This is a genomic window from Ruegeria sp. BG7 (genome assembly GCF_056535685.1).
The window spans coordinates 564,952-621,685 of the sequence record NZ_JBQFIU010000001.1; the positions used below are offsets into that span (position 1 = coordinate 564,952).

The window sequence follows — 56,734 nt, forward strand, 5'->3', positions numbered from 1 at the left end:
TCCTGGATCACGTGATCGAAGGCTTCGCGCAAGGCGCACCAGCCCATCACAGGTTGGTCATCAAAGAACACCCGCTGGAAAACCACCGAGAGCCCTTGCGCCGTCACGCGATGGAAAGCGCCAGAAGAAATGGCATCCGGGACAGAATTCACTATGTGCCCGGCGGTAAGCTTGCCAAGCTTCTGGACGATGCGAACTCGGCTGTCACCGTAAACTCGACGGCAGGTCAGCAGGTCTTGTGGCGCGGCATTCCGCTGCGAACATTCGGGCGGTCGGTTTATGAGAAGCCGGAATTTGTGTCGCAGCAACCTATCGCTGCCTTTTTCGCGGCCCCCAAGCACCCGGACAGCGATGCCTACAGGTGTTACCGGCAGTTCCTTCTGGAGACCAGTCAAGTGCCCGGCGGGTTCTATTCCCGACGTGGTCGACGGCAGGCTTTGCGACGTGCCGCAGATATGATGTTGACGGCCACCGACCCCTATCAATCGATCCTCAACAAGAACGCGGCCCGGACGCCACAGTTGAAAATCGTTGAAGGACACGGCCACTCTGTGACTGGAAGTTAAGCGCCTGACCCGCTAATCTGCGCCCAAGTAAAAAAAGACTGAGGATATTCGGCAGTGAACATCTCTCCTATGCGTTGGATGCGGGGGGCTTCCCTTGTGGCCGCAATCGGCCTTCTGGCGGCGTGCCAGCTTCCGAAATCCGGACCGAACAAATCCGAAATTCTGGCGGGAGCCGTTCAAAACGGCGGCAACGCATTTGTTGTCGAAGTCGATGACCGGGTGACGCGTGCCACGTCCTCGACCCCGCAATACGGCTTTTCCTCGTCGTTTAGCAGCGCCCAGACGTTGACTGCTGATACCGTGCGCCCCGGCGACGTCCTTAGCCTGACCATCTGGGAAAACGTTGACGATGGCCTTCTGTCCAGCGAAACGGGTGCAGCAACGGCGTTGGACGAGGTGCAGGTCGACAGCGAGGGTTTCATCTTTGTCCCCTATGCAGGTCGTTTGCGGGCTGCCGGAAACACACCGGAACAACTGCGTGTTCTGATCACAAACAAGTTGCAGGAACAGACGCCAGACCCTCAGGTCGAAGTACGACGCGCTGCTGGCGACGGGTCTACTGTCTCGCTGACCGGCACAGTCGCAGCACCCGGCATCTACCCAATCGAGCGGCCGACCCGGTCCTTGCTGGGTATGCTGTCTCAGGCGGGTGGCGTCTCGGTGGCGTCTGACATTGCACTGGTGACCCTGATCCGTGGAGGCCAAAAGGGCACCGTCTGGTACGAAGATTTGTACCGGAACCCCAAGCTGGACGTAGCCTTGCGCGGTGGTGACAGGATCCTCGTGGAAGAAGACAGCAGGTCTTACATCGCCCTCGGCGCCACTGGCGGCCAATCCCGCGTGGCATTTGAAAGCCAGGACTTGTCCGCGCTCGAAGCCCTTGCCCAGGTGGGCGGCCTCCTAACTCTGTCGTCGGATCCAACAGGCATCTTCATCCTGCGCAAGGAACGCGAGAGCGTGGCCCGGAGCATCACAGGCCGTGCTGATCTGAAGGGTGATCAGCGCATGATTTACCTGCTGAACCTGACCTCACCCAACGGTCTGTTCATCGCGCGCGACTTCGTAATCCGCGACGATGACACGATCTACGTGACTGAAGCGCCCTACGCACAGTGGAGCAAATCGATCTCGCTTATTGCAGGTGGCCTGACGCCAATTGCGAATGTTGCCACGCTGACTGGCAACTGATGCATGATACCTGACACCGACAAAGCAACCGGGGCCAGTCGCACCCGGTTGTTTGTCTATAACGGCGGGTTTTTGACGCAAAAGCGTCTCAAGAGAATACTGTCTCTGACTGGCTTTGATATTCGTTTGGGCATCCCCCAGAGCGAAGATTGCGTGGGCGTCTGGGGCAACAGTCCCACGGCTCATCGAGGCTTGAGGGTCGCCGAAAAGCACGAAGTTCCAGTTCTGCGCATCGAAGATGCGCTTCTCAGGTCACTGCATCCCGGACGCGAAGGCGAACCGCCGCTGGGTCTGCTTCTGGATCGCTCGGGCTTGCATTTCGATGCGTCACGACCGTCCGATCTTGAGAAGATTCTGATCAACGATCCGTTGGACAACACCGCTCTGCTCAATCGCGCGCGCGCAGCAATCGAACGGATCAAGGAATTGCACCTCAGCAAATATTCCGCATTTGATCTGGACGAGGCTCCTCCAGATCCCGGCTACGTACTGGTCGTCGATCAAACGGTGGGAGACGCTGCAGTCACAGCCAGCGGAGCGGACCGGGCTCGTTTCCTTGAAATGCTGTTTGTCGCGCAAGAAGAAAACCCTGGCGCACAGATACTAATCAAGACACATCCGGAAACGCAGGCGGGTCATCGCCAAGGGCATTTCACCGATCAGGATCTTTCAGATCGGATCTCGCTGTTCGACGCCCCGATCAGCCCTTGGCCACTGTTGGAAGGTGCTGTCGCCGTTTATACAGTGTCCTCTCAACTGGGGTTCGAAGCCATCCTGGCCGGGCACAAACCGCGTGTGTTTGGTCAACCCTTCTATGCTGGTTGGGGCCTGACGCAGGACGAAAACCCGATTGCGCGTCGCCAACGCAACCTGACCCGCGCGCAACTTTTCGCTGCAGCTATGCTGCTGTACCCCACATGGTACGATCCATACCGGGACGAGATCTGCGATCTGGAGATGGCGCTGGACACGCTTGAAGCTCAAACCCGCGCCTGGCGTCAGGACCATAAAGGCTGGACTGCCTCGGGCATGCGTCTGTGGAAACGCAAACACATGCAGCAGATTTTTGGGCGGCACGGAAAACTAAGATTCACATCCGCGCAGCCAGAACACTCAGATCGCCCGCATATGGTCTGGGCCAGTCAGGCAAGAAACACCGAAGGAGCGGTGCGGGTTGAAGACGGGTTCCTCAGGTCGCGCGGATTGGGGGCGGAACTGGTGCCTCCACTGTCATTGGTCACGGACGAAATCGGCATCTATTACGACCCCACAAAACCCAGCCGGTTGGAGGACCTGATCAGCCTGCGCGAAACACTGCGCCCAGATCAGGAGATGCGTGCCGAACGCCTGCTAGAGCGGCTATTGGCTGAGGGATTGAGCAAGTACAACACGGGCCAACCCGCCCCTACCTTGCCTGAAGGGCACCGCATCCTGGTTCCCGGACAGGTCGAGGATGATGCTTCGATCCTGTTGGGCACAGGCGCAGTGCGCAGCAATATGGATTTGCTGCAAGCTGCTCGCGACGCCAACCCAAACGCGATCCTGATCTACAAGCCACATCCCGACGTCGAGGCCGGATTGCGTGAAGGCAAGATTGACGCAACGGTCTTGGCAGACGTTGTCGTACCCCACACGGATCCCGCTGCGTTGCTGACCCAAGTTCAGGAAGTTTGGACAATGACCTCGCTTTTGGGGTTCGAAGCTTTGTTGCGCAGGGTAAAGGTGACAACCCTTGGCGCACCTTTCTATGCCGGGTGGGGCTTGACCACAGACCTTGGGGTCGTTCCAGCCCGTCGGGGCGCAAGACCGTCATTGTTGGGTTTGGTCCACGCCACGCTGATCGACTATCCCCGCTATTTCGATCCTGTTACCGGTCAAGCCTGCCCTGTCGAAGTAGCAGTCGAGCGTCTGTCACAGGGAAACGCCGCTGCGACAGGTCCGATCAATCGATTGCTTTCAAAACTCCAGGGTGCGTTCGCAACGCATGCTCATTTTTGGCGCTAGACTAACGCAGGGGGTTTGCGCCAACGGTGCAGGATATCGTCCCCCACAACCTGCGTTTCGATAAGCTCGAACCGCGGCGCGGCTTCAAGTGTTTCAAACCCCAAGGTTCCAACGGATGAAAGCCCGTCGGCCCCGATTGTCAGACCGGCCGTAAAGCCAACCAGTTCATCCACCAAATCCTCGGCCAGAAGCGAAGCCGCAAGTGCTGCTCCGCCTTCACAGAACACGCTTGTCAGACCGGCCTGCCCCAATTGCTGAAGCAGATCCAGCGCGTCGATATGGTGGTCTTTCAAGGCGCACGGGATGAGCTTTGCCCCAAGCCCTTCCCAAGCGCGTGCACGCTCGGCATCGGGGTGATGCGCATGACAGAGCCAGACTGGCGTTTTCGAGGCTGTGCGCGCCAACTGCCCCATCAGGGATATGTCCATGTGGCGCGATACCACTACGCGCACAGGCTGATGCGCAATACCTAGGTCCCGCACCGTCAGCGACGGGTCATCTGCGCGCGCTGTTCCTGCCCCGACCATGACCGCATCGTGACGTGCCCGCATTGCGTGAACAACGCGGCGCGCTTGTGGCCCGGTGATCCACTGACTGTGCCCTGTCGAGGTTGCAATCCGTCCATCAAAACTGCAGGCCAGTTTGAGGGTGACAAATGGCCTGCCCTGTTCGGTCTTTAAGAAAAAACCTTCCAAATCCCGTTCTGCTTGTTCTGCCAGAATACCGGTTTGAACCTCAATTCCGGCCTCACGCAGCATTGCAAAGCCCTGTCCGGCCACGCGTGGATCGCTGTCCTCAACGGCAGCAACAACACGAGATACACCTGCTGCGATCAAAGCCTCGGCACAGGGCGGGGTTTTTCCATGATGGGAACAGGGCTCTAGTGTCACGTAGGCGGTGGCGCCACGCGCAGCCTGTCCGGCTTGGGCCAAAGCCTCGGTCTCGGCATGAGGACGCCCCCCGGGCTGTGTCCAGCCACGCCCAATTATTCGGCCTTCGCGCACGACGACACACCCGACAGCCGGGTTTGGCCAGCACGTCCCTTGACCGCGCCGCCCTAAAGACAGGGCCAGCGCCATAAATCGCTTATCTGTTTCGTTCACTCGTCCGTCGGAGGCTGCGGCGGTCGCAGTTCGTGGACAAACTCCTCGAAATCATCGGCCGCCTGGAAATTCTTATACACACTCGCAAAGCGAACATAGGCGACGGTATCGATCCGCGCCAGAGCTTCCATGACAATCTCACCGATCTTGTTGGACGGAATATCCGTGTCGCCCATACTTTCCAGCCGGCGCACGATGCCCGAGATCATCTGATCGATCCGTTCCGGATCAACAGGCCGTTTCTGCATCGAGATGCGGATCGAACGCTCCAGCTTGTCGCGGTCGAAATCCTCGCGCTTACCGTTGGTTTTGATCACCACCAGATCGCGCAGTTGCACACGCTCATACGTCGTGAACCGCCCCCCACAGGCTGGACAGAACCGGCGTCGGCGAATTGCCACATGGTCCTCTGCCGGACGTGAGTCTTTTACCTGAGTGTCGATATTTCCGCAAAACGGGCAGCGCATCCGCCGTCTCCTCGTCCCATGTTCGGCCTCTTTTTGTAAGCGCTGCGGCTTACTTATCCACAACTATAGGGCAGCCGCTAGGGTTTGGGTAGTCGGAATTTTCAACCGCAAGATAAAGGGTCAGGCCAAATGTGCAGCGACATGTCTTTGATGAGGCGCAGTGCGGTGTTCAAACAGGTAAATCCCCTGCCAGGTTCCAAGAACCATTCGGCCCTTCGACACTGGGATCGACAATGACACAGGCATGAGTGCTGCCTTGATATGTGCTGGCATGTCATCCGGCCCTTCATAAGTATGGCGCAGATAGGACATAGCCGGATGGTCAGACGGAGGCACAAGGCGTTCGAAAAAGGCCTGAAGATCGGTTTGAACCTCGGGGTCGGCGTTTTCCTGGATCAGCAGTGAGCACGAGGTATGGCGGACAAACAGCGTCAGAACGCCATCACCAGCCCCCTGATCAACCCAGTGACGGACGTCAGACGTGAATTCGTATAGCCCCGGTCCTTGGGTGTGCACTACGAATTCAGTCTGCATCGTGACGATCCTGTTGGTTTATCAGTCGTTGAAGAACGGCCGATAATTACACTGGGCGTTTGCACCTTGTACAGATTCACTGTTGCCGGGCTGAAAGCCGAACGAGATAAAGCTGCTGGGTTGCACATCGACGGACTGGGGTTGCTTGATCGAAAACTGAATCGCCGTTCTGCGTCCGGTGGTGACACTGGGCCCATAACCGCGCAAGACATAGATCCGGTCCATCCAGCCAAGTCCCAGGGTTCGACGTGCATAATCCGCAGCCGCACACCAGTACCCTTCCGTACGCTGATCGCCTCGCGGGATAACCTCGAAGTCTGTGGCGTTGATCGGTTCAGTTCGATACCCGTTTCGCGCAGCATCCGCAGTCAAGGGAACACTGAAGGCAACTATGGCCAATGCGGCAAGTGTAGAAAACATTTTCATCGTTAAATCTTCCCTGATTGTGTGTCCCAGTTAGGTTAGTCCAGCTTCGCAAATTGCACAGTGCCCCTCACGATCAATTCAGCCAGCTCCGCGCATTGTGTGATCAGGTGTGAGCCAACCTTGGTACCGGATCAGCAATCCCAACCCGGGCGCATTGGCCGAAACGTCGAACCTGAACCGGCCTTGCGCGTCCTGCCATTCACGCGTGTTCGAACGCGGCAATGCAAAAGCGGGCAAAGGAACGCCAAATACGCTCAGTCGGAGAATTTCAATGCGCAACACGCCGTTTTGCAGGCTCGCCCGCAACCAGATAGAAATCGCCCCGAATTTTTCTCGGACACAGTTCCGATTTGCGTCGTAGACCAGATGCGAAGTGGTGCAATGGCCACCAAAGTCGCGGGTCCAAGTTAAGGTTTCGCCCATCCTGTTTATCGTAACAGATACAGGAACGTCTTTGCCGCCGGGAGGAAACCCGGCCAAATTTGTCGCGATCTTGGTGAGAAAACCGGTGCCCCGCTCGATGTCGCATTGGCCTGAATACTGACCTTCCGTGCTGTGCAGCCACTGAACCGCATTGGGCAAGCTGTGATTGGGGGCCAAAGCTTGCAAAAACGGGTCACTTGACATCAAAAGCCGTCGCTTGCAAATCGCGCTTTCACGTCGGCACCCGGTATCAGACATGTGCCGGATCTGCCGAACAGATTGTACCTGTTCCGTGCTATCAGGCGGTATACGGGAACTTTCAGCGCTTTGGGCAGGAAGCGGCATATCGACAACAGCTTCCACATTCCCGGCAATTGACGCATGGCTGCGGCAAACGCATCCAGATGCTGATAGACCACACCATCGACGATTACCAAGTTGGTTTCAAAGTTCCGTGTCGGCAAACCCAGCTGTTGGTAGAGCTTTTGCCCAAGCGGAGATTGCGCAGTTGCAAACTGAAAACACCGCAACTTGTCATGTCTGAGCATGAACTTGAAGAACCACGAACACAGGACGCATTCGCCGTCGAACACAATCAGGTTCGGGCCGTAGCCTTCTGAATTTAAGCCACTTTCTCGCACGTCTTTGGTATCCGAGACCTCGCTTTTCCAGAAAGGTCGCAAATCTTTGGCCTCGGAACAATGCGACATCTGCGAAAGGAAGCGTGCCGGGGAGCGCTGAGCAGAGAGTGGTGATTTCTCCGAAGGCTCTGACCTCATCCCCATGAAGGTGCTAACCCGGCAACACGCCTTATCTGGGTATTCAGACCGTGATGTTCATGTGAGGCCTGGTCAATTCCTTGCGGGATTCTGCCATCGACGATCGCGGGTCTGCGAAAATCACAATCGCCTTACGGAATTCTATGATATGCTGCCTATGGTTTTGTAATCGTAAGGTATTGTTATTGCGATGGACGTGGATGTTGGCCGTCTTCATTTCTTTGTTCAGGCGTTGGATCGCTACAGCGGCAATGCGAACATGTCTCGGGCTGTTCTGGGCCAAACCGGACTGAAGCCGCAAGACATCGCCCCCCCGGTTGAGACATGCAGCATTCAGAAAGAAGCCCTCTTCATCCGGTATGCCTGTGACGCCACCAAAGATATAACATTTGCGGCCCGCACCGGGCTTGAGGTCACCTCGGCCTCAACCGTGACGGCATATATCAGCAAATATTCCAGAGACCTGAAACAGGTGATGGAGAACCTTTCACGGTTTCACGGGATTATTGACCCGGCTATCGCGCTCAGTTTGCGCGTCGCAGGCAACTTTGCAGCTTTGGAAGCGGATTGGAAAGATGCTGGATTTGCACGCTACCATCGACGCACCGAATTTCTGATCTTCGCCGCACTGGCAAGAATGCGCAATCTGACCCAGATCAACCTGCAACCGATTGAAATTCGGTTTCATCACAAGGTCGGGGATCAAGCCAAAAGCTTTGAAAAGATTGCTGGTTTTCCGGTGATCTTTGGCTCGGAGAAAATGGAGATCGTGCTGCCACTTTCAGCGCTGGAGCTACCGGTTCCCACATATGATCCCAAACTGCGTGAACATCTTCTGGAATACGGTGAACGCCTGCTGGCCGAATGCGAAAAACCAAACCGCTCGATCCGCGCGCGGACCGAAGGCATGATCACTAAGTCCCTGCCCGGCACCATACCGCAGGCCGAAGCCATTGCGTCTGAGCTTGGGATGAGCTTGCGAACCTTTAGCCGCCGCCTGAAAGAAGAAGGTACAAGCTATCGCGACATCGTGGACGACCTAAGGTGTGATTTGGCACAGACCTTTCTGAACAACCGGATGTCCTTGTCAGAGATTTCGTTTTCGCTGGGGTATGCGGATCAGGCCGCCTTCTCAACCGCCTTCAAACGCTGGACAGGGCAGCCACCAAGCGCCTTCAAAACCCGTGTCGAACATCCCATTCGAACGTAAGACCGGGGGTCATCGGCCCTTAGGCCTCGCCCCGGCCCTGTCCCATGAGTGGACAAGACCGATATAGAAATCGACAGCGCCCGTGCCGTGTGAATTCCCGCCAATGTGATGAGAGAACAGGCCAATGTGATGGCCAAACGAAAAAGGCGCCTCGTGTGAGGCGCCTCTGTATCTACTGATCCAGGAAAGACCGTAGCTTTCGAGATCGGCTGGGGTGCTTCAACTTGCGCAGTGCCTTCGCCTCGATCTGGCGGATCCGTTCGCGGGTCACGCTGAACTGCTGGCCAACCTCTTCCAGAGTGTGGTCGGTGTTCATACCGATGCCGAAACGCATCCGCAGAACCCGTTCCTCACGCGGCGTGAGCGAGGCCAGAACCCGAGTGGTCGTTTCCTTGAGGTTCTCTTGAATGGCGCTGTCCAGAGGCAGCACGGCATTCTTGTCCTCGATGAAATCGCCCAGCTGGCTGTCTTCTTCGTCACCGATTGGCGTTTCCAGCGAGATTGGTTCTTTGGCGATTTTCATCACCTTGCGAACCTTCTCAAGCGGCATTTGCAGCTTTTCTGCCAGTTCTTCCGGCGTCGGCTCGCGTCCGATTTCGTGCAGCATCTGACGACCGGTCCGAACCAGCTTGTTTATCGTTTCGATCATGTGAACCGGAATACGGATCGTGCGGGCCTGATCCGCGATAGACCGCGTGATCGCCTGACGAATCCACCAAGTCGCATAGGTCGAGAACTTATAGCCGCGGCGGTATTCGAACTTGTCCACCGCCTTCATCAAGCCGATGTTACCTTCCTGAATAAGATCAAGGAATTGCAGGCCGCGGTTCGTGTATTTTTTGGCAATCGAGATCACCAGACGTAGGTTGGCCTCGACCATTTCCTTCTTGGCCTGACGTGCCTCTTTCTCGCCCTTCTGAACCTGTTGCACGATGCGGCGGAATTCAGAGATATCCAGACCGACATATTGACCGACCTGAGCCATATCGTTGCGCAGTTCTTCGACCTTAGCCGTCGAGCGTTCGATGAACATCTGCCACCCCCGGCCCGGCTTTTCAGCCATCTCGGACAACCAGTTCGGATCCAGTTCGCGACCCCGGTAGGCTTCGATGAACTCACGACGGTTGATACGGGCCTGATCGGCAAGCTTCACCATCGCGCTGTCCAGAGACATGACACGGCGGTTAATACCATAAAGCTGGTCGATCAGCGCTTCGATCCGGTTGTTGTGCAGATGAAGGCCATTCACCAGCTCAACGATTTCGGCGCGCAGCTTCTGATAGGTTTCTTCGTCTTTTTCACTGAACGAGCCATCTTCATTCAGAGTGGCCGAAATCCGGCTATCCTGCATTTCCGACAACATCGAGAAATCGGTCGAGATGCGTTCAAGCGTGGTCAGGACCTGATCCTTCAGCGCCGCTTCCATCGCGGCCAGCGACATGTTGGCCTGATCGTCATCATCGTCGTCATCGTCATTGTTCAGCGGATTGCCGTCAGCATCCAGCTCGGGGCCGGTGTCCTTTGCGGGCTTGGCTGCCTGCACTGTGGATGTGTCGACCACAGGCTCTTCCACATCACCGTCTTCGTCCATCTGATTGCCAAATGTGGCCTCCAGATCGATGACGTCGCGCAGAAGAATGTCTTCGGACAACAATTCGTCATGCCAGATGGTGATCGCCTGGAAGGTCAGAGGGCTTTCGCACAGCCCCTGGATCATGGTGTTCCGACCCGCTTCAATCCGCTTGGCGATAGCAATTTCGCCCTCGCGGCTCAGCAGTTCAACCGAACCCATCTCGCGCAGATACATGCGGACGGGGTCATCTGTTCGGTCCAGTTTTTCTGTGGCGGCCCCAGCCAATGCAACTTCACGGTTGCTATCGGTGGTGGTCAGTTCGGTCGAGCCTTTGTTCTCTTCCTCTTCTGCCTCTTCATCTTCGATGATGTTGATGCCCATCTCGGACAGCATCGACATAACGTCTTCGATTTGCTCCGAGCTGACCTGATCTGGTGGCAGAACCTGATTGAGCTGGTCGTAGGTGATGTAACCTTTCTCGCGGGCCTCGGCGATCATCTTCTTGACCTGGGCCTGGCTCATGTCCAGCGAGATTTCCTGTTCCTGCTCTTCGGATTTGCGATCTTCGGTCGTGTCTTTGGCGGCCATTCAATGCTCCTGCAGGGATGGGTGATTCGTTTGAACCGAATCATTAGCGCGTAGAAGTGATTCGGCCACCCGTTTACCCGTTTTTCTTTTCCAGTGCCTTATGAAAACACCACTTTACCGGCGTTTCCGCTCGAATTTGATACCGGACATGATTGCCTTAAACGCGTCTTTCTCGTCGCGATTGATTCGCGCACCGTTGTCGGCAATGTCGAATACGGCCCTGTCTTCGTTCTGGCTGCGGCTTGTACGGTTGCGCTCTTCGGCGGCTTGCGCCAGCCGATATGTCAGCGCCTCATCGGCCAGATCAGACAATTCCTCCGCCGCTTCGGCTATCTCAGCATCCAACCCCTGGAGAGCTTTGATCTTTGCGAGTTCCTCGGCCAGCGTCATCTCGGCCTTTTCAACGTCGCCTGGTTTATACACACAGGGGATCACTGCGACATGGCGAAGGACCAGCAGGTTTTCAAGGGGCTGAGCCCCCAAAGAATCTACAATGTGGTCTTTCAGATGATCCGGATCATCAATCGCGTGACGCAGAATGGCGTCTCGCAGGGCAGCGTATTCGGGGTTGAGGCATTCCATGTCTTCAAGCTGGTGCTCGAACTGGACAACGACCTGTGGGTTTAGGATGGCGATGGCGAGAATGGCCGCCTCGCGCAGTTGGATATCAGCGGTCTCGGACGACGCCAGGAAAGACGCCCGCGCACCCGGCGAGGCGCTCTGCGGAGGCTGCCACTTGCCACGCGGCTGCCACTGTCGGTTCTGTGGTTGGCGCTGGGGACGGAATAGCTGCCAGCGCAAATCCTTGATCTCTTGCCCATAATGCGAGCGGATCGAGGGGTCGCGGATCAGTTTGATCTTGTCGCGCAACGATTTGTCCAGCGCCGCCTTGCGCTCGGGGCTGTCAAAGACTTTCCCTTCGGTCTCACGCTGCCACAGCAGTTTGACCATCGGAATGGCGCTTTCCAGCACCGATTGCACAGCCCCAGACCCTTCTGCCCGCAACAAATCGTCGGGATCCTTGCCTTCGGGCATCAGTGCAAAGCGCAGTGATTTACCCGCTTCGAGCAACGGCAAAGCCAGATCGACCGCTCGCATCGCAGCACGCAGTCCCGCCGTATCACCATCCAGCGCAATGATCGGTTCGTTGGAAACGCGCCAGAGCAATTGCAACTGATGCTCGGTGATTGCCGTGCCCAAAGGGGCGACCGACGCGCCAAAGCCCGCCTCGGCCAGCGCAATCACGTCCATATACCCTTCGGCCACGATCAAAGGCTGCCCTTTGCCCGCCGCCTGCCGCGCAGGGCCATGGTTGAACAGGCTGCGCCCTTTATCGAACAACTCGGTCTCGGGCGAGTTCAGGTATTTAGCGTTATCATTGGGGTCCATCGCCCGCCCACCAAACGCGATACACCGTCCACGCGGATCGCGGATAGGGAACATGATCCGGTTACGGAACGTGTCATAAGGTTTCTTACCCTTGTTGGACGGCTTGGCCAGCCCTGCCCCAAGGATCAGATCCTCAGCCACATTCTTGCCGCGCAGATGATCCCACAGCGCCTGCCACCCATCCGGGGCAAATCCGATCTCCCACCGATCCAGCGCTTGCGCGTCCAACCCTCGACCCGTCAAGTAATCGCGTGCAGGCGCACCCGCCCCTGTTTTGAGTTGCAGTCGGAAGAACTGCACTGCCTGCTCCATCACATCAGCCAATTGCGACCGGCGGTCCTGCTTTTCCTGCGCTTTGGGATCACGGGCGGGCATGGGCATCCCGGCCTCACGCGCCAAAATCTCAACCGCTTCGATGAATGAGACATTCTCGGTTTCCTTCACAAAACTGATTGCGTCGCCTTTGGCGTGACAGCCGAAGCAGTAATAAAACCCCTTCTGGTCATCGACGTGGAACGAGGCCGTCTTTTCATGGTGAAACGGGCATGGGGCCCACATATCCCCCTTGCCTTGGTTGGACTTGCGCTGATCCCACATAACTTTGCGCCCGACGACCTGAGACAGGCTTAGCCGGGTACGCAACTCATCCAGAAATCCGGGGGGCAAAGACATGGGTCAAACCTGCCAGAAATGAAAACCCGCGCCAAGGGGACGGCGCGGGCTTATCCACAAGGAATTGGCGTAACTGTGGATTATTGCTGCAGACACAGCTCCAACCACGCGGCACCCAGATCCTTCTTGCGCACATCGCGCATCTTTTGCTCATAAACCCAGGGCGTAATCAGCGGAATCGCCGCATTATAGTTCTCGGGCCAGGTCGGTGAACTGTCCGCAATCGCCTGTGCGACGTCGCGCTCTTTTACCCTGTCCAACCGTGCCTTCTGGATCGCGGCCACCACATCGGCCTGATATTTACAGCTTTGCTCGGCGCTGTCCTGAGCCAGTGAAGGGCTGGCAAGCAAGGCCGCGACGATGGCGATACGCAACATGGGGTTCTCCCGGATTCGTTTCTTTCGGCGCAGCTTACCTGTCTGGGTCTCGGGCTGCCATAATCCTTTTTGCCACCTGGCACTGCTGAACAACTTGAGAGTGGGGCAGCCAGCCTGCCCCACCCGTTTTGACGTCAGAGCCCTTTGGCGCGGTAGCTTTTCGCCACGCGGTCAATGGCCACGATATAGGCCGCTGTACGCAGGTCCTCTACATCGTCTCGGCTGTGCCAGACCTCGCGCATCGACTGGTAAGCAATGCGCATGGTGTCATCCAGACCGGACCGAACCAGTTCCAACTCGTCAGCCCCTTTCAGATACTGCGTCTTAAAGTCAGGCGACATCGTCCAGGCATCGCCAAGATAGCGGTCCAGCCTTTCCAATTCGCTCACGATCAACTCATGCCGCGCTTCTTCCTGTCGCCGCTGCATCCGGCCAAAGCGGATATGGCTGAGGTTTTTGACCCATTCGAAGTAAGAAACGGTCACACCACCAGCGTTGGCATACATATCCGGGATGATCACTGTGCCCTTCTTGCGCAGAATTTCATCCGCACCTGCCGTCACCGGCCCGTTTGCGGCTTCGATGATCAAGGGCGCTTTGATCCGTTCGGCATTGGACAAGTTGATAACACCTTCCAGTGCAGCCGGGATCAGGATGTCACATTCCGCTTCCAGCACGCTTCCACCTTCGGCCGAGTGGGTCGCATCGGGGTAATCCTTGACCCCGCCATGTTTGACGATCCACTGGCGGACCGCTTCAACGTCGATGCCGTCGGGATTGTACAGCGCACCGTCCCATTCGATGATGCCAACGATGATTGAGCCGTCCTGTTCGCTGAGGAACTTGGCCGCGTGGTACCCCACATTACCCAATCCCTGCACCACTACGCGCTTACCGTCCAGCTTGCCGGACAGGCCAGCTTTCTGCACGTCTTCCGGATGACGGAAGAACTCGCGCAGCGCGTATTGGATGCCGCGTCCCGTTGCCTCAACCCGTCCGGCAATGCCACCCGCGTTCAGAGGCTTACCCGTTACACAAGCGCGCGCGTTGATGTCCGTGGTGTTCATCCGCGCGTATTGGTCGGCCATCCATGCCATTTCTCGTTCACCCGTTCCCATATCGGGGGCCGGGACGTTCTGAGACGGGTTGATCAGGTCACGCTTGGCCAGTTCATAGGCAAAGCGTCGGGTGATCTGCTCCATCTCATGTTCTTCGTACTTTCTGGGATCAATGCACAAACCGCCTTTCGATCCGCCAAACGGCGTCTCAACCAGCGCGCACTTATAGGTCATCAGCGCAGCCAGCGCTTCAACTTCGTCCTGGTTCACGGCCAAAGCATAGCGGATACCGCCTTTGACAGGCTCCATATGTTCGGAATGCACAGAACGGTATCCGGTGAAGGTATGGATTTCCCCCCTGAGCCGCACACCAAATCGTACGGTGTAGGTCGCGTTGCAAACCCGGATCTTTTGCTCCAGCCCCGGCGGTAGGTCCATCAGGGACGCCGCCCTATTGAACATCAAGTCAACACTCTCACGAAAGCTGGGTTCTTTGATGCCGGTCATACAATCCTCCGTATCGATACCAGACGCAACGTCATGACTTTTTGTCGCACCAGTTGCGTCAGGCTGCAATCAAACATTGCACTTTTTTTCATCATTTCATTAACAAATACGTCACCGCCTGTGGATGAGTCGGTCTACCGACTGAATCCTTAACGAATTGTTTTCATTTCATTGACAGATCGGTCTGGGCGACAGGTTTTATAGCCGATTTGCGCGTAAAAAGGCCAAAACCAAGCCTTTTTCGCCCAATTCACGCCATGTTTGAAAACTAAATTTATACCAAATCTCTTTTTATGTCGCACGAATTCTACGTGCGGTGCGGAGTCATCAAATGATTAAACACTCGCTTCAGAACGACGGCTCGATGCCGAAACGCAAAGCTTCCCAATTGCGCGCGTTCGTTGACAGGGAAGACGGCACTTTTACAATCTTCACTCTACTCATCCTGATCCTGATGCTTGCGATCACCGGCATGTCCATGGACATCATGACTCATGAACGTGATCGCGCCAACGTGCAATCCACCTTGGACCGTGCCGTTCTGGCTGCCGCAGACCTGGACCAAAAACTTCCTCCGCAACAGGTTGTCGAAGACTATATGGAAAAGGCCGGTCTGGGCCATCTTGAAAAGACGATTACAGTTGTCGAAGGGTTCGGCTCGAGAACAGTGTCAGCGACGGCAGAGGCGGTCGTGCCAACGCGTTTCCTGCGGTTCGGTACTGTGACAGAGCTGGGGATTGTAGCGGCAAGTACTGCCGAAGAGTCGATCGGTTCGGTCGAGATTTCTCTGGTTCTGGACATGTCTGGGTCTATGACAAGATCGTCTGCCACCGCGGGGAAGTCGAAAATCGAAGTTCTGCGAAGCGCAGCCAAGGAATTTGTCACGCTGATGCTTGAAGAATCCGGCGAGACTAAAATTTCAATGTCGATTGTGCCCTATGCAACGCAGGTCAATGCGGGGCAGGACATTTTGGGCAAGTTCGACAATGTAACGTCGGAACATGCTTATTCGCACTGCGTGAATTTCACATCGGGTCAATTTAGCTCTGCGACGCTTGACCCGTCAGTCTTTTACCAACGCACCGCTCATTTCGACCCATGGCGCTACAGCAGCGCATATGTAAACGGTGGGTATACTGATGGTGAACAGAGCCCCGCTTATTATGTGTGTCCAGTGCGTAATGGCAGTGAGATCACACCTGTTACGGACAACGTTGAGTATCTGCACAATCGCATCGACGCCCTGACGGCAAGCGGCAACACCTCTATTGATGTGGGTATGAAGTGGGGTGTTGGAATGTTGGATCCGACATTCCAGCCGGTGATCAACGATCTGGCGGCCGAAGGCAAAGTGCCTGCGAAATTCTCGGTTCGCCCTGAATCCTTCGACTCGGATGTTCTGAAGGTCGTGATCGTCATGACCGACGGTCAAAACACCACGCAATACATGCTGGACTCGTCTGTCCGCAGTGGACAGACCGATATCTGGTTCAACCCCGAATTTGAGCGGGCAGATGGCAAGAAAGGCGAATACAGCGTTCGTTATGCGCGCAACCCTGATCGGTGGGTTTGGATGCAACATACCGAAGAAAACGGCGGTAGTTACGTCACTGCGGAGCATCCGTTCGGGAACCCCCCCAATGAGAACGACTCGAACGAAGAGATCGGAACTGCAACGCGCCTGACCTATCCCGAACTGTTCGATCTGGCCTCGCTGTGGTGGAATGCCAAGAATAACTACTACTGGCAGTCCAACCATGAAAGCAACTGGTATTGGAACCTTCGGAAATCTGTCGGCTCATCCACAAAAAATACGCGTACGGCCAGCATTTGTGGCGCAGCGAAAGACGAGGGTGTCATCATTTACGGCATTGCGTTCGAGGCACCGACCAACGGCCTGAACACCATCAAGTCCTGCGCCAGCTCGGATAGTCATGTTTACAACGTAAGCGGGCTGAACCTGGAAAAGGCGTTTGCATCGATCGCGTCCTCTATCCGCAAACTGAGGCTGACCCAATGATCCGTAAGACCAAGTCAAAACTTAGCTTCTTCAAGCGATCAGAGACCGGAAACGCGACGATCGAATTTGTTATGATCGTTCCCTTCTTCCTGGCGTTTTTGGGGATTGGGGCGGAAATGAACGTTATCACCACGCAACACGGCGCTCTGGAACAAGGCGTAGATAGGGTGGTTCGGGACATTCGACTGAACACTGGTACAAAATGGGATCATGACGTCATTAAAATCCGGATCTGTGAAATTTCTGGCATCCAGAACTGCGAGGCGAACCTGCGTTTGGAAATGATCAGGCAGAACGCGTTCGTAGGAATAAATCTTCCTGAAAAACCAGACTGCACCGATAGCACGGAAGAGGTTAACCCGCTGCATGAGTTTAAGTTCGACAGCGGTGAATCAAACGAGTTGATGATCCTTCGCGCCTGCCTCCGTGTTGACCCCGTATTCAAGACGTCTGTCATCGCGCGTGAAGTCCCCGACGAATCCGGTCATTACTCTTTGACTGCGACGACGGCATTCGTACAGGAGCCACGGTAAAGCCATGTCTGTCATGCGAAACGTGAAAAAACGCGTCCAAGCCTTCAAGGAAGATGAAAGCGGCATTCTGACAGTAGAAGCCCTGATGATCTTCCCTCTGTTGCTTTGGACTGTCACATTCTCTTTCACAGCATTTGAAGGGTTTCGGCAGAGCGCGTCGAATCAAAAGGCGGCTTATACAGTCAGCGACCTGATCTCGCGTGAATCACAGGAAGTGACCGACATATATATCGACTCGCTACAAGAGTTGATGGGACGGATGATCAACAACCGTTCCGATGTGGATGTTCGGATCTCATTGTTGCGGTACGAAGAAGATGAAGACCGACACGATGTGCGCTGGTCAACCGCACGCGGATACGATTGGGTTTGGGACGACACCAATGTCGAAGAACTCAAAGATCGTCTGCCGCCGATGCCCGACCAAGACACGATTATTTTGGTGGAAACATCGAACGAATATATTCCGATGTTCAAACCGGGTTGGGACTTTGCAACCGGAATTACCTTTGAAAACTTCATCTTCACAAGCCCCCGCTTTGCCGGCAAGGTTGCATGTGACCTAGAGAGACCCCCGGTCATCTGTAAGAAGGAAGACTAGGGCCTCTGACATGAACTTGGCTTCGGCGGCAGCTGTCATGCCGCCCACGCCCACCCTGCGCCCTAGTCGCCACCACAGGCCCGGCGCCCATTTGTTTGATGCTTTGTGACGCATCCGAACCAGAAAACCGTTTGACGGTTTGAACGCGAACACGCCGCGATCAACAGTTTCGATGTCTTCGACTTTCGCAATGATCTGACCTGACCCCGTGCGCAGTTCCGAACGGGTCAACTCGATACGGTCCTGTGTCGCGTACCAGACACGATATGCCAGCCACAGCGACGCTCCACCCACGGCGAACAGGAACGCCTGCCATATCGGCTCGGGCGGGGACGCCAGAGCGACATATGTGACCAGTGCCCCAACCGTCGTCAGCATCCCTACCCCGGCCCAGCGTCTGGGCGAAGATGCCTCAATCGTTGCCAGCACTTCTTCCTGCATGGAAATCTCCTGTTTCGATCCTCTGGATTTAGCCGCTTTGCGCAGGAAACAACAGGGGTTTGGTTTATCTGCAAATTCGCACAGGTTCGGTTTTTCCGCGCGAATTGACTGCGCAAGCGCAGAGTTTACATGCTGCTCAAACAAATCGGAGGTTGCCATGTCTCTCAGACCTACATTGGAAACGCGCAGGGCCATTCCAACGATGGAAGGGGCCGGCGTGAAACTGCATCGCGCATTCGGGTTTCAGGACCCGTCCGAGCTGGACCCTTTCCTGTTGTTCGACGATTTTCGAAACGAACGGCCGCAGGACTATCAGGCCGGGTTTCCCTGGCATCCTCATCGCGGGATCGAGACAATAACCTATGTTCTGGCCGGATCGGTCGAGCATTCCGATTCACTGGGCAACACCGGCACCCTGGGTGCTGGCGATGTGCAATGGATGACGGCAGGGTCAGGTATCTTGCATCAGGAAATGCCGCACGGAAACACCTCGGGGCAGATGCATGGATTCCAATTGTGGGGCAACCTGCCCTCGGATCAGAAGATGACCGCCCCTCGCTATCAGGATGTTCAAAGCAAGGACATTCCCGAAGTCACCGATGACGACGGCACAACTGTTCGGGTAATTGTCGGAGAGTTCTGGGGTAAAACCGGGCCGGTGGATGGTATCGCGGCAGACCCACAATACCTGGACATCTCGATCCCAGCAGGTGTGAAAAAGACGTTTCGGATCGACACCTACCGCCGGGCCTTCGCTTATGTATTTCAGGGGCAGGCCGCCTTTGCCGACGCCTCGCAGCCAACAGGTGTGCTGTTAGAGAAAGAGGTCGCAGGGCAAGAGGTCAACATCCGCGACATGTCAGGCGACAGAACCCTTGTCCGTTTTGGAACCGGAGATGAAATCACGGTTCAGGCAGGCGAGGAAGGCGTTCGGTTCTTGTTGATCTCAGGCGCCCCGATTGATGAGCCGGTCGCGTGGCACGGTCCTATCGTGATGAACACACGCGCCGAGCTGGAACAAGCCTTTCGGGAACTCAGAAACGGGACATTCATTCGCCCCGCGCACTGACACATCGGCGGCCTGATCCTGTCAGGCCGTCACAGCCTTGTGCACCATGTTCCAATAGGTCTGTTCGACCTCATCCAGCGACAATCGGCCACCGGATCGATACCAGGTCATCACACCGTTCAACATCGCAATCACGGCAAGCGTCGCAATCTTGGTGTCTGGTATAGCAAACTGACCAGCTTGCTGCCCGGCGTGAAGGATGTTTTCCAACGCGTTTTCGTATTGTCGGCGAAGGTCCTCAATTTCTGCGAAGTTGTCGGGCGAAAGGTTTCGCAGCTCCATGTAGGCAATGAAAACCTCATCAGGGCGTTGTAAATGGAACCGGATGTGAAACCCGACGAACTGGCGCAGCGCTTCCTCCGCGTCATCGCCACCTTGCAAATCGTGAAACGCTGACAGCAGCTCTTGCATATGTTCCCGCATCAAACGGTACAGCAGGCTCTGCTTGTCTGGTGTGTAATTGTACAGGGCCCCCGCCTGTACACCGACTTCTTTCGCAATCTGCCGCATCGAAACAGCGGCATAACCGTGACGTGCAAACAGGTGCAGCGCAGCCTTACGAATGCGGGGGCCGGTAATGTCAGAATGAGAGCCTTGGGTTCGTGCCATGTCTTCACAGTATCTGAACAATTGTTCAGATAGAACCCTGCTTGATCGAAGACATCAAAACGTGCATCACAAGAGGGCTCGAGAAACCAAAAGCGTGCCCTATGAAACTGCTGCCTTTACTTCCTCTTGTTTTTCTTTGTGCCGGGTGCGCGGATTTTCCTGAGTTGGAAGGAAGCGAACCTGCTTCAGTTAAAAAAGCCCCCTACCCGCGTCTTGTACCGCTACAGGAAACACTTGGCGCCCCCATTGATCCAGTAAGCGAAGCTGTGGCGGTTGAAGAAGACCTGACTCAACGCAGCGAGGCTTTGGCACAAAAGGCGGAAGCGCTGCAAAACGCGCAAACCAACTAAAGCACGGCATTCCCCCCACAATCACCCGCTGATGGATTGCACCCTTGGCCCGAACCCGCTAAGGCAGCGCTGATCGGAAAAGCATCCGAATTCAGTTAGATTCCGGCGGAAAGGGACACGCGACATGACACAGGCACTGCGGCTGGGAATTGCGGGCTTGGGAACAGTCGGCGTCGGTGTCGTCAAGATTGTGCGCCGCCATGCCGACCTGCTTAAAGCCCGCACAGGCCGTTCGATTGAGATCGTGGCCGTATCCGCACGAGATCCAAACAAAGACCGCGGAGTGAACCTGTCGGATTACGCCTGGGAAACCGATCCGGTCGCTTTGGCGAAGCGCGACGATATCGATGTTTATGTCGAGTTGATGGGTGGCGAAAACGGCCCTGCAAAAGCTTCGGTTGAAGCGGCTTTGGCGTCAGGCAAGGATGTTGTCACGGCCAACAAAGCACTGCTGGCCATCCACGGTCAGGAACTGGCGGAACAGGCCGAGGCCACAGGTCGTGTCATCCGGTTCGAGGCGGCAGTTGCCGGTGGCATCCCGGTGATCAAATCCCTCACCGAGGGTCTGGCAGGAAACGAGATTACGCGTGTGATGGGCGTGATGAACGGCACCTGCAACTACATCCTGACCCGGATGCAATCGCAGCGTCAGGGGTATAATGCACTGTTCGATGAGTGCGCCGAACTGGGCTATCTTGAGGCTGACCCCAATCTGGACGTGGGGGGCATCGACGCGGCGCATAAACTGGCGCTGCTGGCCTCGATCGCTTTTGGCACCAAGCCGAATTTCGACGGAATCGAGATTGAAGGTATTCAGCAGATCAGCCTGGACGATATCGATCAGGCCGAGGATATGGGCTTTCGCATCAAACTGCTGGGCGTGGCGCAGCGCACCGCACGCGGGCTTGAGCAACGTATGCAACCCTGCCTCGTGCCCAGCGACTCGCCCCTGGGTCAGTTGGAGGGTGGCACCAATATGGTGGTGATCGAAGGAGACTCGGTCGAACAGGTCGTGTTGCGCGGTCCCGGAGCGGGTGAAGGCCCGACGGCCAGTGCCGTTATGGGGGATGTGTGCGATCTGGCACGCGGTCTTCAGATCTCGACCTTTGGCCGCCCTGCCACATCTCTTGAGGCCGCCAAACCGGCGGTGACAGGTCTGCCTGCGCCATATTATTTGCGGCTGGGCCTAATGGACAAACCGGGTGCTCTGGCCAAGGTGGCCGCCATTTTGGGCGACGCTGGCGTTTCGATCGATCGGATGCGCCAGTATGCCCATGCCGAAAGCACCGCACCCGTGCTGATCGTCACCCACAAAACCACTCGCGCCGCTCTGGACGTCGCGCTGGATGGTTTCCGCAACACGGATGTAGTGGCCGGTGAGCCTGTTGCGTTGCGGATTGAAGAGGTTTGATCTTGCGGCCTGCATGAAACGCACGTTATGCCGGAAGAAACGGCTTTACTGACCAAGGGATACTGAACAATGAGTGCTGCCAAAACCGATTTCAACGACCGCCTGCTGTCTCTGGGGCTGGCAAGGGTGGCGGAGCAGGCTGCACTGGCCTCGGCCTCGCTGGTGGGGCGCGGCGATGAGAAAGCCGCCGATCAGGCAGCTGTAAACGCCATGCGCGAGCAGTTGAACCTGCTGGACATTGCCGGTGTCGTGGTGATCGGTGAAGGTGAACGCGACGAGGCGCCGATGCTGTATATCGGTGAAGAAGTCGGCACCGGAAACGGCCCCGGTGTAGACATCGCGCTGGACCCGCTGGAAGGCACTACGCTGACCGCAAAGGACATGCCTAACGCGCTGACCGTGATCGCCATGGGGCCGCGTGGGTCTATGCTGCACGCGCCGGATGTGTACATGGACAAGCTGGCCGTTGGTCCGGGCCTGCCTGAAGGCGTGGTTAATCTGGACATGTCCCCGCGTGAACGGGTCGAAGCTTTGGCAAAGGCCAAAGGTTGTAAACCGGCCGACATCACCGTCTGCATTCTGGAGCGTCCGCGCCATGAAGCCATGATCGCCGAAGTACGCGAAACCGGTGCCTCGATCCGCCTCATCACCGATGGTGACGTGGCTGGCGTCATGCATTGTGCCGAAAGCGAAGTGACCGGCATTGACATGTACATGGGCCAGGGTGGTGCGCCCGAAGGCGTTCTGGCTGCCGCCGCGCTGAAATGCATGGGCGGTCAGATCTTTGGTCGCCTGTTGTTCCGCAACGACGACGAGCGTGGCCGCGCCGCCAAGGCTGGTATCACTGATCTGGATCGCGTTTATGCACGTGATGAGATGGTGACCGCAGATGTGATTTTTGCAGCAACCGGTGTCACAGGCGGTTCGCTGCTGCCACGCATCAAGCGAGAGCCGGGCTGGGTTGAAACCACAACGTTGCTTATGCGGTCAAAAACCGGGTCCGTGCGCCGCATGTCTTACCGCACGCCCACCTGGCCGCACGACAAGGCGTAACGGCTTGCGCCGTTGCCTTCGGCGAGAGTATTTTTGAAAAGATGAAAAGGCCGGGTCCGCAAGGGTCCGGCCTTGGCGCATAAGAGGCGAGAGATGAGTTTTCTTGGGGTAGAGCAATCATTGACAGGGCGGCGTTGGGTTGGTCCCAGCGCCGAGGTAGAGCGCGCTGCCGAGATGATGGCGCAACAGACCGATCTGCCACGCGCGGTGTGCCAGGTTCTGGCCCGACGCGGCGTGCCCGCGATGGAGGCACGCGGCTTTCTGGATCCCAAGCTCAAGGAATTGTTGCCCGACCCGCGCGCGATGAAAGACATGGAGATTGCAGCGGCACGCTTTCTGGACGCCGTTCGGCATCGCCAGAAGATCGCAGTGTTTGCAGATTATGATGTCGACGGCGGCAGTTCCGCCGCGTTGCTGCTGGTCTGGTTGCGCCAGATGGGATTGCAGGCAACGCTATATGTGCCCGACCGGATCGATGAAGGATACGGCCCCAACGTGCATGCCATGCGGGAACTGGCAGCGGCGCATGACTTGCTCATATGCGTCGATTGCGGGACGCTTAGCCATGATCCGATCGCAGCGGCCAAGGGTGCAGACGTGATCGTTCTGGATCATCACCTTGGAGGTGAGACGCTGCCAGATTGCGTCGCTGTCGTGAACCCCAACCGTCAGGACGAAAGCGGCGATCTTGGCTATCTGTGTGCTGCGGGCGTTGTGTTTCTGATGCTGGTCGAAGCCGGGCGCCAATTGCGTCAAACAGGCGTAAAGGGGCCGGATCTGATGTCGATGCTGGATCTGGTGGCGCTGGCCACTGTGGCTGACGTTGCACCTTTGATCGACGCCAATCGCGCTCTGGTTCGGCAGGGGTTGAAAGTGATGGCGCAGCGACAGCGCCCCGGCCTTGTGGCCCTGTCCGATGTTTCGCGCATGGACACCGCGCCGAACAGTTATCATCTTGGATTTCTGCTGGGTCCCCGTGTGAACGCAGGCGGGCGGATCGGTCAGGCCGATCTGGGCGCGCGGTTGCTAAGCACGGAGTCCCTGCACGAAGCGCAAGCTTTGTCCGAACGTCTGGACGCCTTGAATACCGAACGTAGGGACATTGAAAACGCGGTGCGGGCCGCTGCTGTGGAACAGGCCGAACACCGCGGCCTAGACGCGCCATTGGTGTGGGCGGCTGGCGAAGGCTGGCACCCCGGTGTGGTCGGGATCGTAGCCTCGCGCCTGAAAGAAACTGCCAACCGCCCTGCTATCGTGATTGGCTTTGATGGAGATGAAGGCAAAGGCTCGGGCCGGTCGGTTTCGGGCGCTGATCTGGGGGCCTCAATCCAGCGCCTTGCCGCCGAAGGACTGCTGGTCAAAGGGGGCGGTCACAAGATGGCCGCTGGTCTTACCGTGATGCGCGACAAGCTTGAACCCGCAATGGAGCGCTTGAGCGAGTTGCTGGCCAAGCAGGGTGCCGGTCAGGGCGGCCCAGCCGATCTGAAGCTGGACGGCGCGCTTATGCCCGGTGCGGCAACCGTTGATCTGATAGAACAGGTTGAACAGGCGGGGCCATTTGGGGCCAGCGCCCCTGCCCCACGCTATGCTTTGCCAGACCTGCAGGTGCGCTTTGCCAAACGAGTGGGGGAAACCCATCTGAAGCTTTCACTGGCCGATGGAATGGGTGGTGGCCTGGACGCAATTGCCTTTGGTGCCTTTGACGGCCCGATGGGCGAGAAATTGTCAAATCACGGCGGTGCACGCTTTCATTTTGCGGGTCGGCTTGAGGTGAACACATGGGGTGGGCGACAATCCGTACAACTTCGGCTGGAGGATGCGGCAGAGGCCAATTGACGCTCTGCGTCAGAGGCCCAAAAAACTTTCACATCCCTGCATTTTTCCGCTTGCGGGGGTCACGGTGAAACCGTAAAAGGCCCTCCACAAGCCAGCGTGGCCCGTTCGTCTATCGGTTAGGACGCCAGGTTTTCAACCTGGAAAGAGGGGTTCGATTCCCCTACGGGCTGCCACTTGTGCTTGTGCCACTACCAAATGGCCCGTTCGTCTATCGGTTAGGACGCCAGGTTTTCAACCTGGAAAGAGGGGTTCGATTCCCCTACGGGCTGCCATTTCCTTCGCTAACTTCCGAACTTTTCGCGACACAGGTCTTCGATCTGAGTCCAGATCGATTTGTATTCCGGTGTGTTTTCCGCTGCATAATGGAAGTTCTTAATCAGCCCGGTAAGCTGCGTGAACACCTGCCGTACTTCGGCTTTGTCCGAGAAGGCCGCCGTAGACTGTGTGACATCATAGACAAGCTTGAACGTCATTTTCTGCCGCTCCAGCGGTACGGTCGCATCAACCTTGTCGAAGGCGTCCTGCTGCAGATAGACCATGTCAACAAACAGCGCTTTTTGCTGGGTGACAAAGTCTTCGATCGTGACACCCTCTTCCCCCGTGACCTGCATCATCTGGTCAACTTGTTCGCCCTTTTCGATCAGGGCGATCAGGTCGCGCACTTTATCCGTCCAGCCCGGTTCGGCGTTCCTGTCGTACCAATCCGACAACTGGTCGGTGTACCGAGACCAACTGAGCATCGGGTCAACCGCCGGATAAAAGCGTTTGTAGGCACGCTCGGACGACAGGCCGAGGAAGCACTTGACCGTCGACAGGGTGGATTGGGTCACCGGCTCGTCAAAGTTGCCGCCCGCAGGTGAAACCGTTCCGATCAGCGTCAGGCTGCCCAGATCACCGTCATTGGTTTTCAGGGCCCCTGCGCGTTCGTACAACCCTTTGATTGAGCTTTCCAGGTAGGCGGGGAACCCCTCCTCGCCGGGAATTTCCTCAAGCTTGCCTGATGTTTCCCGCATGGCTTGCGCCCAGCGGCTGGTACTGTCGGCGATCAGCAATACGTCATAGCCCATCTGGCGGTAGTATTCGCCCAAGGTAATGCCGGTGAAGATAGATGCCTCGCGCGCTGCAACCGGCATGGATGAGGTGTTACAGATGATGATCGTTCTGTCCATCAGGCTGCCGCCCGTGGTTGGATCGGTCATCTTCGGGAACTCTTCGATGGTTTCCACCACCTCCCCTGCCCGTTCACCGCAGGCCACTACGATCACGATATCGACCTTTGCGTTCCGCGCGATCAGGTTTTGTAGCACGGTCTTGCCCGCCCCGAACGGTCCGGGAATACAGGCGGTTCCGCCGCGGGCAATCGGGAAGAAGGTGTCGATCAGACGTTGCGAAGTCAGGACAGGCTCGGTCGGATACAGGCGCTCGGACAAGGTGCGTTTCAGGATGTTTTCCGGCAATGGCCGTCGAACCGGCCATTTCTGCGACAGGGTCAGAGTATGCTCACCACCGTTCTCGTCTTCCAGACGGGCCACAATGTCATGGATCGTGGCCGCGCCCTTTTGTACCCAGACCACCTTGTACGTGCCGGACCAATTGAACGGCAGCATGATCTTGTGGCTGAAGTGGCCTTCGGGCGCTGTCCCGATACTATCCCCGGCGGTTACTGTGTCGCCAACTTTGACCGAAGGCGTGAAGGACCATTTCGCCAGCTCATCCAAGGGTGCCACATCTGCACCACGCGGCAGGAAGGTGCCAAATTCGGCGGCCAATTTGGGCAGAGGCGATTGCAACCCGTCAAACACCTGCCCCAATAGTCCCGGCCCCAGCTCAACCGACAGCAACTGACCCGATTGCTCAACCGGATCGCCAACGGCCACACCGTCGGTACTTTCATAGACCTGTACGTCTGCGGTATCTCCACGTACACGCAACACCTCGGCTTTCAGACGTTCCTGACGCCCACCGGGACCGGGGCGCGATGGCAGGATGAACACCACTTCGTTTTTGACCAATTGGCCGGGCTGACCGGTCGCGTCAGGGTTGGCTTGTATTTGCACAAGCCCTTCCTGAACCGAGACGACCCGTGCGGTCGAGGTTTGCTTAGCTGAGGTTGGGGCTGTCATGCGCTTGCTCCCTCAAAATCAATATCGGCGACATCGGCCATGGCCTGCTGCGCCAGTTTCTCAAATCGCTTGGCCGCTTCGGTGGCGCTGCTTTGCGCCCAGCGGTCAAAAATATTCCAGATTAGGACGTAGATTGCGACCGCCTCAAAATCGAACATGTGGCGGGCTGCGTGTCGTTTGAGTTGCTTTTGGCTGATCGATAAAAGCAGACGTTCCAGCCCAAGCGGATCTTCGTCTTCGAGCAATTGGTGCGCCTCTTTCAGCCACGGCATGGGCGTATCCAACCCAAATGTAGGATCGGTCCAATGGGTTGGAATGTGGCGGCTCCATCGCCCGACACCGAATGAACCTGTAGGCGCGGGTTCTCCGCGTTTTCTCAGGCGCAGTGCTGCAACAACCGAGCGGAGTTCCATGCGTTCCATGAAGAGTTTGCGCAAGGTGGGCTGTGGTATGTCCTTCAACGCCTGTTTACAGCGCTGGATCGCCTGAACGTCTGTGACATCCATGTCATAGGCGCTCCAACTCAGCGTGTGCTCAAGAACATTCAAAACCTTGGCATCATCCGCTGTCAGAGCCGTCAACCGACGCTCGAGCCTGATACGCGAAAGCGGAGGCTGTTTGGCAACAAACAAGCGCTCCGACCCCGGAAGACTGCACATCAACGCAATATAGGCGTCCTGTTTTGACATCTCAGCGGATGACCCCTTCCAACACGGCACGAAACCGGGGTTGCAGATGTTCCATCAACAACGAAGCCACCGCCTTGTCGGTCAGGTCCAGAACCACGCCCTGATCTTCCGCCCGCACGCGGATACCTTCCTGATTGTCATCGGTTGTGTGTAGTTCAACATTCTCGCGCAGCATCTTCGCCGTCAGTCCAAGAACATACTTCGTCAACTTACCAGACTGAATGTCATCCGCGTTTTGCTTGATGTCTTCCTGCGTGGCGACTTTGGCAGGCAAAATGACCTGAACCTTACCGTGAAGATTGACCCCCTCACTGGCCCGACCCACAACCTCAAGGATCATTTGCCTAAGAAGCTCAGGATCGGACATCTCTTTGGTCACAAGGCGTTCAACGTCTTCTTTGAAGCGATCTGTCAAACCGGCCTTCATGGTCAACACGGCATCCCGCATCGCGGTGTTCAACGCCTCCTCACCCGCTGCACGGTAATTGTCGGATTCTGTGCGGGCTTTCTTTTTGAACTCATCGGCTTCGCGTTTGGCATCTGACAGAATGCGCGCGGCCTCGGCCTTGGCGTCTTCGCGCAGCTTTTCGGCTTCGGCCTGACCTGCGGCAACCCCATCGTTGCGCAGCTTGTCGATCAGGGCATCAACGCCATGTGAAATTGCTCCGGTCTGTGCCATCAGCTGATCCCCGCGCTAATGACCAAGGCGAATACAAAGGCAAAAACACCAAAGCCTTCGATGATCGCAGCCGGTGCGAGCGCGAGGCCAAAAATTTCGGGCTTTTCCTTGGTGGCGTTGATTGCCGCTGCACAGGCCCGACCTTGCCAGATACCGCAATACATCAGTGCAATGCCGGACAGGATGCCAATGCCGAACAGCCCCCCTGCGTTTTCCGGCGTCACAGCGCGGTTCAGGGTGAACATGATGACAATCCCATAGATCACCATCGTGGACGGAAAGGCCGAAACGCCGACGAAACGACCATAGCCGCCTTCGGTTTCTGTCATGGCTCCGATACTGGCCATCCCCGCAATCGAACAGCCAATGGCGCTTGCCGCAGCCCCCAACGCCATAGGCGCGTAGATGCCCAACCAACCCAGTGTAAGAACAAGCTCATTCATTCCTGAACCTCCTTGCGGGCAAACGGACGAAAGACGATGCCTTCATCCGGCAGACCCCATTTAAAGAATTCGATGTAATTCAGACGTAAGCCGTGAACGACGCCGCTCATCATAGCGAGGGCGAAATTCAAAACGTGACCAATGATCAGGATCAGCAACCCAAACAGAATGCCCGGCCCCTTCAGCGCCTGCATGACGGAAACGGCCAGATCGTTGAACGTGATGGCCAGCGATGCCGAAGCAAGTCCCAGCGCGAACAGGCGCATATAGCTGAGCACGTCGCCAAAAGCGCCCATTGCTCCGGCAAGGCTTTGCACGCCCTCAATCAGACGCCAGATCCAGTCTGTCGGCTTTTGGATGATCCGCTCGCTGGAAAACAAGACAATGGCCACAACGCCAAGGATCAGGATCGCCGACCCCGGCACAGGTGATTTGCCGCTCATATAACTGAGCCACAATACAAACCCGCCGATCAAGGCAGCAATCCAACCCAGATTGGCAATCGCCTTGCGTTGCCCCCATGCCGCGCGGGCCGCAAGTGCGTTGGCAAGAACCAGATGCAAGACGCCAACCACAATCGACACCATCATCATGGCCCCGAAATTGTTCAAATCCAGTACCTTGAGCTTGGCAATGACCGACCCCTCGGGCGGAGCCACGCCAAAATAGCTGCCAACCAAAATACCATACAGGATCGTCGCCCCCGAAATGATCAGCCCGTAAAGCCGCCAAGACCGTTGACCCGCAGTCCCGCCCATTCGCTTCCAGAACAGCAAAAGGCCCAGCAGGATTACGGCGCCGTATCCCGCATCTGCCACGATCATTGCGAAGAAGAACGCGAACGAGGCTGCGACGATCACGCTGGGGTCCCAATCCTTATAGCCAGGCACTTGATAAAACAGCGCCAAGTCCACAGCAGAACCACGTTTTTCAGGCTGTTCCAACAATGTGGGCGGGTTATCTTCCGGCCCCGGTTCTTCGATCAGAACTGCCGCATCTTTTGCTTTCGCCAATTCCAATACAGCATCCACCCGATCTTCGGGGACCCACCCCTGCACAGCAAACATCGCCTCATCGTCGCGCACCTTTTGCGTAGCATGGGCCAGTTCGGCGGCGCTTTCAGCTACGGACAGGTTTTGGCGCATCAAGGTCAGATAGCGGGTTTGCGCCACGCGCTCAGCCTCGAGCGCCTCAAGCGCGATTTCGGCTTCCTCCAGTTGCGCCTCAAGCTCGTGAATGGGCAACGAGCCCACATGTGTGCGCGGGATCGGAAGAATGTCATCGTCGGGTTCGTCGGGTGAGATTAGAACCGCGTAAAGAAACCGGTGATCTTCTTCCAAAATCGCCCAGGGCAATTTGACCTCTGACAGAGCTTCACGGTGTTTGAGTGGCAACTGATAGAACCACAGCCGATTGCCTGCCAACACATCCGTTGGCGGGAAGTCCAGATCACCCCACGGACGCACTTGGGCGATACGATGCGCCAGAAAGTCCCGCCGGTCCATCGTACCCCGTGTACGCTGCATGAGGTCAGTCACCTCATGCACAAAGCGGTCCATGTCAAAATCGGGGTCTCGCTGAATCTGGCGCCGTGGCTCGGGAACTTCTGCAAGGAAACGCAACGCCTTATACGCTTCTCTTGCACCACGCTCGCTGATCTTTTCTGGTTCATTTGGTGGCGGAACAAGTGGCAGAACATGCATACAGCCAAGGTCTTGCAGCGCCTCAAGCGTATCTGCCTTGTGCTCTGCAGGCCCGACCAGAGACATCTTCTTCAATCGCGCGACACTCATGTCAAAACCTCTCGCGCGTGTTTGCGTTTGGAGATTTTTGACCGCACGACCGCCTGCATCTGTTCGTCACTCAGATAGATGCGAATCTTCTTGATATTGGCCTTGGCGCGGGGGATCAGAACCTTTTCGAACAGGTTGACCCGCTGCGTAATCGTGGCCACGGCCTTGTCGAAAATACGCACGCGTTCTTCGGCGATTTTAACCCGCAGGCGCGCTTCGATCATGTCGTGCAACAACTGTGCGGCGGCATCAACCCAATGAGGTTTGGCCAGTACCGAATAAGGACGCACAACAACTTCGATCCGGTCAAGGTCAGGCATCTTGACGCCAACCACGTTGACCTCTTTGACCTTGTAATCCTTAAGCTCAACCAACCCGTCCAGATCGATACCCTGCTGGGCCAACATAGGAAGCTTTTCGCCCACCTGCTGCGCTAGGGCCTTAACCTCATGCTCAAGGCGTTTGACGTCCTCGCGCGCTTTCACCCGTTCGGCCATCAACTGCTGGCGCTTCAGGTCCAGCGACGGCAGGAACCGCTCATAGCTTTTCAGCTGCGTCTGCTGGCGGGCCAGCGACGATTTATTCAGCTGCAACCGCGCCATTGGCATCCTTCGGGAAATACTTGTCGATCAAGGCCTGCTTCATCAGCAACTGTTCCGGCGCAAAGCACTCGGCCAGCGTTTTCCAGCCAAGATCCAACGCGTCTTCAAGTGGGATCGAGACGTTAATGTCCATGAACCGCGACCGGAACAGGGCGCCAAACTTCAGCAACTGATGGTCGTAGTCAGACAAATCAAACGCCATCGCCTGTTTTTGCGCGGCATCGCGACTTTCGGAATAGAATCGGATCATCGTATTCATGATCTGCCCGTGATCTTCGCGCGTGGTCTTGCCGATTACATTCTGCTTTAGGCGCGACAGGCTGCCGAACGGATCAATCACCCCAGAGTGGAGATAGAACTGGCCTTCGGTAATGTAGCCGGTGTTGTCCGGCACTGGATGGGTCACGTCGTTGCCGGGCATGGTGGTCACGGTTAGCACCGTGACAGATCCACCCTTGGCATAATCGCAGGCTTTCTCGTACCTGCGTGCCAGCTGCGAATAGAGATCACCCATATAACCACGCTGCGAGGGCACGCGTTCCTGACTTATCCCCACTTCTTTCATTGCATCGGCATAAGCTGTCATGTCGGTCAGCAGAACAAGCACGCGCTTGCCCTCCTCTACCGCGAATTTCTCGGCCACCGCCAAGGCCATGTCAGGGACCAACAACCGCTCGACCAGAGGATCCATCGCCTGATTGACGAACATCACAGTGCGCGAGAACACGCCCGCATCCTCGAACGACGTGCGGAAGGTGTGGTAATCATCAAAGATCAAACCCAGACCTCCGAAGACGACAATATCCGCATCCGCCTGGATACCGATTCGGCTGAGGAAGGCGTTGAAGGGTTCGCCCGAGACCGAAAAGATCGGGATTTTCTGGCTTTCGACCAGCGTGTTGAACACATCGATCATCGGTACATCAGTGCGGATCATCTTGTTTGGCACAGCCCGTTCCGCCGGGTTCACGGTAGGTCCGCCAATGTCGATTCGGGGTTCAGAAGACAAGTCTGGTCCACCGTCAATCGGCACACCTGCGCCATCAAAAACCCGCCCCAGAATGTTGGCCGAATACGGCGTTTGCATCGGATGGCCCAGAAAGGTCGCCGTCGCCTCGGTCGAGATTCCTTTGGTCCCGGAAAACACCTGAAGCGTCACAACATCCCGGTCGATGAAGATCGCCTGTGCCAATGTTTTACGGCCGTCTACGGTCTCGATCACTGCAAGGTCGTTGAACCGAACCACAGGGTTTCCATCGCCCTCAACCGGCACCCGAACCTTGATCGTGTCCCCCACAATTTCCAGAACTCGCGTGTACTTCAACAGGCTTCGGGACATTACACATCCTCGCTGGTTCAAGTTGTTTTTTGCAAACCGCGCCGCGTCGTTCACCGGCATTTTCTATAATAACAACCCTAGCTTACAACGAATTCACAATTTGGCAAATGAGTTCGATTTCACCCGCCCTCGGATGCCCGAGCGTCAATTACTAAAAATTTAGTTTGACACATGCGCGACAAATCGCTGATGCTGTCTGGCATCCGGTTACCGCCGGAAACCATAATCTTTGGGAGGAGACAGATGCGGAGACATCTACTTTCCGCAGTGGCGGCGGCTGCCGTCATTGCGGGGCACGGTTCTGCTTGGGCCGACGAAGCCGCAGCACAACGTTGGATCGACGACGAATTCCAGCCATCAACCCTGTCGAAAGACGAACAGATGGCCGAGATGCAGTGGTTCATCGAAGCTGCACAACCTTATGCTGGCATGGAAATCAACGTCCTGTCCGAGGGCATCCCGACCCATTCCTATGAGTCCGAGGTTCTGACCAAGGCGTTCGAGGAAATCACCGGCATCAAGGTAAACCACCAAATCCTCGGTGAAGGTGAAGTGGTTCAGGCTGTTCAGACCCAGATGCAAACGGGCCGGAACCTGTATGACGGCTATGTCAACGACAGTGACCTGATCGGTACCCACTCACGCCTGCAACTCGCCTATCCGCTGACCGACATGATGGGTGGTGACTGGGCGGCGACAACATCGCCGACTTTGGATCTGGATGACTTCATGGGCATTCAGTTCACGACCGGCCCTGACGGCAAGCTGTATCAGCTGCCCGACCAGCAGTTTGCGAACCTGTACTGGTTCCGTAAGGACTGGTTCGATGATGAGGCCAACAAGGCTGCGTTCAAGGAAAAGTATGGCTATGACCTGGGTGTTCCGGTCAACTGGTCGGCCTATGAGGACATTGCTGAATTCTTCACCAATGACGTGAAAGAAGTCGACGGCGTGACGATCTATGGCCACATGGACTATGGCAAACGTGCGCCTGACCTTGGCTGGCGTATGACCGACGCCTGGCTGTCGATGGCCGGTGCCGGCGACGTAGGCGAACCGAACGGTGTTCCCGTCGACGAATGGGGCATCCGCATGGAAGCGGGAACCTGTAACCCTGTTGGTGCGTCCGTGTCACGCGGTGGAGCGGCGAACGGTCCGGCTGCGGTCTACGCGATCCGCAAATGGGATGAGTGGCTGCGGGCCTATGCGCCTCCGGGTGCGGCGTCTTATGACTTCTATCAGTCGCTACCGGCACTCAGCCAAGGCAACGTGGCTCAGCAGATATTCTGGTACACCGCCTTTACGGCCGACATGGTGAAGCCGAAGTCCGAAGGCAACAACACCGTGGATGACGAAGGCACGCCGCTGTGGCGGATGGCACCCAGCCCGCACGGCCCCTATTGGGAAGAAGGCCAGAAGGTTGGTTACCAAGACGTGGGTTCGTGGACCTTCCTGAAATCGACCCCTGAGGATCGAGCTCAGGCCGCGTGGCTCTATGCTCAGTTCGTGACGTCCAAGACTGTTGACGTGAAGAAGTCCCATGTGGGTCTGACCTTCATCCGCGACAGCTCGGTCAATCACGAGTCGTTCACCGAGCGCGCACCCAAGCTGGGTGGTCTGGTCGAGTTCTACCGCTCGCCTGACCGTGTGGCGTGGTCGCCGACCGGCATCAACGTTCCGGACTATCCGAAGCTGGCCCAGATCTGGTGGCAGCAGATCGGTGACGTGAACTCGGGTGCGTTCACCCCGCAAGAGGCGATGGACCGTCTGGCCGAGGAAATGGACATCACCATGGCCCGTATGCAGGCCGCGGATGAAAGCGCCGGTGTCTATGGCGGCTGTGGTCCGCGCCTGAACGAGCCGCAGGATCCGTCCTTCTGGTTGGAAAAAGCAGGTTCACCCAAGGCCAAGCTTGAGAACGAAAAGCCGCAGGGCCAGACCGTCAACTATGACGAACTGGTTCAGCGCTGGCAGTCTCAGTAAGCCAAAAGCAACCGGGGGTGCCGCGTCAGGCATCCCCACCCCAATGCCAGTGCAATGCACTGAAGGACCGGAACTCACGGACATGATCGAACTTCAAGACGCCACCAAACGGGTTGGCAATGTCATTCATATCAAACCCACGAACCTGACGCTGCAGACCGGCCATTTCAACGTGCTGCTCGGTGCGACGGGATCGGGTAAGACCTCTCTGATCAAGATGATGGCCGGGCTGGACCCGATCGCCTCGGGCAAGGTCTTTATGGATGGGCAAGACGTGACACGACTGAACACGCAAAAGCGGCAGATCAGCCTGGTGCACCAATTCTTCGTGAACTACCCGCATATGACTGTTTTCGACAACATCGCCTCGCCCCTTCGCGTGGCTGGCATGGCGAAATCCGAGATCGAAGGCCGTGTGGAAGAGGCCGCTGACCTGCTGCAACTGCGCCCCATGCTACACCGTCGCCCGCATGAGCTTTCGGGTGGGCAACAACAACGCACCGCGCTGGCTCGGGCCATCGCGAAAGAAAGCCGCGCCGTGTTCCTGGATGAGCCGCTGGCCAACCTTGACTACAAACTGCGCGAAGAACTGCGCGAACAACTGCCAGACCTGTTCGCAGGACGCGGCGCAGTCGTGGTTTACGCCACCTCGGAACCCGAAGAGGCCCTTTTGCTGGGCGGATACACTGCCTTGATGGAAGATGGCCGCGTGACTCAATTCGGTCCAACTGCAGACATTTACCGCAACCCTGAAAACATCGCCGCTGCGCGCGTCTTCTCGGATCCGCCGATCAACGTCGCACGGATTACCGTAGCCGGTGCTCAGGCGCAGTTGGCCGGAGGCGGCGGATGGGTCGTCTCAGATATGGCTGATGGGGATTACATGGTCGCCGTGCGCCCGCACAGGGTGACTCCATATCGGACATCTGAAGCAGATGTGGAACTGACAGGCCGTGTGATCGTGACAGAGCTGTCCGGCTCTGACTCCAGCGCGCATTTCCGGCACGGATCGGATGACTGGGTGTCTCTGGCTGCTGGCGTGCACCCGTATCAAGTCGGCGAGGATCACAGTTTCTACATGAACCCGGCACATTGCCGGTATTTCAGCCAAGACGGCAAAAGGGTGGCCTGACATGGCACAGATCAAGCTTTCAAACCTACGACACAGCTACATGCCCGCGCCGAAAGGCCCCGAGGACTATGCGCTGAAAGAAATTGATGTGACCTGGCGCGATGGCGGGGCATACGCTCTGCTCGGGCCGTCGGGCTGCGGCAAGTCAACGCTGCTGAACATCATATCCGGCCTTCTTACCCCCTCGGAAGGTCGGATCCTATTTGATGACCGGGACGTGACGGCGCTGCCCCCCGATCAGCGCAACATCGCACAGGTGTTCCAGTTCCCGGTGATCTACGACACGATGACCGTGGGCGAAAACCTGGCCTTCCCGCTCAAAAACCGGGGCGTCGATGCAGCGACGATCAAGCGTCGCGTCGATGAGATTGCCGAGATGCTGGATGTCACGGACATGCTGAATACCCGCGCCAGCGGCCTCAGCCCGGACAACAAGCAGAAGATCTCGATGGGGCGCGGTCTGGTCCGCGACGACGTGAATGCGGTCATGTTCGACGAACCGCTGACAGTGATTGACCCGCACCTAAAATGGAAACTGCGGTCCAAGCTGAAAGAGCTGCACCAGCGTGTCAAAGCCACCATGATTTACGTGACCCACGACCAGACCGAAGCGCTGACCTTCGCGGACGAAGTGGTCGTCATGCAAGAGGGCGAGGTCGTGCAGATTGGCACCCCGGTCGAACTGTTCGAACGCCCTCAGCACACCTTTGTCGGCCACTTCATCGGCTCACCGGGCATGAATGTTCTGCCCTGCGAGGCCAAGGGTGACCGCGCGGTCTTCGAAGGACATGAGGTCATGCTGGAAGGTCCAACCCTAGGCGAAGGTGGCCGCACCGATCTGGGTATTCGCCCGGAATACATAAGCTTTGGCGAAACAGGCGTCCCCGCGCATGTGACCAAAGTTGCGGATATCGGTCGTCACTATGTGGTCAGCGCCATGGTCGGAGACACGCCGGTAAAGGCGGTGGCGGAACACAACGCGCCCAACCCAGGCTCGCATGTCTTCCTGCAATTCAAACCAGAACAATCCCGCGTCTACCGTGACGGCTGGATCGCAACTCAGGAGCGGGCGCAATGAGAACGGAAAACCAAAAAGCCTGGTTCTTTGTCCTGCCCGTGCTGGCGCTGGTCGCGTTCAATGCGCTGGTGCCGATGATGACAGTGGTCAACTACTCGGTGCAGGAAACCTTCGGCAACAACCAGTTCTTCTGGGAAGGCCTGGGCTGGTTTGAACAAATTCTGCGCTCGGACCGGTTCCAGGCCGCCCTCGGTCGGCAATTCCTGTTCACCTTCCTGATCCTGATCATTGAGGTCCCTCTGGGCATCATCGTGGCCCTGTCAATGCCACGCAAAGGCTTCTGGGTGCCGGTCTGTCTGGTCCTGATGGCGCTGCCCATGTTGATCCCATGGAACGTGGTCGGCTCGATGTGGAACATCTTTACCCTGCCCAAGATCGGCCTGCTGGGATACTTCTTGAATGATGTTTTGGGCATCAACTATGACATGACGCAACAGCCGATCTCGGCCTGGATCACTGTGATTGTCATGGATGTCTGGCACTGGACATCACTGGTTGTGCTGCTGTGCTACGCGGGCCTCGTATCGATCCCGGATGCCTATTATCAGGCGGCCAAGATCGACGGCGCCAGCCCATGGTCGGTGTTCCGCTATATTCAATTGCCCAAGATGAAGACCGTCCTGACCATCGCCGTTCTGCTGCGCTTTATGGACAGTTTCAACATCTACACCGAGCCCTTCGTTCTAACAGGCGGCGGCCCCGGCAACTCAACCACCTTGCTGTCGATCGACCTAGTCAAGATTGCGCTGGGACAGTTCGACCTTGGCCCGGCGGCCGCGATGAGCCTGATCTATTTCGCCATCACGCTGCTGGTCTCTTGGGTCTTCTACACACTGATGACAAAGGATGACGCGGAATGAAAAAGCGGTCCCTTATCCCGATCCTCTATATCGCGTTCCTGATGCTGCCGATCTATTGGCTGGTGGCGATGTCCTTTAAGACAACGAACGAGATCTTGTCGGGCTTTTCCCTGTTTCCCCAGACCTTTACACTGGAGAACTACATCACCATCTTCACCGATCCGACTTGGTATTGGGGCTATATCAACTCGATCATCTATGTGACGATTAACACGGTGCTGTCGGTCTGTGTGGCACTACCTGCGGCCTATGCGTTCTCGCGCTATCGGTTCCTGGGGGACAAGCAGCTGTTCTTCTGGCTGCTGACAAACCGGATGGCACCAGCTGCGGTGTTCGCGTTGCCGTTCTTCCAGCTTTATTCTTCGATCGGGTTGTTCGACACGCATCTGGCAGTGGCGCTGGCGCACACATTGTTCAACGTGCCGCTGGCGGTGTGGATTCTGGAGGGCTTCATGCGCGGCATCCCGAAAGAACTGGATGAAACAGCCTATGTCGACGGCTATTCCTTCCCGCGCTTTTTCGTGACGATCTTCCTGCCCAACATCAAAGCGGGCGTCGGCGTCGCAGCCTTCTTCTGCTTCATGTTCTCCTGGGTGGAAATGCTGCTGGCCAAAACCCTGACCGCAGTCGAAGCCAAACCCATCGCAGCCGTAATGACCCGCACCGCCTCAAGCGCGGGGTATGAGCTGGGTCTGCTGGCTGCAGCCGGGACGCTGACCATCATACCCGGTGCGATAGTCATCTGGTTTGTCCGCAACTACATCGCGCGCGGTTTCGCGATGGGCCGAGTGTGAGGTTCGATATGCGTAAATTACTATTCACTCTCCCCTTCCTGCCCACCGTGGCTGTCGCTCAGCAAGCGGGTTGGGGCAATGTCGGACAGCAAGAAGAAAAGGGCTTTTCCTGGACCGATCCCCTTTGGCCCGATTTCTGGATGGCATGGACGCCAGCAACTCTGGCCCTGTTCGTCGGTATCTTTTCGGCCATCGCCCTGATCGGCTTGCTCGAAGGGTTCAAGTACCGCGACGGAATCGAACGCCGTGGTGTGCTGGGGCTGACAACCACATTGGGCGACCGGTTGTTCATCACTTTGCTTGGCTCGGCCTATATCTTCCTCGCTTGGCTGGGATTTGTCGGGCAACCGGTCTGGACGCCACTTTTCCTGTCCATCGGCTGGGGTATCTTCGTCTTCTGGAAAGTTTAAGCTTTGCGAAACAGCGAAAGGATGCTTGTCTGTCAGGCATACTAAACATGACGGCACCGAGATCGATGCGAAAGAAAAAGACGACAAATCTGCTGACCGAGGTCGAACTGGAGTTCATGAACGAACTCTGGGCCCTCGGGGAAGGCTCGGTGCGCGATGTCCTGGACCGCCTGCCCTCAGACCGCAATCTGGCCTACACGTCCGGTGCCACGATCCTGCGTATTCTGGATGAAAAGGGTTTTGTGGAAAGCCGTAAGTCAGGAAAAACCCTGATCTATACGCCGCTTTTGGAAAAGGACAGATATCAGGCCCGTTCGCTGCAAAACCTGTCCCGCACTTTGTTCGATGACACGCCTGCCACGCTGGTGGCGCGACTTGTCGATGATGCGGGGCTGAGCGAAGCCGACCTGGAGGATATTCGAGCGCTGGTAGAGAGGAGACTGCAAAATGACAGCGGTTAGACCGGTTCTCGACGCATATATCGAACTCAACATTGTGCTGGCATTGTCGGCGGCCATCTGGTTGATGGCACGCGTCGCCCTGACCCGCACGACCCTGCGCCATGGCTATGTCGCACAGCTACGCGCACTCAAGGTTCTGTGCGTTTGTATTCTGATCAGCCCCTTTCTTGCATTGGGCGTATCGTCTTTGGCCGCTCACGCATGGCCGGGGGGCGCCGTCGCCCTTGGTGACATAGCGGTTGCCGCTTATCTGCGTGGTGATATCGCCATGCCTGCCGTGCAATTTGAGGCCCTGCTGAATACACGTGAAAGATGGGTTGATCTTGCTTTGTCAGGACAGCAGCCCGTTTTCATCTCACTCGCCGCCCTATTCGCTGTCGTCGCAGTTGTATATGCCGTTCGAGCTTTTCGGGACGCTGTGATGATCCGGCAAACGGTCAAGTCCAGTTTCCTTTGGCGGAAATCGACAAAGGTGGATATCCGCCTGTCGGATCGCATCACCGTACCGTTCGCGGTGCGCGGCCTGCGCCGCCGTCACGTCGTTCTGCCAAGCCATCTTCTGGACACACCGCGCGAACTACGCTTTGCGCTGGCCCACGAGTTTCAGCACATTCGTGCGGGCGATGTGGAATGGGAACTCGGCTTTGAACTTCTGCGCCCTCTGCTGTTCTGGAACCCCGCATATCTGATGCTCAAGTACCAGTTCGGCCGCTTACGTGAACTGGCATGTGACCAATCCGTCGTTGCACGCAAAAGGATTGATGCGCGTGAATACACCACGTGTCTGCTGGACTATTGCGCGCGCACGCTTTCGACAAGAAATCCGCGCGTCTTAAACGTTGCCTTTGTGACCGGTGGAAAAGCCAAACGCGTGCTTCGCCAACGTGTCATAGCATTGACGGATGCACAGCCCGCAGAAGCCCCCCTACCGGCGCTGTTCCTTGGTATGTCACTGACCTTCGCCATCCTTTTGGCGCTGGGTGCGGCTTCGATCCAGCAAACTCAGGACTGGAGTCATGATCGCCTTATGCTGTCGACGGTGGTCAATCTGGAACGTCTTCAGGCGCGCAATCAGGGCAACTGATGCCGCTGCCTCACCAGCCGCGACGCCCGAACAGGGAATGAATACGACCCTGATCCACAAAAGGTTCGGGCGCATGTGACCGGCCCAAGCGCGCCACCACACGCTCGACCATAACCCAGCTGATTATGGCGAAAATGACGCCGCCAAATGCTTGTCCCAACAGAACACCAGATGCCCCCGCGAGATTTGATCCGATGGTTGCGAAAACCCACGTTCCAATCGTGTGACGCCCCCAATTGATCCATGTGGAATAAACCGGGTGCCCAAGGTTGTTGAAACTGGCATTCGAGACGAAAATCACGCCGTTGAAAAACGAGGCCAGCGCCAAAGGCCCGCAGAACAGATAAATCAGAACTCGTGTTTCCCCTTGGGCCGCGAACAAGTCTGCAATGGGTGCGCGAAGCAGAAACAAGATCGCGGCCATGCCAAGAACATAAAGTGCGGTGAATTTGATCCCGGCCAGAAAAGCGGCGCGTACCCGGTCAATCTTCTCGGCCCCGAAATTTTGCCCGATGATTGGCCCTATTGCGCCTGACAGGGCAAAGATGACCGAAAAGGCCACTGGCAATAGTCGACCAATGACGGCCATACCCGCCACCGCATCGGTTCCGTATTGGGCGATCTCTCGCACTACGATCGCATTCCCGATGGGCGTGGCCACGTTTGTCAGAACGGCAGGAATTGCGATGGCGCGAACCGGACGCAAGTCCTGAGCCACCTGTTTCAAAGACGGGCGCGCAAACCCTTGATGAACCCGCAGCGCAGGCCATAGCGCCGCCGCCAACATGCACAGCCGCGCCAGAACCGAGGCTATTGCCGCCCCATCCAGCCCCAGCCCCACGGCAAAGATCAGGATCGGATCCAGAACCGCATTCACCACGCCGCCATAGATCGTGGCCATCATCGACCGCCGCGCATCGCCATGGGCGCGTAATACGGCCATGGCCGCCATAGCAATCGACATGACGCACATTGTTGGCAGGATGATCGAGACATAGCGTGTGGCCAGCTTCAGAACCTCACCTTCTGCGCCAAGCAATGACAGCAGGTGACCAAGGTTCAACAAAACCAGAACGGGTACGACCAACCCGACGATCAAACCCAGCACCGCTACACTGGACGCATAATGCCTTGCCTGTTCGGCCCGCCCCGCACCCAGTTCCCGCGCAACCAGCGCCCCGGCAGAAATCGAAAGGCCGATATTGATCGCATTGGTAAAAAACAACAGCGTTCCAGCGTAACCCACCGCCGCCGCCAGCGCGTCGTTGCCCAGCATCGAAATGAAGACCATGTCTACAAAGTCGACGGCAAAAATTGCCATCAGCCCGATGCTTGTCGTCAACGACATGCGGGTGACATGCCGCATCAGACTGCCGCTCAGGAATACGGCTTCGGTTTGAGATTGGTTGGACATTCTAACCTGTGGTGGTCGGTGTGTTATCTCGCCAGCATCACAGATCACCGCCACGCGTCAACGGTTTCGTTCCGATCTTTGTGGTCGCGGATAAACACCCGACGCAACCCGCCATCCCGTTTTGCCATCCACAGCCCCATGAGGACGTGTTAGAACTGCCCAAGCACCTATTGTCCGAGGCGAGGCAGAGCATGAAACTGGAATTCCACCACATCAACTTCGTGGCTGATGATGTTGATCGTATGCATGATTTTTATACTAACGTGCTGGGTCTGGATGATATTCCGCAAGACAATTTTCCACGTACCGAAGCCGACAAAGACAGCGGCTATGACGGCAATATCCGCTTTGCGACCGAGGGCAACATGCAAATGCATCTGGCCGAGCGCAGCTTTGACGTAGCCTTCAAGAACGGGCGGGTGATTAACCCCGTCGAGCGTGGCCACATCGCCTTTCGCACCGATGATCTACCCGCCTTCCTGAAGCTGCTGGATGAGCGCGGCATCCCCTATTCAGACTATGGCACAACGTTTGCGAAAGAATGGCATCAGGTGTTCTTTCACGACCCCGAAAGCAATGTGATCGAAGTCCATCAGCAGGTCGTTCAGGACGACTGATCCGCAAAGGGCGGAGCCAACCGCCCTCTCCCGGACACTGGCTCTCAGACAAATCTGTTGACGTAGTTTTCCAGTATTTCTTGACGCCCTGATCTCGGCTGCGGATTGATCCCCTCGTCCAGAACCCGCGCGGAAATCTCGTCCAGGCCCGAAGCTAGCATCGCTTGCGCCTCGGGCGTCTTCCAGCCTGCATAGCGGTCCGTCAGCGCCTGCTCTAAACCGCCATCTTCAAGCATTGCAGCCGCTGCTTTCAGACCTCGGGCACAGATATCCATCCCGCCCACATGCGCGGCAATCAGATCTTCGGCGTCGATGGATTGTCTGCGCAGCTTGGCGTCGAAATTGGTGCCGCCCGAGGTAAACCCGCCTGATTTCAGGATGTGGTAATAGGCCAGCGCGACTTCGGGCGTGTTGTTAGGGAACTGATCCGTGTCCCAACCCGATTGATAGTCGTTCCGGTTCATATCGATTGAGCCCAGCATACCTTCAGCTGCGGCCACGGCGATTTCGTGCTCAAAGCTATGCCCCGCAAGGATCGCGTGCCCCTGTTCAAGGTTCAGTTTGACCTCATCCTCCAGACCATACTTGCGCAGAAACCCGATGCAGGTGGCAGCGTCAAAATCATACTGGTGCTTTGACGGTTCCTGCGGCTTGGGCTCAACAAGGATCGCGCCCTTGAACCCGATCTTGTGCTTGTACTCGACCACCATGTTCAGGAACCGGCCCATATGGTCCAGCTCGGTCTTCATGTCAGTGTTGAGCAGCGTCTCATAGCCTTCACGCCCGCCCCAAAGCACATAGTTCTCGCCGCCCAGCTTGTGGGTGGCGTCCAGACAGGATTTCACCGTGGCTGCGGCAAAAGCATAGACATCGGGATCAGGGTTGGTGCTGGCACCGCCCATCCAACGGCGGTGGCTGAACATATTGGCCGTGCCCCACAGAAGCTTGGTGCCCGACACCTGCATCTTTTCACCGATATAGTCGGTGATCTCGTTCAGCGTCCGCAAATTGTCCGCAAAATTCCCCTGCTCTGGGCGAATGTCCGCATCATGCCAGCAGAAATAAGGCTGCCCCAGAATCTGAAACATCTCAAAGGCCACATCGGCCTTCATCTTGGCCCGCCCCATATCGTCTTGCGGGTGCCAGGGGCGTTCGAAAGTGGGGCCGCCAAACGGATCCCCGCCCTCCCACGCGAACGAATGCCACCACGCCACGGCAAAACGAAGGTGATCCTCCATGCGTTTGCCCATGACGATCTCGTCCGGGTTGTAGTGACGGAATGCGAGCGGGTTCTTACTGCCCTCGCCCTCGAATTGGACCTGCTCGATCCCTTGAAAGAAACCGCTCGTCATCTCGTTTACCTCATTCCGTCTTTTCGCCGGGCTTCTTGCCCAGAATGATCATCGACAACAGGTCGTCATCAGTGACATCAGGGATGTCCACGGTACCAACCAGTTGCCCGTTCTTCATGACCGAGGCCCGGTCGCACAGCTCCATCACCGCGTGCACATCGTGGTCGATCAGGAAAATCCCGATGCCTTGCGCCTTTAGCTGTTGGATCAGGTCCGCCACCATTTGCGTTTCATGAGGACCCAACGCTGCCGTAGGCTCGTCCATGATCAGGATGCGTGCGTTGAAATACACCGCGCGTGCAATGGCCACCGATTGCCGCTGACCACCCGACAGGGCCGAAACCGGGTCGTTGAACTTCTGAAAGTTCGGGTTCAGCTGCGCCATGATCTTGCGGCATTCAGCCTCCATCGCGGCATCGTTGACCAGACCAAAGGGCGTGACCATCTCGCGCCCCAAAAACAGGTTCGAGCTTGCATCCAGATTGTCTGCCAGCGCCAGCGTCTGATAGATCGTCTCGATATTGTTGGCCCGCGCGTCACGCGGGTTGTTGATCTCAACCTTCTTGCCATCAATCAGGATTTCACCATGGTCCATCTGATAGGCACCCGAAAGCACCTTGATCAGAGTGGACTTACCGGCCCCGTTGTGACCCAGAAGGCCCACAACTTCGCCCGGGTACAGATCAACTGAGACGTGGTCTACCGCCTTGATGCCCCCGAAAGAAATCGAGATATCGCGCATTTCCACAAGCGGAGGCTGGCCGGAGCCACGGCCCGATGCTTGGTTCTGTGTTTCTTGAGCTTGCATCATTTCGCCCCCAGACGTTTGCGATAGACGATGTCGATATACACGGCCAAGACAAGAACAGAGCCGACGACGATGTTCTGAAACGGCGCATCAACTCCGACCATGGCCATACCAGATTGCAGCGCCTGCATGATCAGCGCGCCAAGGATTGCACCATAGATCGTGCCGATACCACCCGACAGAGCGGTTCCACCGATCACGGCCGCAGCAATCACGCGCAGTTCATCCAGCGTGCCGATGTCGTTCGAATGGTTGGCCAGACGAGCCGAGGCCACAACGGCTGAGAGCGCGCACAGGAACCCCATCAGAGCAAAGATTTTGACGGTCATCATCCGGGTGTTGATACCCGACAACTCTGCCGCGTCCGGGTTGCCGCCAGTGGCAAAGATATAGCGGCCAAAGCGGGTTTTGCGGGCCACAACCGTCAATGTCACGGCCACAAGGATCAGGATCAGGACCGAGATCGGAATGCCGTAGCCAACAATCAGCCCCTCGGGCATGGTCTCACCCCGCGCTTCGAACATCCGTTCCAGACGGCGGGTCGGGATCGCATAGCTGTTGACAATCAGGACATAGCCCATGATGGCGATGCCAATGATCCCAGCCAGTGTCGTTTCGGCCCAAACAGGTTTCACAGGAAACCCATGGGCGGCTTTGGACCGGCGGCCGCTCCACAACGCCCAGATCGCAATAGCAGTGGCGGCAAGGCCGAACAGAAGGCTGACGGTTGTTCCCAACGTGCCGTTTGTCCCCCCGAACATCAGGAAAGTGCTGTCCAGCGGCCCGATTGTCTGGCCATCGGTCATGTACCAGGCCACGTTGCGCCAGACCAGAAAACCGCCAAGCGTCACAATAAAGGCTGGAATGGTCAGGTAGCCCACCATCCAACCGTGGAACGCGCCGATTAATGTGCCCACTACAAGGCCCACAACCAAAGTGATCGCCCAGGTCGCCGGGTGGTTCAAACCCATTCCCAATACGTTGGGCAACAGCTCGGTCTGGGTCATCGCCATGACAGCAGATGTGGTCGCCAAAAGTGCGCCGACCGAAAGGTCAATGTGGCGCATGACGATGATAAACACCATACCACAGGCCATGATCGCGACCGAAACGGTCTGGATCGACAGGTTGAACAGGTTTCTGGGTGTCAGAAAACGGCCATCCGTAACGATGTTGAAGCCGATGCACAGGATGATGAAGGCGCCGATCATGCCCAATAGCCGCATATCCAGTTCCAGCTGCTGGAACAGGTTGGCCTTTGCTTTTTGGGGTACCGGCTGAGACGAAGTTTCGGTCATATCCGATCTTTCATGTTCAGCTATGATCTCTGGCCCACCCTTGCGGGCCAGAGACATTATGGTTTGGAACTTGGTTTAGTTACAAGGCGCAGGGCCGTTTTCGACGCCCTGGCACAGGTCTTCCAGCGGGATCCAGCCCGCGTCGACCACAACTGTCAGGTTGTCCTTGGTGATCGGCACAGGAGCCAGGAAGACAGAGTTCATCTCGGTGCCGCCGGGCGAAGTCCAGCTGATCGCGCCTTCGACATCTGCAGGGCTTGTTCCGCTGCTCAACGCAACCGCGATTTCACCGGCAGCTTTGCCCAGCTCACGTGCGTCTTTCCAGACCGAGACGGTCTGCGTGCCCTTGGCAACACGGTTCAGCGCCGCGTGGTCACCATCCTGGCCCGAGACCGGAATACCGTCCATGCCTTGTGCGGTCAGTGCAGCAACAACGCCACCAGCAGTACCGTCATTCGAGGCGACCACGGCATCAACGTTGTTTTCGTTGGCAGTCAGGATCTGTTCCATGTTGCGTTGCGCGTTCGCAGGCAGCCAGCCGTCAGTATAAGCCTCACCCACAATCACGATGTCACCACTGTCAACGGCGCCCTGAATGATCTCTTGCTGACCACCACGCAGGAAATCCGCGTTGGGGTCGGTGGGCGAACCCTTGATCATCACGTAATTACCCTTGGGCATCGCGTCGAATACCGCGCGCGCTTGCATCCGACCAACTTCGACGTTGTCGAAGGTAAGATAAAACGCACGGTCATCTTCGATCAGGCGGTCATAGGCAATGACTGGAATGCCTTCGTCAGCAGCGGCCTGAACCGCCGGACCAATGGCCTGAGAGTCTTGCGCCAGAATGATCAGTGCATCAACGCCCTGTGCAATCAGGCTCTCGATATCCGACAACTGCTTGGCCGAGGATGATTGCGCATCCGACGAAATGTATTCGGCTCCACCCGCCTCAAGCGCGGCTTTGATCGCGGCTTCGTCGGTCTTCCAACGCTCTTCCTGGAAATTCGACCAGCTGACGCCCACAACAGGTTCGGCAAAAGCGGCCGTACCCATCAACACCGCCAAAGCGGAAGCGCTGAGAATTCTTTTCATGATTTCCTCCCGGTTTCATTGAGCCATCGTTTCATGATTCGTGGCCCCGATAATTCTGAGTAGCATATTTATTTCAGTCGGTAAAATATTTATGCTATCGGTAACAGAAAAAACCACCTAGGTTGAAACAGGGATTAGATTCGCGAGGGCAAGATGCTGAAAAGCAAAGCTTCTTCAAACGCCACAGACCAAAGAAACATCACCCGGTTGCGGGTGCTGGAACAGATTCGCGCAACGGAAGCCATCTCGCGAATCGACATTGCCACCGCGCTTGAGACCAGCCCCGCTACGGTCACCTCGGCCACGGCAGACCTGCTGTCCGCTGGTCTTATCCAGGAAATTGAAGGGGAGTCGTCGTCAAAATCCACGCGTCGCGGTAGACCGCGTGTGCTTCTCAAGCTGCAAGGTGGATGCCACGTGATCGCTGGCGTGAAAGTCGCCCGGCATCAGATCTCGGTCATTTTGGTGGATTTCGAGGGTACGGAAATCGCGTCCTATATCCATCCGTTGGATGAGGCACGCATGGCACCCGAGGGCTTCACACAGATGATCTACACGGCCCTGTCCCATGCCTGCGACGCGGCGCATCGTTCGCTGACGGATCTGTCCGGAGTGTGCATCGGCATCGCAGGGCTGATCGACGCTGAAAAGAACTTTGTTCATTGGTCATCGTCTTTAACCGAGCGAAATGTGGACCTGAGCCCGCTCTTGTCCAAGGCCCTGCCCTGCCCCGCCTTTATCGAAAACGATGCCAATCTGGTGGCCAAAGCCGAGCAGCTTTTTGGGTTGGGCAAAGGGCTAAAGACCTTTCTGGTCGTTACCATTGAACATGGGATAGGTCTGGGCATTGTGTTTGATGGCAAGCTTTATCGCGGCGAACGCGGTTGCGGGGCGGAGTTCGGGCATTTGAAAGTTCAACTGGACGGCGCGCTGTGCCAATGTGGACAACGCGGCTGCCTTGAGGCTTATGTCGGAGAATACGCCCTGATCCGTGAAGCGACGATCGCAAGCCAAGCCACAGACCCGCAAACACTTACCGATATTCTCGAAGCCGCAAAAGCCGGGGATGCAAGGTCGATCTCGGTTTTGGCACGTGCCGGGCAGATGTTTGGAATGGGTCTTTCGAACCTGATCAACCTGTTCGACCCCGAGTGTATTATTCTTTCCGGAACACGCGGAAGTTTTGAGTACCTGCATTCAGAGGAGGTCATGGCGCGCGTCAAAAGCGGTGTCGTCAGCGTCGACGCGCCCCTCCCCGAAATCAAAGTGAACCATTGGGGGGATTCAATGTGGGCAAAGGGAGCGGCTGCTTATGGAATCGAACAGGTCTCGATCCTGAAAGTCAGGGAATTGGCAGCACATGCGAACTAGTCTGGCTTTCCTGCTGATCACAGCAACAACCGTTTCTGCGGATGTACTTTCCCCGCAGTTTCTTGGCGTTGACGTTCCGCCCCACGTGTATGACGGTGGCTGGGAACATTTCGTCGGCGGCGGGCTCGCCGTCTTCGACTGCAACGGCGACAACCGCCCCGAGCTTTACGCCGCCGGAGGCTCCAATCCCGCGCAGCTATTTGTTAACCTGTCCAAGGCAGATATTCGGTTTCAAGCAGATACGCCCAGCGCACTATCCCTGACGGGTGTGACCGGCGCGTACCCTTTGGATGTAGATGGCGACGGGCAGCTTGATCTCGCAATTCTGCGAGTCGGTCCTGATCTGTTGCTGCGCGGCGGGCCGGATTGTACATTCGCGCCTTTCCCGACGCTGAACTTCAATTCGGAAGATCATTGGACCACCGGTTTCTCGGCCACTTGGGAAAGCGGGCAAGCGCTACCTACGCTGGCGTTTGGTACTTATGTTGACCGCAGCGATCCGGACGGACCGTTTGAGACTTGTGGACCAACCGTGTTGTACCGGCCGGACGGCGAAGCCCATGGCGCACCCGTCTATCTGGAACCCGGGCATTGTTCCCTCTCGCTTCTGTTTTCAGACTGGGCGCGGTCAGGGCGCGCGGACCTTCGTGTCAGTAACGACCGACACTACTATGTGCGCGACGGGCAAGAGCAATTGTGGGCGATGGAAGACACCCCGCGTCTGTATGGTCAGGCGGACGGATGGCTGCCCTATTCGATCTGGGGCATGGGTATCGCCTCGCGCGATTTGACCGGAGACGGGTTTCCAGACGTTTACCTGACCTCGATGGGGGATCAGAAATTCCAAACATTTGATCCGTCAACTGCGGGACCGACATGGCGGGATGCGACCTATGATCGGGGAACAACAGCACACAGGCCGCATATAGGTGAAGATGGTCGCCCTTCAACCGGTTGGCATGCGCAGTTTGGTGACGTGAATAATGACGGGCTGGACGATATTTTTGTCACCAAAGGTAACGTCGAGCAGATGCCCGACGCTGCGCAAACTGATCCAAACAACCTGCTGATGCAAAACGACAATGGTCAGTTTGTCGAAACAGCATCAGACGCAGGCGTCGCTTCTATGCAAAAATCCCGTGGCGGAGCCTTGGCCGATCTGAACGGGGATGGCTGGCTGGACATGGTTGTGGTCAATCGCGGCTCTCCGCTGGAGGTTTTTCAGAACACGCCGCATGACGGCAACTGGTTGATGGTAGATCTGAGTCAATCGCAACCCAACCGCTTGGCTATTGGCAGCTTTATCGAAGTCAAAATGGACGGCAAAGTGCAGACGCGGGAAGTCACAGTTGGCGGCGGCCATGCCAGTGGCGTTGCTGGATTTCACCATTTTGGCTTGGGCGATGCGGAAAGCTTGCAGATCAGGGTGATCTGGCCCGATGGCAAGGCAAGTGATTGGCAGACCGCAAACCCCAATCAGGTGATACGTCTTAGCCGCTGACCGCTGACTATTGGTCAACGGGCAAACCACTGGGAACTGCCTTGGGCACACCCAACCGAACTGCCGGGTCCTCCAGAGTGCTGAGGAAACTCAGGATGGCGCTGACGTCATCGTCGCTCAGGCTAACAGGAGCCAGTGTGTTAGAAGCGGCAATCGCTTCGACGTGTGCCGGGTCCTGCATGGCCTGGGCATCCTCGGCCCCATGAAATCCGGGCAGTTCGGCTTTCTCGACCGAATAATTGCGCAATGCTGCCACCGGATCCAAATGATGGCGCACCACATCCTCAAGCTTCGCATAAGCGCCGCTGTGCCCGTAAGGCGCGGTCAACGTCACGTTCCGTAGCGATGGTGTACGAAAGGCAAACGCATCCTCTGTATCGCCCGTGACGCGCAACCGCCCGTCATCACGCACGTGGTTTTCGAACCGGGCCGCTTTTCCGGGGCCGATCTGGGGCATGGCGATGGAATGGAAACTGTGATCCGTCTGGAACCATCCAGAATGACAGCTGCTGCAACCGGCCTCACCATAAAACAGTGTCATACCCAATTGCGCTGACGCGGGCAGAGTTTCTTCACCCCGCATCGCGCGGTCTAAAAGGCTGTTGTCTGCTCGCCATTCAAACGCGATGAAATCCGCGATGACATTGGCGATGGCGGTAAAGGTGATCTCTTCGCCGGGCGCGATATCCTCAAATCGCTGCGAGTATTCCGGTATCGCCGCCACCCGGGCCGCGATCAGGTCCCAGGCCCCGCCCTCCTGGGTCAACAAGCCAAGCCGCACGGCCTTGCTCACCTCGTTTTCGGAATAGTGCCCGGCCATCTCGTCGGGTGAAAGCACCGGGAACATCGCTTGCGCGGCCAGAGCCGATTGAAAACCGGGCCGCATATCCGTTCCTAACGGTGTTCGGATGCCATTTGGCTGTGTCGGATCAGCCTCTAACCGCCCATCATGGAAAAAGGTCGTGAACTGCATCGCGCCCAAATTCCATAACCCCGGCGAGTTTCGCGGGATTCTTTGTTCGGGCGTGTTGTCTTCAGTGATCTTGCGCTCGGACCCGAGCCCAACGCCGCCCTCGCCAATTCCAAGCGAGAGCCCGTCAGATGTGCCCAGTTCAGGATGATGGCAGGTCGCGCAGCTGATGTTTTTGTTTCCCGACAGGATGGGGTCGTAGAACAGCAGTTGCCCCAACTCGACACGTTCCAGATCCGGCTCAACAAATGTCGGAACAGGGCCAAGGTCCTGTGCCTGAACCGCAGGCACGAATAGCCACAGGCCGGCAACGGCAGCCGAAATCTGACCTCTCATGTGCGCACCCCATCTATCTCTAACGTAAGGTTCTGATGATATGGCTTTTCCGGCGTGCAGATCACAGACGGGAACGCGGGATGGTTGACCGCGTCCGTGTATCCGGCGGGTTCAATGCAAAGCGCTGCCCCAGGTCTGAACGGATCCGACAAATGCGCCGCCGCATAGACCTGAGCACCGGGTTGATCGGAATAGACTTTCATACTTAAACCCGTTGGTGCGTCGACTTCTGCCACAGGCATTTTCACATCTCTCCCGTCCGCAAACACGAAGTAATGGTCAAGACAGCCTGTTTCTTGACCAATAATTCGACGGCACGAGAAATCCAGATTTTCGTCCTTGGTGTTCAGAATGCGGCCTGTGGGAACAGCGCTTTCGTTTAGTTCCAGAAACTGATCGGCATTTAATTTGAGACGACAATCGAGAATGCCCTGCGAACAGCCAAGAGTGTAATAATTATGCTGCGCGATGCTGATCGGCGTGGGTCGATCCGGACGCGCGGTGATCGTGTAGGTCAGGCGCGGGAACTTAAGCTCTACGCCCAACTCAAACCGCACTGAGCCGGGGAAGCCGCCGTCGCCGCCAGGTGAAACCACGGACAGAACAGCTTGATTTCTAGAAACTTCACGGAAATTCCAGTGTCTTCTGGACAACCCGGTCCCGCCGCCATGCAAGGTGTTTTGCCCCTCATTCGCGGTCAAGCGACAGGTTTCGCCCAGCAAGTCGAACCGGGCTCCGCTGATGCGGTTGGCCACGCGTCCGACAGTTGCGCCCAGATAATACGGATCTGTGAGGTAATCCTGCGGAGAGTCATAGCCCAGTATCAACGGCGTTTGTCCCATCCACCAACCTTGTGTGATCGCGCCATAGTTCAGCAAGGCAACAGACATGTCACCGTCTTGCAAGGTGACCCGCTCAATGGTCGCAGAAGACTGATCCGTCATCTTTGCACCGACAGCGGCGACAGGGCCCTGTAATATTGGCGATAGCGTTCGTACGCGTCATCATACCCATCGCACAGTTCTGTTCTGGGCAAAATGACCTCGGAAATGTCCGGCGGGGTCATAATGTCCTTTGGATCTGCCCGTTCAGAGGCGCAGACGGCCAGACGTGCCGCGCCAGTCGCTGCGCCAAACTCACTTCCCTTGGGCAAAGCCAGCGGTGTGTTCAGAGCAGTCGCCAGCGTTTCCAGCCAAAACCGCGATCGTGCCCCGCCCCCCACGACGAGAAGACTTTGGGGCGTTGTTCCCGTACCCCTGAGCGCCTCAAGGCAATCGCGCATGGCAAAGGCGACACCTTCCATTACAGACTGTGTCAGCGCCTTGGGATCCGCCGCTATATCCAACCCCAGAAATGCCCCCCTGATGGCGCTGTCGTTATGGGGTGTCCGCTCGCCCGACAGGTAAGGCAGAAAAGTCGTATCCGAGGGCCCATTGATCCGGTCCGGCAAGGCAGACGCCAGCGCTGAAACAGGCTGCCCAACGTTGCGTGAAAGCCAGTTCAGACTGTTTGTGGCGGACAGGATGACACCCATTTGAATCCAACGGTCTGGCACCGCGTGGCAAAAGCAATGAACCGCCGTTTCCGGCGCGGGCGCATAGCTTTCTTTCGCCACCAGCAGCACCCCCGAAGTTCCCAGTGACAGAAAACCCGTGCCTTCTTGGATGCTGCCGATACCGCAGGCTGCTGCAGCGTTATCTCCTGCTCCTCCTGCAATCAGTACAGGCCCGGTCAGGCCCCAGCTCTGCAAGATCTCGGTCCGTAATTGCCCTCCAACTGCGCTGCCTTCTACCAGTTGAGGCATCTGATCTCGGCGCATATGCCCCAGCTCAAGCGCCGTGTCAGACCATTCGCGGCGACCAACATCCAGCCACGCTGTCCCGGCACTGTCCGACACGTCACTGATATATTCGCCTGTGAGCCAAAAACGCAGGTAATCCTTGGGAAGCAGAACCTTAGACACTTTTTCGAAGATCTCGGGTTCATGTACGCGCACCCATTCCAGCTTTGGCGCCGTAAATCCTGGAAAAACGATATTCCCTGTAACCTCGCGCATCCCGGTGGAACCGTCTAACTCGGCAGCTTCGGACGCGGATCGCGTGTCATTCCACAAGATACATGGCCGCAACACCGAGCCTTCGTGGTCAAGTAACGTGGCACCATGCATATGCCCGCTTAGCCCAATGGCACGCACAGCAGAAAACGCTGCAGAATTCGCCTGGCGCAATTGGACAACCACCTTTTGGCAAGCCTTGATCCAGTCCGATGGCGCTTGCTCCGACCAGCCAGAGCGCGGCGTTGAGGTTTCAACACCCGCTTCGGCATCCGCAAGCACACGCCCCCCGTCGTCCACAACAATACCGCGGAGACCGGATGTCCCCAGATCCAGACCAAGATACACCTGCTCTCCCCCTTTTGTCCGTCGCAATTTACGACCAGGCTATTGCTGGCTTCTTGCAAAACAGTTTGCGCTAACGTCTTACGCCAAATTCAAGGAATGCGACATCTTTTTGTGCGATATCCCGCGCGCCAAAGGCGTCAAAACAGAAGATCACCCGGCGTCGAGTTGCCAAATTCACGCGCACGGGCCATTTCAATGAAGTCTGGTTAAAGCAGATCGTTTTCCGGGACGTGACCCCGCCTACTCAGATCCAAGCCTTTGATTGTATCTGGTGAAGATAAGCTCACCTGCAGGTATGTCTGATCTGAAATCGGCCGTTCGCCCAAGAAGCGCGCGATAGAACCGGCGCAGCCCAGGTTCGATATTTTCAGCCAAGCCCTCGCAGCACCGGCACAAATCTTCAATTCTGCTTTGCGGGTGTCGACCAGTGATCGCAGAAATCAATTCGCTGTGCAGAACTTTGAGGTCTTTGAACGCCGCAGTCTCCAGCACAAGTTTGTCACCTACCAACACGTACACAGGTTCCGGGTTGGCTTTGCCTTTCAGATCAACATGTCCGGCTTCCAACAGGGCCAGGTCCGCTTGCCCGGCTTGAGCAACCCCGTTTGAAACAACAATGTCATAGTCGACCGTACGGCAGCTTTGTTCGAGCCGTGCCGAAACGTTCACGACATCGCCGATGACAGTATAGTTGAAACGTTTTTCGGACCCGATGTTACCAACACACGCCTGCCCAGTGGCAATTCCTGTTGCCAATGCAATGGGTTGACGGCTTTTCATAATGTCGGATGCGTTGAAGTCCGCCAAAGCATCCCGCATCTTGAGCGCGGCGAATGCCGCGCGACACGGATGGTCCGCGACGGGTATTGGCGCATTCCAAAAGGCCATTATTGCGTCGCCAATGAACTTGTCGATCGTTCCCCGCTCGTACAACACCTGGTCCCCGATTTTGGAGAACAACGCATTCAGTACTGAAACAAGTTCAGTGGCGGATGCCGACTCGGACAGAGAGGTGAACCCACGGATATCTGAAAACATCACCGTGATTTCCTGAGTTTCCCCCCCCAGTTGCAGTTGGTGACCCGAGTACTCCATTTCATCAAGGATCTCAGGGGCGACGTAATGCGAGAACACCTTTCGGATCTCACGCTTTTCGCGCTCGGTCGATATGAACAGGTACCCCGCCAAAAGACCGAAATTTGCCATGCCGCCGATCAAAGGAAATGTTGCGTCGAACAACACCGATTGGTTTTGAAAGACCATCCAACTGATCGAAAGAACTGCAGCTGCGGCAATACCTCCGGCGACGAAAGACGCGACAGCGCCGAAGCTGGACATGACGGCGATGACCACAAGCCCCAGAAAGACAAAAGCAAGCAGTTCTTGCGCAGCCGTCACGTCAGAACGGCTGAGCATGTCTTGGGTCAGAACCTGTTCGATCATCTGCGCATGAATGGAAACACCGGGAACGCTTTCCCCAAGCGCCGTTTGATGAATGTCGAACAATCCGGCAGCGGATGTTCCGACGAGTATTATGCGCCCTTCGATTTCGGCCCGTAAAGACGCATCCGAAGAACCCTTCATAACGTCGTTGGCCGAAATATACAGGTCGGGTGTGTCTCGCCGATACTTCAGCCAAAGCTCGCCATTCTCGGTCGTTGGCACCTGGTATCCGCCAACCTCAACCGCCAACATGATCCCTTCTTCGTCCACAGCGCCTTCGGCGAAGATATTGGTTTCTCCCAACGCGACCCGCAAAGACTCTATAGCCAGACCAGGCATAGGCCCATCCGGCCCATCCCAAAGCACCGGCACGCGGCGCACGATGCCTGTTCCGCCGATGGGTGAGACGTTGACTCCACCAATACCGGCGGCAGTACGATCCAGCGGAGGCGCAATAGGCGTCCAATGTGGAACCGAGATCAGACCCGCAGTGGGATTTTCTCCAAATTCGACGATACCCGCTTTGGCCGCGATACTTTTGCCTTCCTCAGACAACCGCGCGGCGGCACCCAGAACCACTGGCCAATAGGCAATTTCCATACCCAGCAGCACATCATTGTCCAGCCGCTTGGCGTGGTGTTCCACCGTCAGAATGCCAGCCAATGACGGATCGTTTAAAAGCCGTGACGGCGAATACCTGTCCGGCTCCGCAAACAGCATATCGAATGCGATGGCTGCAGCACCGTATTCCCCAAGGTTTTGCACCATCTGCGTAACCAAAGTGCGTGGCCAGGGCCACTGCCCCCAATTGGCCAAAGCATCTTCATCGATATCCACGACGCGTATGGGAAGATCCGGATTGAACTCTCGCGGGGACAACCTTTGCAAAACGTCGAAGTAGATCAAACGCGTCATGCGAACAGGGTAAGGATCCAATGCTCGTACAGTGCAGCCAAGTAGGATCAGGATCAACCCCACCAGACGAAAGGCCCATCGCCCGTTCTTGGGTTTATGTATCTTTTTGCTCACATCCTCCTCCGGGTAAGAGGAAAAACACGCTGTTACTCAAAAGCGTCCGTCGAACTATTCCCTTTCAGGCTCTTGTAGGTCGGGATCTTCAGGGTCAGTTTCTTCGCGTTCAGGTTCTTGCGGATCGGGGTCCTCATAATCCGGCTCTTGTGGATCAGGATCCTCGTACTCGGGCTCTTGCGGATCGGGATCCACGTGTTCGGGCTCACTTTGCCCTGAAGGGGCCGGGCTTGCGGATGGCGTCGCTTCCACCGTGGTCGTTCTCTCCCCACGTTCCAAAGGCGCTGCGCGTGGCTCTGCCCTATTGGGTTTGACACGTCGTATCGGCGCAGCTTCCCCGGCACAGCCTTCGACCCTTACTTGCAACGGTGGCAAAAGACCTTCCTGGGATTGAACAAAGGGAAACCCGCTTTGTAACGCCTGTTCATATTGTGCCTGGCTGGCAGGGCGCCCGACGGCTCCGCTGCCGCCTGTCGCGTACATGCTGCACTGACGCCCCGAAGATCTGCAGGATCCCTTGAGGCCGCACATTCGGACAGTCCCCTCAAGCACAAGCATCGCGCTTTGCTGTTCCGACACGACCCACATATCGAAAGTTGTGCCGCGAACCGCCATCGTCGCTGAAGGTGTTTTTATCGAATAAGCCCTCTTTCGGCTTTTGCCGGAAATAAACCGAAAGCTGCCGCCAAGCGCCTGAACAGCAAAGTTCTTGGCTTTACGATTGCCACGTAAAAGAGTCACATCCAACACCATGCGCGCGTTGGGGCCGATTGCGATCTTGGTGTCATCCACAAAGACAATTTGGATCAACCCAGTCCGGTCCGTGGAAATCGTATCCCCTG

52 protein-coding genes and 2 tRNA genes (2 of these 54 running past the window's edge) are annotated in these 56,734 nt (G+C 56.8%); 25 read left to right on the forward strand and 29 right to left on the reverse strand.

Annotation, left to right across the window (positions count from 1 at the left end; all coding sequences use genetic code 11):
- From ACR3EH_RS02810 to ACR3EH_RS02820, 3 genes are all read left to right on the forward strand, one after another.
- A protein-coding gene (locus ACR3EH_RS02810; RefSeq protein ID WP_171182624.1) for a capsule biosynthesis protein crosses the window boundary here: on the forward strand, positions 1-566 show its end. Its footprint begins 760 nt before the window's first position; only the last 566 of its 1,326 coding nucleotides appear in the window; the start codon falls outside the window, past its left edge; it ends in the stop codon at positions 564-566.
- 69 nt (positions 567-635) lie between these two features.
- Entirely contained in the window at positions 636-1,754 is a 1,119-nt protein-coding gene (locus ACR3EH_RS02815) for a polysaccharide biosynthesis/export family protein (protein ID WP_171183613.1), read from the forward strand.
- A 3-nt stretch (positions 1,755-1,757) separates the two neighbouring features.
- Positions 1,758-3,758: a capsular polysaccharide biosynthesis protein gene (locus tag ACR3EH_RS02820; RefSeq protein ID WP_171182622.1), complete on the forward strand. Its 2,001-nt coding sequence runs from the start codon at positions 1,758-1,760 to the stop codon at positions 3,756-3,758.
- Here ACR3EH_RS02820 and ribD read toward each other — a convergent pair.
- The 6 genes from ribD to ACR3EH_RS02850 all read right to left on the reverse strand — a co-directional run bounded on the left by ribD (position 3,755) and on the right by ACR3EH_RS02850 (position 7,394).
- Entirely contained in the window at positions 3,755-4,861 is a 1,107-nt protein-coding gene (gene ribD / locus ACR3EH_RS02825) for a bifunctional diaminohydroxyphosphoribosylaminopyrimidine deaminase/5-amino-6-(5-phosphoribosylamino)uracil reductase RibD (protein ID WP_171675480.1), read from the reverse strand. The genes ACR3EH_RS02820 and ribD overlap by 4 nt on opposite strands.
- Positions 4,858-5,328 (reverse strand): transcriptional regulator NrdR, encoded by a 471-nt coding sequence (gene nrdR, locus ACR3EH_RS02830; RefSeq protein ID WP_050602693.1) that lies wholly within the window; start codon positions 5,326-5,328, stop codon positions 4,858-4,860. Before nrdR ends, ribD begins: the two co-directional genes overlap by 4 nt.
- Before the next feature lie 120 nt (positions 5,329-5,448).
- Positions 5,449-5,862, reverse strand: coding sequence for a secondary thiamine-phosphate synthase enzyme YjbQ (locus ACR3EH_RS02835; RefSeq protein WP_171182618.1), 414 nt, complete (start codon positions 5,860-5,862; stop codon positions 5,449-5,451).
- Between the two features lie 21 nt (positions 5,863-5,883).
- Positions 5,884-6,288, reverse strand: a complete 405-nt coding sequence (locus ACR3EH_RS02840; RefSeq protein ID WP_171182616.1) for a hypothetical protein — start codon at positions 6,286-6,288, stop codon at positions 5,884-5,886.
- A gap of 78 nt (positions 6,289-6,366) precedes the next feature.
- Positions 6,367-6,915 carry a DUF4166 domain-containing protein gene (locus ACR3EH_RS02845; RefSeq protein ID WP_171675478.1) on the reverse strand — a complete coding sequence of 183 codons (549 nt, stop codon included), beginning with the start codon at positions 6,913-6,915 and terminating at the stop codon, positions 6,367-6,369.
- A complete protein-coding gene (locus ACR3EH_RS02850; RefSeq protein ID WP_371732068.1) occupies positions 6,915-7,394 on the reverse strand; it encodes a thiol-disulfide oxidoreductase DCC family protein in 480 nt (159 codons plus the stop codon). The genes ACR3EH_RS02845 and ACR3EH_RS02850 overlap by 1 nt, the downstream gene beginning before the upstream one ends.
- 286 nt (positions 7,395-7,680) lie before the next feature.
- Between ACR3EH_RS02850 and ACR3EH_RS02855 the strand changes: the two genes are divergently transcribed.
- Positions 7,681-8,700, forward strand: a complete 1,020-nt coding sequence (locus ACR3EH_RS02855; RefSeq protein WP_171646765.1) for a helix-turn-helix domain-containing protein — start codon at positions 7,681-7,683, stop codon at positions 8,698-8,700.
- 172 nt (positions 8,701-8,872) lie between these two features.
- Here ACR3EH_RS02855 and rpoD read toward each other — a convergent pair whose 3' ends face one another.
- The 4 genes from rpoD to ACR3EH_RS02875 all read right to left on the reverse strand — a co-directional run bounded on the left by rpoD (position 8,873) and on the right by ACR3EH_RS02875 (position 14,864).
- Positions 8,873-10,861, reverse strand: a complete 1,989-nt coding sequence (gene rpoD / locus ACR3EH_RS02860) for an RNA polymerase sigma factor RpoD (protein ID WP_171089229.1) — start codon at positions 10,859-10,861, stop codon at positions 8,873-8,875.
- Positions 10,862-10,975: 114 nt separating this feature from the next.
- Positions 10,976-12,922, reverse strand: a complete 1,947-nt coding sequence (gene dnaG, locus ACR3EH_RS02865; RefSeq protein WP_171182609.1) for a DNA primase — start codon at positions 12,920-12,922, stop codon at positions 10,976-10,978.
- A gap of 80 nt (positions 12,923-13,002) precedes the next feature.
- Positions 13,003-13,299, reverse strand: a complete 297-nt coding sequence (locus tag ACR3EH_RS02870; protein ID WP_171675476.1) for a hypothetical protein — start codon at positions 13,297-13,299, stop codon at positions 13,003-13,005.
- Between the two features lie 134 nt (positions 13,300-13,433).
- Entirely contained in the window at positions 13,434-14,864 is a 1,431-nt protein-coding gene (locus ACR3EH_RS02875; protein WP_171089223.1) for a Glu/Leu/Phe/Val family dehydrogenase, read from the reverse strand.
- Positions 14,865-15,195: 331 nt separating this feature from the next.
- Between ACR3EH_RS02875 and ACR3EH_RS02880 the strand changes: the two genes are divergently transcribed.
- From ACR3EH_RS02880 to ACR3EH_RS02890, 3 genes are read left to right on the forward strand one after another with little or no spacing between them, the layout of a single operon-like run.
- The gene (locus tag ACR3EH_RS02880; RefSeq protein WP_171182607.1) at positions 15,196-16,884 is read left to right on the forward strand and encodes a pilus assembly protein TadG-related protein; all 1,689 of its coding nucleotides are present in this window, start codon (positions 15,196-15,198) and stop codon (positions 16,882-16,884) included.
- Positions 16,881-17,417 carry a TadE/TadG family type IV pilus assembly protein gene (locus tag ACR3EH_RS02885; protein WP_171182605.1) on the forward strand — a complete coding sequence of 179 codons (537 nt, stop codon included), beginning with the start codon at positions 16,881-16,883 and terminating at the stop codon, positions 17,415-17,417. Before ACR3EH_RS02880 ends, ACR3EH_RS02885 begins: the two co-directional genes overlap by 4 nt.
- 4 nt (positions 17,418-17,421) lie before the next feature.
- Positions 17,422-18,018, forward strand: a complete 597-nt coding sequence (locus ACR3EH_RS02890; RefSeq protein WP_171182603.1) for a TadE/TadG family type IV pilus assembly protein — start codon at positions 17,422-17,424, stop codon at positions 18,016-18,018.
- On the opposite strand, the gene ACR3EH_RS02895 is transcribed toward ACR3EH_RS02890, so the two are convergent.
- Positions 17,980-18,459 (reverse strand): hypothetical protein, encoded by a 480-nt coding sequence (locus ACR3EH_RS02895; protein WP_171182601.1) that lies wholly within the window; start codon positions 18,457-18,459, stop codon positions 17,980-17,982. The genes ACR3EH_RS02890 and ACR3EH_RS02895 overlap by 39 nt on opposite strands.
- A 157-nt stretch (positions 18,460-18,616) precedes the next feature.
- Here ACR3EH_RS02895 and ACR3EH_RS02900 point away from each other — a divergent pair, with 157 nt between their 5' ends.
- On the forward strand, positions 18,617-19,528 hold the full coding sequence (locus tag ACR3EH_RS02900; protein WP_171182599.1) for a pirin family protein: 912 nt from the start codon (positions 18,617-18,619) through the stop codon (positions 19,526-19,528).
- A gap of 21 nt (positions 19,529-19,549) precedes the next feature.
- On the opposite strand, the gene ACR3EH_RS02905 is transcribed toward ACR3EH_RS02900, so the two are convergent.
- The gene (locus tag ACR3EH_RS02905) at positions 19,550-20,137 is read right to left on the reverse strand and encodes a TetR/AcrR family transcriptional regulator (RefSeq protein ID WP_171182598.1); all 588 of its coding nucleotides are present in this window, start codon (positions 20,135-20,137) and stop codon (positions 19,550-19,552) included.
- A 101-nt stretch (positions 20,138-20,238) separates the two neighbouring features.
- On the opposite strand from ACR3EH_RS02905, the gene ACR3EH_RS02910 reads away from it, so the two are divergent.
- The 6 genes from ACR3EH_RS02910 (at position 20,239) to ACR3EH_RS02935 (ending at position 25,059) form a co-directional block, all read left to right on the forward strand.
- On the forward strand, positions 20,239-20,487 hold the full coding sequence (locus ACR3EH_RS02910) for a hypothetical protein (protein WP_171182596.1): 249 nt from the start codon (positions 20,239-20,241) through the stop codon (positions 20,485-20,487).
- A 124-nt stretch (positions 20,488-20,611) separates the two neighbouring features.
- A complete protein-coding gene (locus tag ACR3EH_RS02915; protein WP_171182594.1) occupies positions 20,612-21,898 on the forward strand; it encodes a homoserine dehydrogenase in 1,287 nt (428 codons plus the stop codon).
- Positions 21,899-21,967: 69 nt separating this feature from the next.
- On the forward strand, positions 21,968-22,951 hold the full coding sequence (glpX, locus tag ACR3EH_RS02920) for a class II fructose-bisphosphatase (RefSeq protein ID WP_171182592.1): 984 nt from the start codon (positions 21,968-21,970) through the stop codon (positions 22,949-22,951).
- Positions 22,952-23,044: 93 nt separating this feature from the next.
- Positions 23,045-24,787 carry a single-stranded-DNA-specific exonuclease RecJ gene (gene recJ / locus ACR3EH_RS02925; protein ID WP_171675474.1) on the forward strand — a complete coding sequence of 581 codons (1,743 nt, stop codon included), beginning with the start codon at positions 23,045-23,047 and terminating at the stop codon, positions 24,785-24,787.
- A 98-nt stretch (positions 24,788-24,885) separates the two neighbouring features.
- Positions 24,886-24,960: transfer RNA gene (locus ACR3EH_RS02930), tRNA-Glu, on the forward strand.
- Between the two features lie 24 nt (positions 24,961-24,984).
- Positions 24,985-25,059: transfer RNA gene (locus ACR3EH_RS02935), tRNA-Glu, on the forward strand.
- Between the two features lie 9 nt (positions 25,060-25,068).
- Here ACR3EH_RS02935 and ACR3EH_RS02940 read toward each other — a convergent pair.
- The 7 genes from ACR3EH_RS02940 to ACR3EH_RS02970 are packed head-to-tail and all read right to left on the reverse strand — an operon-like array spanning position 25,069 to position 32,455.
- Positions 25,069-26,910, reverse strand: a complete 1,842-nt coding sequence (locus ACR3EH_RS02940; protein WP_171675472.1) for a V-type ATP synthase subunit A — start codon at positions 26,908-26,910, stop codon at positions 25,069-25,071.
- Entirely contained in the window at positions 26,907-27,599 is a 693-nt protein-coding gene (locus tag ACR3EH_RS02945) for a hypothetical protein (protein ID WP_171675470.1), read from the reverse strand. Before ACR3EH_RS02945 ends, ACR3EH_RS02940 begins: the two co-directional genes overlap by 4 nt.
- Before the next feature lies 1 nt (position 27,600).
- Complete coding sequence (locus ACR3EH_RS02950) at positions 27,601-28,278, reverse strand: hypothetical protein (RefSeq protein ID WP_171675468.1); 678 nt, start codon at positions 28,276-28,278, stop codon at positions 27,601-27,603.
- Positions 28,278-28,721 carry an ATP synthase subunit C gene (locus ACR3EH_RS02955; protein ID WP_171089197.1) on the reverse strand — a complete coding sequence of 148 codons (444 nt, stop codon included), beginning with the start codon at positions 28,719-28,721 and terminating at the stop codon, positions 28,278-28,280. Before ACR3EH_RS02955 ends, ACR3EH_RS02950 begins: the two co-directional genes overlap by 1 nt.
- Positions 28,718-30,514 (reverse strand): V-type ATP synthase subunit I, encoded by a 1,797-nt coding sequence (locus ACR3EH_RS02960; RefSeq protein WP_171675466.1) that lies wholly within the window; start codon positions 30,512-30,514, stop codon positions 28,718-28,720. The genes ACR3EH_RS02955 and ACR3EH_RS02960 overlap by 4 nt, the downstream gene beginning before the upstream one ends.
- Positions 30,511-31,116, reverse strand: a complete 606-nt coding sequence (locus ACR3EH_RS02965; protein WP_171182583.1) for a V-type ATP synthase subunit D — start codon at positions 31,114-31,116, stop codon at positions 30,511-30,513. The genes ACR3EH_RS02960 and ACR3EH_RS02965 overlap by 4 nt, the downstream gene beginning before the upstream one ends.
- A complete protein-coding gene (locus ACR3EH_RS02970; protein WP_171675464.1) occupies positions 31,094-32,455 on the reverse strand; it encodes a V-type ATP synthase subunit B in 1,362 nt (453 codons plus the stop codon). Before ACR3EH_RS02970 ends, ACR3EH_RS02965 begins: the two co-directional genes overlap by 23 nt.
- Before the next feature lie 243 nt (positions 32,456-32,698).
- Here ACR3EH_RS02970 and ACR3EH_RS02975 point away from each other — a divergent pair, with 243 nt between their 5' ends.
- From ACR3EH_RS02975 to ACR3EH_RS03010, 8 genes are all read left to right on the forward strand, one after another.
- A complete protein-coding gene (locus ACR3EH_RS02975; RefSeq protein WP_171089189.1) occupies positions 32,699-34,438 on the forward strand; it encodes an ABC transporter substrate-binding protein in 1,740 nt (579 codons plus the stop codon).
- An 82-nt stretch (positions 34,439-34,520) separates the two neighbouring features.
- Complete coding sequence (locus tag ACR3EH_RS02980; RefSeq protein WP_171182581.1) at positions 34,521-35,570, forward strand: ABC transporter ATP-binding protein; 1,050 nt, start codon at positions 34,521-34,523, stop codon at positions 35,568-35,570.
- A 1-nt stretch (position 35,571) separates the two neighbouring features.
- Entirely contained in the window at positions 35,572-36,648 is a 1,077-nt protein-coding gene (locus ACR3EH_RS02985; protein ID WP_171089185.1) for an ABC transporter ATP-binding protein, read from the forward strand.
- Positions 36,645-37,508 (forward strand): carbohydrate ABC transporter permease, encoded by an 864-nt coding sequence (locus ACR3EH_RS02990; RefSeq protein ID WP_171089183.1) that lies wholly within the window; start codon positions 36,645-36,647, stop codon positions 37,506-37,508. Before ACR3EH_RS02985 ends, ACR3EH_RS02990 begins: the two co-directional genes overlap by 4 nt.
- Positions 37,505-38,302, forward strand: a complete 798-nt coding sequence (locus tag ACR3EH_RS02995) for a carbohydrate ABC transporter permease (protein WP_008759087.1) — start codon at positions 37,505-37,507, stop codon at positions 38,300-38,302. Before ACR3EH_RS02990 ends, ACR3EH_RS02995 begins: the two co-directional genes overlap by 4 nt.
- An 8-nt stretch (positions 38,303-38,310) precedes the next feature.
- A complete protein-coding gene (locus tag ACR3EH_RS03000; protein ID WP_171182579.1) occupies positions 38,311-38,712 on the forward strand; it encodes a DUF2160 domain-containing protein in 402 nt (133 codons plus the stop codon).
- A gap of 65 nt (positions 38,713-38,777) precedes the next feature.
- Positions 38,778-39,173, forward strand: a complete 396-nt coding sequence (locus ACR3EH_RS03005; RefSeq protein WP_171089177.1) for a BlaI/MecI/CopY family transcriptional regulator — start codon at positions 38,778-38,780, stop codon at positions 39,171-39,173.
- Positions 39,160-40,257: a M56 family metallopeptidase gene (locus ACR3EH_RS03010; protein WP_171182577.1), complete on the forward strand. Its 1,098-nt coding sequence runs from the start codon at positions 39,160-39,162 to the stop codon at positions 40,255-40,257. The genes ACR3EH_RS03005 and ACR3EH_RS03010 overlap by 14 nt, the downstream gene beginning before the upstream one ends.
- Before the next feature lie 10 nt (positions 40,258-40,267).
- Here the strand turns inward: ACR3EH_RS03010 and ACR3EH_RS03015 are convergent, their stop codons facing one another.
- Positions 40,268-41,671: an MATE family efflux transporter gene (locus ACR3EH_RS03015; protein ID WP_253746366.1), complete on the reverse strand. Its 1,404-nt coding sequence runs from the start codon at positions 41,669-41,671 to the stop codon at positions 40,268-40,270.
- Positions 41,672-41,862: 191 nt separating this feature from the next.
- On the opposite strand from ACR3EH_RS03015, the gene ACR3EH_RS03020 reads away from it, so the two are divergent.
- The gene (locus ACR3EH_RS03020; protein WP_171675462.1) at positions 41,863-42,288 is read left to right on the forward strand and encodes a VOC family protein; all 426 of its coding nucleotides are present in this window, start codon (positions 41,863-41,865) and stop codon (positions 42,286-42,288) included.
- A gap of 44 nt (positions 42,289-42,332) precedes the next feature.
- Here ACR3EH_RS03020 and xylA read toward each other — a convergent pair whose 3' ends face one another.
- The 4 genes from xylA to xylF all read right to left on the reverse strand — a co-directional run bounded on the left by xylA (position 42,333) and on the right by xylF (position 46,802).
- Positions 42,333-43,640: a xylose isomerase gene (gene xylA / locus ACR3EH_RS03025; RefSeq protein WP_171182573.1), complete on the reverse strand. Its 1,308-nt coding sequence runs from the start codon at positions 43,638-43,640 to the stop codon at positions 42,333-42,335.
- A 10-nt stretch (positions 43,641-43,650) separates the two neighbouring features.
- Positions 43,651-44,448, reverse strand: a complete 798-nt coding sequence (locus ACR3EH_RS03030) for an ATP-binding cassette domain-containing protein (protein WP_171174927.1) — start codon at positions 44,446-44,448, stop codon at positions 43,651-43,653.
- Positions 44,448-45,746, reverse strand: a complete 1,299-nt coding sequence (locus tag ACR3EH_RS03035) for a sugar ABC transporter permease (RefSeq protein WP_171182571.1) — start codon at positions 45,744-45,746, stop codon at positions 44,448-44,450. Before ACR3EH_RS03035 ends, ACR3EH_RS03030 begins: the two co-directional genes overlap by 1 nt.
- Positions 45,747-45,821: 75 nt before the next feature.
- Positions 45,822-46,802, reverse strand: coding sequence for a D-xylose ABC transporter substrate-binding protein (gene xylF / locus ACR3EH_RS03040; protein WP_371732105.1), 981 nt, complete (start codon positions 46,800-46,802; stop codon positions 45,822-45,824).
- Positions 46,803-46,994: 192 nt separating this feature from the next.
- Here xylF and ACR3EH_RS03045 point away from each other — a divergent pair, with 192 nt between their 5' ends.
- Both ACR3EH_RS03045 and ACR3EH_RS03050 read left to right on the forward strand, forming a co-directional pair.
- Positions 46,995-48,212 (forward strand): ROK family transcriptional regulator, encoded by a 1,218-nt coding sequence (locus ACR3EH_RS03045; protein ID WP_171182569.1) that lies wholly within the window; start codon positions 46,995-46,997, stop codon positions 48,210-48,212.
- The gene (locus ACR3EH_RS03050; RefSeq protein WP_171646759.1) at positions 48,202-49,713 is read left to right on the forward strand and encodes a CRTAC1 family protein; all 1,512 of its coding nucleotides are present in this window, start codon (positions 48,202-48,204) and stop codon (positions 49,711-49,713) included. The genes ACR3EH_RS03045 and ACR3EH_RS03050 overlap by 11 nt, the downstream gene beginning before the upstream one ends.
- 7 nt (positions 49,714-49,720) lie before the next feature.
- On the opposite strand, the gene ACR3EH_RS03055 is transcribed toward ACR3EH_RS03050, so the two are convergent.
- The 5 genes from ACR3EH_RS03055 to ACR3EH_RS03075 all read right to left on the reverse strand — a co-directional run.
- Entirely contained in the window at positions 49,721-51,019 is a 1,299-nt protein-coding gene (locus ACR3EH_RS03055) for a cytochrome-c peroxidase (protein WP_171182565.1), read from the reverse strand.
- The gene (locus ACR3EH_RS03060; protein WP_171182563.1) at positions 51,016-51,963 is read right to left on the reverse strand and encodes an aldose epimerase family protein; all 948 of its coding nucleotides are present in this window, start codon (positions 51,961-51,963) and stop codon (positions 51,016-51,018) included. The genes ACR3EH_RS03055 and ACR3EH_RS03060 overlap by 4 nt, the downstream gene beginning before the upstream one ends.
- Entirely contained in the window at positions 51,960-53,420 is a 1,461-nt protein-coding gene (gene xylB / locus ACR3EH_RS03065) for a xylulokinase (RefSeq protein WP_171675460.1), read from the reverse strand. Before xylB ends, ACR3EH_RS03060 begins: the two co-directional genes overlap by 4 nt.
- A gap of 240 nt (positions 53,421-53,660) precedes the next feature.
- Positions 53,661-55,892 (reverse strand): CHASE2 domain-containing protein, encoded by a 2,232-nt coding sequence (locus ACR3EH_RS03070; RefSeq protein WP_371732069.1) that lies wholly within the window; start codon positions 55,890-55,892, stop codon positions 53,661-53,663.
- 54 nt (positions 55,893-55,946) lie between these two features.
- A protein-coding gene (locus ACR3EH_RS03075) for a FecR family protein (protein ID WP_253746365.1) crosses the window boundary here: on the reverse strand, positions 55,947-56,734 show its 3' portion. 157 nt of this gene lie beyond the right edge of the window; the window shows 788 of its 945 coding nt (coding positions 158-945); its start codon lies beyond the right edge, outside the window; the stop codon is at positions 55,947-55,949.

Bases quoted from the DNA above. Each gene is read 5' to 3' on its own strand.
- ACR3EH_RS03020 (WP_171675462.1), top strand. From the start codon at position 41,863: ATGAAACTGGAATTCCACCACATCAACTTCGTGGCTGATGATGTTGAT.
- ACR3EH_RS02845 (WP_171675478.1), bottom strand. From the start codon at position 6,915: ATGTCAAGTGACCCGTTTTTGCAAGCTTTGGCCCCCAATCACAGCTTG.
- nrdR (WP_050602693.1), bottom strand. From the start codon at position 5,328: ATGCGCTGCCCGTTTTGCGGAAATATCGACACTCAGGTAAAAGACTCA.
- ACR3EH_RS03030 (WP_171174927.1), bottom strand. From the start codon at position 44,448: ATGCAAGCTCAAGAAACACAGAACCAAGCATCGGGCCGTGGCTCCGGC.
- ACR3EH_RS02905 (WP_171182598.1), bottom strand. From the start codon at position 20,137: ATGGCACGAACCCAAGGCTCTCATTCTGACATTACCGGCCCCCGCATT.
- ACR3EH_RS03050 (WP_171646759.1), top strand. From the start codon at position 48,202: ATGCGAACTAGTCTGGCTTTCCTGCTGATCACAGCAACAACCGTTTCT.
- ACR3EH_RS02965 (WP_171182583.1), bottom strand. From the start codon at position 31,116: ATGGCGCGGTTGCAGCTGAATAAATCGTCGCTGGCCCGCCAGCAGACG.
- ACR3EH_RS02955 (WP_171089197.1), bottom strand. From the start codon at position 28,721: ATGAATGAGCTTGTTCTTACACTGGGTTGGTTGGGCATCTACGCGCCT.
- ACR3EH_RS02915 (WP_171182594.1), top strand. From the start codon at position 20,612: ATGACACAGGCACTGCGGCTGGGAATTGCGGGCTTGGGAACAGTCGGC.
- ACR3EH_RS02835 (WP_171182618.1), bottom strand. From the start codon at position 5,862: ATGCAGACTGAATTCGTAGTGCACACCCAAGGACCGGGGCTATACGAA.
- ACR3EH_RS03055 (WP_171182565.1), bottom strand. From the start codon at position 51,019: ATGAGAGGTCAGATTTCGGCTGCCGTTGCCGGCCTGTGGCTATTCGTG.
- rpoD (WP_171089229.1), bottom strand. From the start codon at position 10,861: ATGGCCGCCAAAGACACGACCGAAGATCGCAAATCCGAAGAGCAGGAA.
- ACR3EH_RS02900 (WP_171182599.1), top strand. From the start codon at position 18,617: ATGTCTCTCAGACCTACATTGGAAACGCGCAGGGCCATTCCAACGATG.
- ACR3EH_RS02970 (WP_171675464.1), bottom strand. From the start codon at position 32,455: ATGTCCCGAAGCCTGTTGAAGTACACGCGAGTTCTGGAAATTGTGGGG.
- ACR3EH_RS02995 (WP_008759087.1), top strand. From the start codon at position 37,505: ATGAAAAAGCGGTCCCTTATCCCGATCCTCTATATCGCGTTCCTGATG.
- ACR3EH_RS02940 (WP_171675472.1), bottom strand. From the start codon at position 26,910: ATGACAGCCCCAACCTCAGCTAAGCAAACCTCGACCGCACGGGTCGTC.
- ACR3EH_RS02840 (WP_171182616.1), bottom strand. From the start codon at position 6,288: ATGAAAATGTTTTCTACACTTGCCGCATTGGCCATAGTTGCCTTCAGT.
- ACR3EH_RS02975 (WP_171089189.1), top strand. From the start codon at position 32,699: ATGCGGAGACATCTACTTTCCGCAGTGGCGGCGGCTGCCGTCATTGCG.
- ACR3EH_RS02855 (WP_171646765.1), top strand. From the start codon at position 7,681: ATGGACGTGGATGTTGGCCGTCTTCATTTCTTTGTTCAGGCGTTGGAT.
- xylA (WP_171182573.1), bottom strand. From the start codon at position 43,640: ATGACGAGCGGTTTCTTTCAAGGGATCGAGCAGGTCCAATTCGAGGGC.
- ACR3EH_RS02960 (WP_171675466.1), bottom strand. From the start codon at position 30,514: ATGAGTGTCGCGCGATTGAAGAAGATGTCTCTGGTCGGGCCTGCAGAG.
- ACR3EH_RS02895 (WP_171182601.1), bottom strand. From the start codon at position 18,459: ATGCAGGAAGAAGTGCTGGCAACGATTGAGGCATCTTCGCCCAGACGC.
- ACR3EH_RS03045 (WP_171182569.1), top strand. From the start codon at position 46,995: ATGCTGAAAAGCAAAGCTTCTTCAAACGCCACAGACCAAAGAAACATC.
- ACR3EH_RS02885 (WP_171182605.1), top strand. From the start codon at position 16,881: ATGATCCGTAAGACCAAGTCAAAACTTAGCTTCTTCAAGCGATCAGAG.
- xylF (WP_371732105.1), bottom strand. From the start codon at position 46,802: ATGGGTACGGCCGCTTTTGCCGAACCTGTTGTGGGCGTCAGCTGGTCG.
- ACR3EH_RS03035 (WP_171182571.1), bottom strand. From the start codon at position 45,746: ATGACCGAAACTTCGTCTCAGCCGGTACCCCAAAAAGCAAAGGCCAAC.
- dnaG (WP_171182609.1), bottom strand. From the start codon at position 12,922: ATGTCTTTGCCCCCCGGATTTCTGGATGAGTTGCGTACCCGGCTAAGC.
- ACR3EH_RS02910 (WP_171182596.1), top strand. From the start codon at position 20,239: ATGAAACTGCTGCCTTTACTTCCTCTTGTTTTTCTTTGTGCCGGGTGC.
- ACR3EH_RS02875 (WP_171089223.1), bottom strand. From the start codon at position 14,864: ATGACCGGCATCAAAGAACCCAGCTTTCGTGAGAGTGTTGACTTGATG.
- ACR3EH_RS02985 (WP_171089185.1), top strand. From the start codon at position 35,572: ATGGCACAGATCAAGCTTTCAAACCTACGACACAGCTACATGCCCGCG.
- ACR3EH_RS03015 (WP_253746366.1), bottom strand. From the start codon at position 41,671: ATGTCCAACCAATCTCAAACCGAAGCCGTATTCCTGAGCGGCAGTCTG.
- ACR3EH_RS03010 (WP_171182577.1), top strand. From the start codon at position 39,160: ATGACAGCGGTTAGACCGGTTCTCGACGCATATATCGAACTCAACATT.
- ACR3EH_RS02890 (WP_171182603.1), top strand. From the start codon at position 17,422: ATGTCTGTCATGCGAAACGTGAAAAAACGCGTCCAAGCCTTCAAGGAA.
- ACR3EH_RS02945 (WP_171675470.1), bottom strand. From the start codon at position 27,599: ATGTCAAAACAGGACGCCTATATTGCGTTGATGTGCAGTCTTCCGGGG.
- recJ (WP_171675474.1), top strand. From the start codon at position 23,045: ATGAGTTTTCTTGGGGTAGAGCAATCATTGACAGGGCGGCGTTGGGTT.
- ACR3EH_RS03060 (WP_171182563.1), bottom strand. From the start codon at position 51,963: ATGACGGATCAGTCTTCTGCGACCATTGAGCGGGTCACCTTGCAAGAC.
- ACR3EH_RS02950 (WP_171675468.1), bottom strand. From the start codon at position 28,278: ATGGCACAGACCGGAGCAATTTCACATGGCGTTGATGCCCTGATCGAC.
- ACR3EH_RS02880 (WP_171182607.1), top strand. From the start codon at position 15,196: ATGATTAAACACTCGCTTCAGAACGACGGCTCGATGCCGAAACGCAAA.
- ACR3EH_RS02820 (WP_171182622.1), top strand. From the start codon at position 1,758: ATGATACCTGACACCGACAAAGCAACCGGGGCCAGTCGCACCCGGTTG.
- ACR3EH_RS02990 (WP_171089183.1), top strand. From the start codon at position 36,645: ATGAGAACGGAAAACCAAAAAGCCTGGTTCTTTGTCCTGCCCGTGCTG.
- ACR3EH_RS02980 (WP_171182581.1), top strand. From the start codon at position 34,521: ATGATCGAACTTCAAGACGCCACCAAACGGGTTGGCAATGTCATTCAT.
- glpX (WP_171182592.1), top strand. From the start codon at position 21,968: ATGAGTGCTGCCAAAACCGATTTCAACGACCGCCTGCTGTCTCTGGGG.
- ACR3EH_RS03005 (WP_171089177.1), top strand. From the start codon at position 38,778: ATGCGAAAGAAAAAGACGACAAATCTGCTGACCGAGGTCGAACTGGAG.
- ACR3EH_RS02815 (WP_171183613.1), top strand. From the start codon at position 636: ATGCGTTGGATGCGGGGGGCTTCCCTTGTGGCCGCAATCGGCCTTCTG.
- ACR3EH_RS02870 (WP_171675476.1), bottom strand. From the start codon at position 13,299: ATGTTGCGTATCGCCATCGTCGCGGCCTTGCTTGCCAGCCCTTCACTG.
- ACR3EH_RS03000 (WP_171182579.1), top strand. From the start codon at position 38,311: ATGCGTAAATTACTATTCACTCTCCCCTTCCTGCCCACCGTGGCTGTC.